This window comes from Nucisporomicrobium flavum (genome assembly GCF_016464385.1).
Taxonomy (GTDB): domain Bacteria; phylum Actinomycetota; class Actinomycetes; order Mycobacteriales; family Micromonosporaceae; genus Actinoplanes; species Actinoplanes flavus_A.
The window spans coordinates 113054-169805 of sequence record NZ_JADMLH010000004.1; the positions used below are offsets into that span (position 1 = coordinate 113054).

Annotated in this window: 57 protein-coding genes (2 of these 57 cut by a window edge); 42 read left to right on the forward strand and 15 right to left on the reverse strand. The window is 71.9% G+C overall.

Annotated features, from left to right (window positions below):
- The 16 genes from IT780_RS12145 to rocD all read left to right on the forward strand — a co-directional run.
- Positions 1-261 carry the final stretch of a GNAT family N-acetyltransferase gene (locus IT780_RS12145; protein ID WP_199511599.1) on the forward strand. It extends 504 nt beyond the left edge of the window, so the window shows 261 of its 765 coding nt (coding positions 505-765); its start codon lies off the left edge, out of view; the stop codon is at positions 259-261.
- Positions 262-380: 119 nt separating this feature from the next.
- Positions 381-1025 (forward strand): lysophospholipid acyltransferase family protein, encoded by a 645-nt coding sequence (locus IT780_RS12150; RefSeq protein WP_233412712.1) that lies wholly within the window; start codon positions 381-383, stop codon positions 1023-1025.
- Between the two features lie 66 nt (positions 1026-1091).
- The gene (locus IT780_RS12155) at positions 1092-1808 is read left to right on the forward strand and encodes a response regulator transcription factor (RefSeq protein ID WP_199511601.1); all 717 of its coding nucleotides are present in this window, start codon (positions 1092-1094) and stop codon (positions 1806-1808) included.
- 7 nt (positions 1809-1815) lie between these two features.
- The gene (locus IT780_RS12160; protein ID WP_199511602.1) at positions 1816-3372 is read left to right on the forward strand and encodes a sensor histidine kinase; all 1557 of its coding nucleotides are present in this window, start codon (positions 1816-1818) and stop codon (positions 3370-3372) included.
- An 81-nt stretch (positions 3373-3453) separates the two neighbouring features.
- Positions 3454-5097: a trypsin-like peptidase domain-containing protein gene (locus IT780_RS12165; protein WP_199511603.1), complete on the forward strand. Its 1644-nt coding sequence runs from the start codon at positions 3454-3456 to the stop codon at positions 5095-5097.
- A gap of 294 nt (positions 5098-5391) precedes the next feature.
- The gene (locus IT780_RS12170; RefSeq protein WP_199511604.1) at positions 5392-8541 is read left to right on the forward strand and encodes a M50 family metallopeptidase; all 3150 of its coding nucleotides are present in this window, start codon (positions 5392-5394) and stop codon (positions 8539-8541) included.
- A 64-nt stretch (positions 8542-8605) separates the two neighbouring features.
- Complete coding sequence (locus IT780_RS12175) at positions 8606-8761, forward strand: hypothetical protein (protein WP_233412713.1); 156 nt, start codon at positions 8606-8608, stop codon at positions 8759-8761.
- Between the two features lie 45 nt (positions 8762-8806).
- On the forward strand, positions 8807-9475 hold the full coding sequence (locus IT780_RS12180) for a hypothetical protein (RefSeq protein WP_199511606.1): 669 nt from the start codon (positions 8807-8809) through the stop codon (positions 9473-9475).
- 38 nt (positions 9476-9513) lie between these two features.
- Positions 9514-10758 (forward strand): ABC transporter ATP-binding protein, encoded by a 1245-nt coding sequence (locus tag IT780_RS12185; protein ID WP_199511607.1) that lies wholly within the window; start codon positions 9514-9516, stop codon positions 10756-10758.
- A 53-nt stretch (positions 10759-10811) separates the two neighbouring features.
- Positions 10812-12206 carry a chitinase gene (locus IT780_RS12190; RefSeq protein ID WP_199511608.1) on the forward strand — a complete coding sequence of 465 codons (1395 nt, stop codon included), beginning with the start codon at positions 10812-10814 and terminating at the stop codon, positions 12204-12206.
- Between the two features lie 125 nt (positions 12207-12331).
- Positions 12332-13183: a patatin-like phospholipase family protein gene (locus tag IT780_RS12195; RefSeq protein ID WP_199511609.1), complete on the forward strand. Its 852-nt coding sequence runs from the start codon at positions 12332-12334 to the stop codon at positions 13181-13183.
- Entirely contained in the window at positions 13183-14244 is a 1062-nt protein-coding gene (locus IT780_RS12200) for a 1-acyl-sn-glycerol-3-phosphate acyltransferase (protein WP_199511610.1), read from the forward strand. The genes IT780_RS12195 and IT780_RS12200 overlap by 1 nt, the downstream gene beginning before the upstream one ends.
- A gap of 205 nt (positions 14245-14449) precedes the next feature.
- A complete protein-coding gene (locus IT780_RS12205; protein WP_199511611.1) occupies positions 14450-15058 on the forward strand; it encodes an ATP-dependent Clp protease proteolytic subunit in 609 nt (202 codons plus the stop codon).
- Positions 15059-15167: 109 nt separating this feature from the next.
- Entirely contained in the window at positions 15168-16028 is an 861-nt protein-coding gene (locus IT780_RS12210; RefSeq protein ID WP_199511612.1) for a DUF4190 domain-containing protein, read from the forward strand.
- 561 nt (positions 16029-16589) lie between these two features.
- Positions 16590-17393 (forward strand): dimethylargininase, encoded by an 804-nt coding sequence (gene ddaH, locus IT780_RS12215; RefSeq protein WP_199511613.1) that lies wholly within the window; start codon positions 16590-16592, stop codon positions 17391-17393.
- A gap of 11 nt (positions 17394-17404) precedes the next feature.
- Positions 17405-18598, forward strand: a complete 1194-nt coding sequence (rocD, locus tag IT780_RS12220) for an ornithine--oxo-acid transaminase (protein ID WP_199511932.1) — start codon at positions 17405-17407, stop codon at positions 18596-18598.
- Between the two features lie 147 nt (positions 18599-18745).
- Here the strand turns inward: rocD and IT780_RS12225 are convergent, their stop codons facing one another.
- Positions 18746-19891: an FHA domain-containing protein gene (locus IT780_RS12225; RefSeq protein ID WP_199511614.1), complete on the reverse strand. Its 1146-nt coding sequence runs from the start codon at positions 19889-19891 to the stop codon at positions 18746-18748.
- A 270-nt stretch (positions 19892-20161) separates the two neighbouring features.
- Positions 20162-20455: a 4a-hydroxytetrahydrobiopterin dehydratase gene (locus IT780_RS12230; RefSeq protein ID WP_199511615.1), complete on the reverse strand. Its 294-nt coding sequence runs from the start codon at positions 20453-20455 to the stop codon at positions 20162-20164.
- Positions 20456-20568: 113 nt separating this feature from the next.
- On the opposite strand from IT780_RS12230, the gene IT780_RS12235 reads away from it, so the two are divergent.
- From IT780_RS12235 to IT780_RS12245, 3 genes are all read left to right on the forward strand, one after another.
- Entirely contained in the window at positions 20569-21366 is a 798-nt protein-coding gene (locus tag IT780_RS12235; RefSeq protein WP_199511616.1) for an SCO4651 family lipoprotein, read from the forward strand.
- Positions 21367-22057: 691 nt separating this feature from the next.
- The gene (locus tag IT780_RS12240; protein WP_199511617.1) at positions 22058-22867 is read left to right on the forward strand and encodes a LolA-like protein; all 810 of its coding nucleotides are present in this window, start codon (positions 22058-22060) and stop codon (positions 22865-22867) included.
- 107 nt (positions 22868-22974) lie between these two features.
- Entirely contained in the window at positions 22975-23787 is an 813-nt protein-coding gene (locus IT780_RS12245; protein WP_199511618.1) for an Fpg/Nei family DNA glycosylase, read from the forward strand.
- A 28-nt stretch (positions 23788-23815) separates the two neighbouring features.
- Here the strand turns inward: IT780_RS12245 and IT780_RS42635 are convergent, their stop codons facing one another.
- The 3 genes from IT780_RS42635 to IT780_RS12260 all read right to left on the reverse strand — a co-directional run bounded on the left by IT780_RS42635 (position 23816) and on the right by IT780_RS12260 (position 28236).
- Positions 23816-25369: a polysaccharide deacetylase family protein gene (locus IT780_RS42635; RefSeq protein ID WP_267910003.1), complete on the reverse strand. Its 1554-nt coding sequence runs from the start codon at positions 25367-25369 to the stop codon at positions 23816-23818.
- 162 nt (positions 25370-25531) lie between these two features.
- Entirely contained in the window at positions 25532-26911 is a 1380-nt protein-coding gene (locus IT780_RS12255) for an FAD-dependent oxidoreductase (protein ID WP_199511619.1), read from the reverse strand.
- Positions 26908-28236 carry a carboxylate-amine ligase gene (locus IT780_RS12260; RefSeq protein WP_199511620.1) on the reverse strand — a complete coding sequence of 443 codons (1329 nt, stop codon included), beginning with the start codon at positions 28234-28236 and terminating at the stop codon, positions 26908-26910. Before IT780_RS12260 ends, IT780_RS12255 begins: the two co-directional genes overlap by 4 nt.
- 67 nt (positions 28237-28303) lie before the next feature.
- Here IT780_RS12260 and IT780_RS12265 point away from each other — a divergent pair, with 67 nt between their 5' ends.
- The 5 genes from IT780_RS12265 to IT780_RS12285 all read left to right on the forward strand — a co-directional run bounded on the left by IT780_RS12265 (position 28304) and on the right by IT780_RS12285 (position 33390).
- Positions 28304-28579: a DUF6412 domain-containing protein gene (locus IT780_RS12265; RefSeq protein WP_199511621.1), complete on the forward strand. Its 276-nt coding sequence runs from the start codon at positions 28304-28306 to the stop codon at positions 28577-28579.
- Positions 28580-28633: 54 nt separating this feature from the next.
- Positions 28634-29281: a membrane protein insertase YidC gene (gene yidC / locus IT780_RS12270; protein WP_199511622.1), complete on the forward strand. Its 648-nt coding sequence runs from the start codon at positions 28634-28636 to the stop codon at positions 29279-29281.
- Between the two features lie 106 nt (positions 29282-29387).
- Complete coding sequence (locus tag IT780_RS12275; RefSeq protein ID WP_199511623.1) at positions 29388-30770, forward strand: carbohydrate-binding protein; 1383 nt, start codon at positions 29388-29390, stop codon at positions 30768-30770.
- 160 nt (positions 30771-30930) lie between these two features.
- Positions 30931-32187 (forward strand): chitinase, encoded by a 1257-nt coding sequence (locus IT780_RS12280; protein WP_199511624.1) that lies wholly within the window; start codon positions 30931-30933, stop codon positions 32185-32187.
- A gap of 15 nt (positions 32188-32202) precedes the next feature.
- Positions 32203-33390 carry a glycosyl hydrolase family 18 protein gene (locus tag IT780_RS12285; RefSeq protein ID WP_199511625.1) on the forward strand — a complete coding sequence of 396 codons (1188 nt, stop codon included), beginning with the start codon at positions 32203-32205 and terminating at the stop codon, positions 33388-33390.
- A gap of 28 nt (positions 33391-33418) precedes the next feature.
- Here IT780_RS12285 and IT780_RS12290 read toward each other — a convergent pair whose 3' ends face one another.
- Positions 33419-34075 carry a DedA family protein gene (locus IT780_RS12290; protein ID WP_199511626.1) on the reverse strand — a complete coding sequence of 219 codons (657 nt, stop codon included), beginning with the start codon at positions 34073-34075 and terminating at the stop codon, positions 33419-33421.
- Between the two features lie 95 nt (positions 34076-34170).
- Between IT780_RS12290 and IT780_RS12295 the strand changes: the two genes are divergently transcribed.
- From IT780_RS12295 to IT780_RS12335, 9 genes are all read left to right on the forward strand, one after another.
- Positions 34171-34611, forward strand: coding sequence for a hypothetical protein (locus IT780_RS12295; protein ID WP_199511627.1), 441 nt, complete (start codon positions 34171-34173; stop codon positions 34609-34611).
- A 5-nt stretch (positions 34612-34616) separates the two neighbouring features.
- Complete coding sequence (locus IT780_RS12300; RefSeq protein WP_199511934.1) at positions 34617-35480, forward strand: HTTM domain-containing protein; 864 nt, start codon at positions 34617-34619, stop codon at positions 35478-35480.
- On the forward strand, positions 35461-37107 hold the full coding sequence (locus tag IT780_RS12305; protein WP_199511628.1) for an alpha-amylase family protein: 1647 nt from the start codon (positions 35461-35463) through the stop codon (positions 37105-37107). Before IT780_RS12300 ends, IT780_RS12305 begins: the two co-directional genes overlap by 20 nt.
- Positions 37108-37209: 102 nt before the next feature.
- On the forward strand, positions 37210-37968 hold the full coding sequence (gene fabG, locus IT780_RS12310) for a 3-oxoacyl-ACP reductase FabG (protein ID WP_199511629.1): 759 nt from the start codon (positions 37210-37212) through the stop codon (positions 37966-37968).
- 85 nt (positions 37969-38053) lie between these two features.
- Positions 38054-38455, forward strand: coding sequence for a hypothetical protein (locus tag IT780_RS12315; RefSeq protein WP_199511630.1), 402 nt, complete (start codon positions 38054-38056; stop codon positions 38453-38455).
- 3 nt (positions 38456-38458) lie between these two features.
- A complete protein-coding gene (locus IT780_RS12320) occupies positions 38459-39913 on the forward strand; it encodes a glutathionylspermidine synthase family protein (RefSeq protein ID WP_199511631.1) in 1455 nt (484 codons plus the stop codon).
- A gap of 57 nt (positions 39914-39970) precedes the next feature.
- A complete protein-coding gene (locus IT780_RS12325; protein WP_199511632.1) occupies positions 39971-41704 on the forward strand; it encodes an ATP-binding protein in 1734 nt (577 codons plus the stop codon).
- Between the two features lie 113 nt (positions 41705-41817).
- The gene (locus IT780_RS12330; protein WP_199511633.1) at positions 41818-43263 is read left to right on the forward strand and encodes a sigma-70 family RNA polymerase sigma factor; all 1446 of its coding nucleotides are present in this window, start codon (positions 41818-41820) and stop codon (positions 43261-43263) included.
- Between the two features lie 120 nt (positions 43264-43383).
- A complete protein-coding gene (locus tag IT780_RS12335; RefSeq protein ID WP_199511634.1) occupies positions 43384-44730 on the forward strand; it encodes a glycoside hydrolase family 10 protein in 1347 nt (448 codons plus the stop codon).
- A 61-nt stretch (positions 44731-44791) separates the two neighbouring features.
- Here the strand turns inward: IT780_RS12335 and IT780_RS12340 are convergent, their stop codons facing one another.
- Positions 44792-45223, reverse strand: coding sequence for a hypothetical protein (locus IT780_RS12340; RefSeq protein ID WP_199511635.1), 432 nt, complete (start codon positions 45221-45223; stop codon positions 44792-44794).
- On the reverse strand, positions 45216-45581 hold the full coding sequence (locus IT780_RS12345; protein WP_199511935.1) for a hypothetical protein: 366 nt from the start codon (positions 45579-45581) through the stop codon (positions 45216-45218). The genes IT780_RS12340 and IT780_RS12345 overlap by 8 nt, the downstream gene beginning before the upstream one ends.
- Positions 45582-45656: 75 nt before the next feature.
- Here IT780_RS12345 and IT780_RS12350 point away from each other — a divergent pair, with 75 nt between their 5' ends.
- A complete protein-coding gene (locus IT780_RS12350; protein ID WP_199511636.1) occupies positions 45657-46553 on the forward strand; it encodes a Gfo/Idh/MocA family protein in 897 nt (298 codons plus the stop codon).
- Between the two features lie 7 nt (positions 46554-46560).
- Here the strand turns inward: IT780_RS12350 and IT780_RS12355 are convergent, their stop codons facing one another.
- Positions 46561-47787 (reverse strand): hypothetical protein, encoded by a 1227-nt coding sequence (locus IT780_RS12355; RefSeq protein WP_199511637.1) that lies wholly within the window; start codon positions 47785-47787, stop codon positions 46561-46563.
- Positions 47784-48293 (reverse strand): SigE family RNA polymerase sigma factor, encoded by a 510-nt coding sequence (locus IT780_RS12360; RefSeq protein WP_199511638.1) that lies wholly within the window; start codon positions 48291-48293, stop codon positions 47784-47786. Before IT780_RS12360 ends, IT780_RS12355 begins: the two co-directional genes overlap by 4 nt.
- A gap of 126 nt (positions 48294-48419) precedes the next feature.
- Here IT780_RS12360 and IT780_RS12365 point away from each other — a divergent pair, with 126 nt between their 5' ends.
- The 4 genes from IT780_RS12365 (at position 48420) to IT780_RS12380 (ending at position 51968) form a co-directional block, all read left to right on the forward strand.
- The gene (locus IT780_RS12365; RefSeq protein ID WP_199511936.1) at positions 48420-49031 is read left to right on the forward strand and encodes a sigma-70 family RNA polymerase sigma factor; all 612 of its coding nucleotides are present in this window, start codon (positions 48420-48422) and stop codon (positions 49029-49031) included.
- Positions 49028-49774, forward strand: coding sequence for an anti-sigma factor (locus tag IT780_RS12370; RefSeq protein ID WP_199511639.1), 747 nt, complete (start codon positions 49028-49030; stop codon positions 49772-49774). Before IT780_RS12365 ends, IT780_RS12370 begins: the two co-directional genes overlap by 4 nt.
- A gap of 68 nt (positions 49775-49842) precedes the next feature.
- Positions 49843-50487: a fasciclin domain-containing protein gene (locus tag IT780_RS12375; protein ID WP_199511640.1), complete on the forward strand. Its 645-nt coding sequence runs from the start codon at positions 49843-49845 to the stop codon at positions 50485-50487.
- A gap of 38 nt (positions 50488-50525) precedes the next feature.
- A complete protein-coding gene (locus IT780_RS12380; protein ID WP_199511937.1) occupies positions 50526-51968 on the forward strand; it encodes a molybdopterin-dependent oxidoreductase in 1443 nt (480 codons plus the stop codon).
- 1 nt (position 51969) lies between these two features.
- Here IT780_RS12380 and IT780_RS12385 read toward each other — a convergent pair whose 3' ends face one another.
- Complete coding sequence (locus tag IT780_RS12385) at positions 51970-52140, reverse strand: hypothetical protein (protein WP_199511641.1); 171 nt, start codon at positions 52138-52140, stop codon at positions 51970-51972.
- Between the two features lie 296 nt (positions 52141-52436).
- On the opposite strand from IT780_RS12385, the gene IT780_RS12390 reads away from it, so the two are divergent.
- Positions 52437-52775 (forward strand): hypothetical protein, encoded by a 339-nt coding sequence (locus IT780_RS12390; protein ID WP_199511642.1) that lies wholly within the window; start codon positions 52437-52439, stop codon positions 52773-52775.
- Positions 52776-52778: 3 nt separating this feature from the next.
- On the opposite strand, the gene IT780_RS12395 is transcribed toward IT780_RS12390, so the two are convergent.
- On the reverse strand, positions 52779-53699 hold the full coding sequence (locus tag IT780_RS12395) for an AraC family transcriptional regulator (protein ID WP_233412715.1): 921 nt from the start codon (positions 53697-53699) through the stop codon (positions 52779-52781).
- Between the two features lie 391 nt (positions 53700-54090).
- On the opposite strand from IT780_RS12395, the gene IT780_RS12400 reads away from it, so the two are divergent.
- The 3 genes from IT780_RS12400 to IT780_RS12410 all read left to right on the forward strand — a co-directional run bounded on the left by IT780_RS12400 (position 54091) and on the right by IT780_RS12410 (position 55402).
- Positions 54091-54447, forward strand: a complete 357-nt coding sequence (locus IT780_RS12400) for an STAS domain-containing protein (protein ID WP_199511644.1) — start codon at positions 54091-54093, stop codon at positions 54445-54447.
- Between the two features lie 107 nt (positions 54448-54554).
- On the forward strand, positions 54555-54890 hold the full coding sequence (locus tag IT780_RS12405; protein ID WP_199511645.1) for a YnfA family protein: 336 nt from the start codon (positions 54555-54557) through the stop codon (positions 54888-54890).
- Between the two features lie 56 nt (positions 54891-54946).
- Positions 54947-55402 (forward strand): VanZ family protein, encoded by a 456-nt coding sequence (locus tag IT780_RS12410; RefSeq protein WP_199511646.1) that lies wholly within the window; start codon positions 54947-54949, stop codon positions 55400-55402.
- A 37-nt stretch (positions 55403-55439) separates the two neighbouring features.
- On the opposite strand, the gene IT780_RS12415 is transcribed toward IT780_RS12410, so the two are convergent.
- The 3 genes from IT780_RS12415 to IT780_RS12425 form a co-directional block, all read right to left on the reverse strand.
- Entirely contained in the window at positions 55440-56216 is a 777-nt protein-coding gene (locus tag IT780_RS12415; RefSeq protein WP_199511647.1) for a VOC family protein, read from the reverse strand.
- 73 nt (positions 56217-56289) lie between these two features.
- Positions 56290-56571, reverse strand: coding sequence for a DUF3817 domain-containing protein (locus tag IT780_RS12420; RefSeq protein ID WP_199511648.1), 282 nt, complete (start codon positions 56569-56571; stop codon positions 56290-56292).
- A gap of 2 nt (positions 56572-56573) precedes the next feature.
- Positions 56574-56752 carry the final stretch of a hypothetical protein gene (locus tag IT780_RS12425; protein WP_199511649.1) on the reverse strand. It continues 325 nt past the right edge of the window, so the window shows 179 of its 504 coding nt (coding positions 326-504); its start codon lies off the right edge, out of view; its stop codon occupies positions 56574-56576.

Here is a 56752-nt window from a genome sequence, read left to right on the forward strand (position 1 = left end):
GCCCGCGTGCAGAGCAAGCACATGTCGCCGCCCGCGCTGCGGGTGCAGCCGCGCCGCAACTGGCTCGCGGAGACCTCTCTGGTGGGCGACCCCCGCCTGCAGCCGCCGCCGCTGCTCAAGGGCTATCTGCGGCTCGGCAGCTGGGTGTGCGGGGAGCCCGCGTACGACGCCGATTTCCAGTGCGCCGACTTCTACGTGCTGTTTTCCATGGACCGGTTGGACCCCCGCTATCGGCGGCACTTCCTCGGAGCCACGCGATGATCTGGCAGCCCGTGTCGGCGTGCGGTCCGCAGTGCCGGCCGGGTGGGGACGAAGCCGTGCACGGTTTGACGACGGTGTTGCGGTTGGTTACTGCTGCGGCCGTACTTATCGGCGGTTTGATGGTCGTGCCGTTCCTGCGCGGCGCCGCGGTGCGGACCGTTGCCCGCGCCCTGCTCGCGGTCCTGGGGGTGCGCCTGGTGTGGCGCGGTCGAGCGCCGCGGCCCGGCAGCCTGCTGGTGGCCAACCACGTCTCCTGGCTGGACGTGCTCGCGTTGCTGGCGGTGACGCCGGTCCGGCTCGTCGCGAAGCGCGAGGTCGGCGCGTGGCCCGCGGTGGGCGCGATGGCGAAACGGTCCGGCGCGATCTTCGTCGACCGCAAGCGGCCGAAGAGCCTGCCCGCGACGGTTGCCGAGGTCACCGCGGCGCTGCGGGCCGGGCGGTCGGTCGCGGTCTTCCCGGAAGGTACGACGTTCTGCGGCGCGGAACGGGGCCGCTTCCGCCCGGCGCTGTTCCAGGCGGCGGTGGACGCGGGCGCCACGGTCGTCCCCATCTCCATCCGGTACGCGTCCCCGTCGGCGTCCTTCATCGGCGAGGACACCCTGTGGTCCTCGGTACGCCGCGTGGCCGGCTTGCGCGGACTGACCGTGACGCTCGTCGGCTCGCCGGGGCTGCGTCCGGAACCGGGCGCCGATCGGCGCTCGCTGGCGCGGGCGGCACAGGCGTCGGCCGGCCTGCGCGGCGCCACGTTCGGCCTCGCCGCTTAGGGCGCTCACAGAAAACTTTCAGGTACTGTGCAGCGCAGGTGCAGTCACCTGCGTGAGGATGGGCCCATGGCCGCTACTCAGACCCAGGGCAAGCAGAGCGAGGCGAAGCTCCTCGTCGTCGAGGACGACGCGAACATCCTCGAGCTGCTCTCCGCCAGCCTGCGCTTCGCCGGGTTCGACGTCAGCACCGCGACCAGCGGCAGCGCCGCCGTGAGCGCGGCCAAGAACGCCACGCCCGACCTCGTCGTCCTCGACGTCATGCTGCCGGACCTCGACGGGTTCGAGGTGATCCGGCTCATGCGCGAGGGCGGTGCGCGCACTCCCGTCGTCTTCCTGACCGCGCGTGACAGCACCGATGACAAGATCCGTGGCCTGACGCTGGGCGGCGACGACTACGTCACCAAGCCGTTCAGCCTCGAGGAGCTCACCGCGCGCATCCGTGCCGTCCTGCGCCGCACCAGCGCCGGCGACGACGAGCCGTCGCGGCTGGTCTTCGCCGACCTGGAGCTGGACGAGGAGACCCACGAGGTCTACCGCGCGGGGCAGCGGGTGCAGCTGTCGCCGACGGAGTTCAAGCTGCTGCGCTATCTGATGCTCAATGCCAACCGCGTGCTGTCCAAGGCGCAGATTCTCGACCATGTCTGGAAGTACGACTTCCGCGGCGACGACAACATCGTGGAGTCGTACATCTCCTATCTGCGGCGCAAGGTGGACAACGTGCAGCCGCGCCTGATCCACACGCTCCGCGGCGTCGGGTACGTCCTGCGCAAACCCGCGGTCTGAGCCACCGGTGACCCTCACCGACCGGGTCCGCGGCCACGTCCCGCTGCAGACCGGGCTGCGCCGGGTGCCGTTGCGCACCAAGCTCGTCGCGTCCGTGCTCGCCCTCGTGTTCGCCGCGCTGACGCTGATCAGCGCCGCGAGCACGTACGCGCTGCACAAGTACATGATCGGGCGGCTGGACGCGCAGCTGCTCCGCTTCACCCAGATCATCAACGAGCTCGACTACAACGAGCGCGCGATCCTGCCGGCCGACTACTACGTCAACCTCACCACGGTCGACGGCGTGGGCAACCCGGGCAACGAGAAGTACGACACCTCCCTGAAACCGTCCGAGCTGCCGCCCCTGGTGAAGGGCATCGGCCAGGTCACCAGGCACCTCAACAAGCCGTTCACGGTCGAATCGGCGGACGGCACCGTGCACTGGCGGATGCTGATCACCGACGAGGGCGGCTCGGTGCTGCACGTGGCGCAGCGGCTGGTCGGCATCGACGACGCGATCAGCCGGCTGATCTGGGTGGACACGCTGGTCGGCGCCGGGGTGCTGTTCGCGCTCGCGGCGATCGGGGCGGCCATCGTGCGGCAGAGCCTCATCCCGCTGGTGCAGATCGAGCGGACCGCGGCGGCCATCGCGGCCGGTGACCTGACCCAGCGCGTACCCGATCCGGAGCCCGACGAGGGCGAGCCGCAGACCGAGCTGGGCCGGTTGTCCCGCGCGCTCAACGCGATGCTGGCCCAGATCGAGGCGGCGTTCACGGCCCGCGCGCTCTCCGAGACCGCGGCCCGGGCCGCGGAGTCGCAGGCCCGCGACGCCGCCGAGGCGGCTCGCGCGTCGGAAGCCCGGGCGGTGCGCTCCGAGGAGAAGATGCGGCAGTTCGTCGCGGACGCTTCGCACGAGTTGCGTACGCCGCTGACGTCCATCCGTGGCTTCGCCGAGCTCTACCGCCAGGGCGCGGTGGCCAGCCCCGGTGACACCGCGAAGCTCGTCCGCCGCATCGAGGACGAGGCCTCCCGGATGGGGCTGCTCGTGGAGGACCTGCTGCTGCTGGCCCGGCTGGACCGGGAGCGGCCGATCGAGCTGGCGCCCGTGGAGCTGCCGGTGCTCGCCATGGACGCGGTCCAGGCGGCGCAGGCGACGGCGCCCGACCGGAAGATCACGCTGGAGATCCGCGACGTGCCGGAGAAGCTGGTCGCGTACGGCGACGACGCGCGGCTGCGGCAGGTCATCGGCAACCTCATGACGAACGCGCTGGTGCACACGCCGCCGGACGCCTCGGTGATGCTGTCGCTGTCGGCCGAGGAGGGCAACCAGGCGGTCGTCGAGATCACCGACACCGGACCGGGGCTGTCACCGGATCAGAAGGAGCACGTGTTCGAGCGCTTCTACCGGGTGGACGAGGCACGGACCCGTCGTGCCGACCGGGACGCCACCGGCACCGGCCTCGGGCTGGCCATCGTGGCGGCGATCGTGCGGGCCCACCACGGCACCGTGGACGTCATCAGCGAGCCGGGCAAGGGGGCGACGTTCCGGGTCGCTCTGCCCGCTCTCGTGCCGGACGAATCCTGATCATCCCGGCATCCGCCATTCACAGAAAACCTTCAGGGCCAGCACAGGTCAGTCGGAGCGGTCGGGGGCAATGTTGACCGCATGAACGAGCCCGAGACCAACCCGCAGCGGCACGAGGACTCCTCGCCCGAGGAGCAGTCGCACCGGTCCGCGGACGCCTCCCCCGCAGGCAGCAGCCCGGAGCGGGGAGAGTCCGACACCACGGCGCAGCAGCCCGTCGTGAGCGGCGGCTCCGCGCCGTGGCAGCCCGCCCAGCAGCAGCCGATCCAGCCGCCGCAGCCGCACCCCGGCCAGCCGCAGCACCAGCCCGGTCAGTGGCACGGCTCGCCGTGGCAGAGCGGTGGGCAGCCGCCGTACGGCCAGCAGCCCTACCCCGGCCAGCCGTTCCCGCCGCACCCCGGCCAGCACCCCGCCGCACCGCAGCCCGCATATGCAGGCGCCTACCAGGCTCAGCCCGGCCAGCCGCCGGTGCAGCAGCCGGGTCAGCCGCAGCTCGGTCAGCCGCCGCTGCCGCCCGGTCAGCCGCAGTACGGTCAGCCCGGCGCCGAGGGTCCCTGGACCGCCCAGCAGACCGCGGACGCGCCCATCTGGGCCACGCAGGTCGGCGGCGAGCCCCACCGCGATCCCGCGCGGGCCGGCCGCAGCCGCCGCATCCTGGTCACCGGCGCAGCCGCGCTGCTCATCGCGCTCGGCGCCGGCGGTGTGGGCGCCGCGACCGCCCTCGCCTTCGACGACGACGACAGCGCGAGCACCGTGCAGGCCAGCAACTCCGCGGTGACCCCGGTGGTCGACCGCTCGTCGCTCGCGCAGATCGTCGCCAAGGTCAAGGACAGCGTCGTCTCGATCAAGACGGAGACCGGCGAGGGCTCCGGCGTCGTCCTCGACACGCAGGGCTACATCGTCACGAACAACCACGTCGTCGCCACCGCGCAGGGCAGGACCGTCACGGTGATCTTCGCGAGCGGCAAGAAGGCGTCGGCCACGATCACCGGGACGGATCCGCGTACGGACCTCGCGGTGGTGAAGGTCAGCGGCGTCTCCGACCTGAAGCCGGCGAAGTTCGGCTCCAGCGCCAACATGCAGGTGGGCGACACCGTGCTCGCGCTGGGCAGCCCGCTGGGCCTGGAGGGTTCGGTGACCGAGGGCATCATCAGCGCCAAGGACCGCACGATCCGGTCCGGCGGCGAGGACCAGCAGACCCCGCAGAACCCGTTCGGCGGCGGCCAGCAGCAGGAGCAGCCGTCCGCGACGACGTCGATGTCGGGCCTGCTGCAGACCGATGCGCCGATCAACCCGGGCAACTCCGGCGGCGCGCTGGTCAACACCAACGGCGAGGTCATCGGCATCAACTCGGCCATCGCGACCTCGGGCTCGAGCTCCGGCAACATCGGCCTCGGCTTCGCCATCCCGAGCGACAAGGTCACCACGGTGTCCAAGGCGCTGATGAAGGGCGAGAAGGTCAGCCACCCGGCGCTCGGCGTCAGCGTCACCGAGGCCGAGGGCGGCGGCGCCGTGGTCAGCACGGTGAACCCGAACAGCGCGGCCGCCAAGGCCGGCATCGAGCAGGGCGACGTCATCACCGCGGTGAACGGCAAGCCGGTCAACGACTCCGACGACCTCATCGCCGTCATCCAGAGCGGCAAGGTGGGCGACACGGTGTCGGTGAAGTTCACCCGCAACGGCCAGGAGCAGACGGTCAACGCCACGCTGACCGAGGCGTCCTGACAGACCGCATCCGGCGCCGCCCGGGCCATCGGGCGGCGCCACCTCCCCCGCGGGGGGGGGGGGGGGGGGGGGGGGGGGGGGGGGGGGGGGGCCCCCGACCGGCGGTGGCGGGGCAGCCCGCGCGCCCCCCGGGGGGGGGGGGCGCCCCCCGGGGGGGGCGCCCCCCCCCCCCACCGCGCTTTTATGTCCCCTCCGCGAGCTATCTGCGGGCGTGTGGCAAATCGGGGGCTCGCGTTCGGCCCGGCACACCGCCTACTCTCCATTCGCCCATCGCGCCAGTGGAAGGCCGGCACCGTGACCTACGTCGAGACCCGGATGAGCGTCTGGGAGGCGCTGGCCGGACGCGCGCCCGGCGAGCCCTCCGGACCCGCCGACCCCGGGCTCTGGGGCGCCGTCGTCGACCGCCTCAACCCGGCCCGGGCCCGTCCCGTCCTGCGCGCCGGGATCGAGGCCGTCGAGCTGACCAGCGTGCGCGGGGCCGCGTACGTGATGCTGCGCTCGCCGGACGACGGCGGCCGCGCCTGCTATCTCCGGCTGACCCCGGAGGAGTGGCAGCTGGCCCTGATGATGGACGGCACGCACACGGTGGCCCGCCTGGTCGCCGAGTTCGCCCGCCTCGCCGGCCGCCTCGCCCCCGACCAGGTCCGCCGCGTCGTCGCCGACCTGGCCGGCAACCGCATGCTCGACGAGCTGCCGGTCGACGCGTTCCGGCCGTTGCAGGAGCTCGAACGCAAGCCGCTGCCCCGCCGCGTCGGCAGCGGCGTGCTCGCGGCGGCGCGCGGGCGGCGCATGCTCGTCTTCGACGTCGACCCGCTGATCACCGCGCTGTACCGCGCCGGCGGCAAGCTGCTGTTCACGCGGGTGGCCGCGATCGTCATGGCGGCCTTCGCGCTGGCGGGATTCGGCCTCTTCGTCAGCACGTGGTGGCGCGGCAGCCAGGCGGTGTTCCTCACCAACGGGTCGTACCTGCTCGGTGCGGTCGTGTTGCTGCTGCTCAACGTGCTGGCGCTGGCCAGCCACGAGCTCGGGCACGCGCTCGCCACCAAGCACGCCGGGCGGGAGGTGCCCGCGGCCGGGGTGCTCGTCTACTTCGGCATCCCGTCGGTGTTCGTGGACACCACCGACGTCTGGATGGCCGGGCGCCGCGCCCGGATGCTCGTCACCGCGGCGGGCCCGGCCACCGGCCTCGTCCTCGCCGGCACGATGCAGCTCGTCGGCCTCGCCGTGCCCGCGCTCGGGCCGCTCGCCTTCAAGCTCGCGTTCGCCTGGTACCTGAACGCGTTGTTCAACCTCAACCCGCTGCTCGCGCTCGACGGCTACTACCTGCTGATGGACTGGCTGGAGATCCCCAACCTGCGCGGACGCGGCCTGGCGTGGGTCGCGTCGCGGCTGCGCGGGCGCCCGCCGGCCTGGGGCGGGCTGGACCGGGAGGGGCGGATCGTCGCCCTGTACGGCATCCTCGCGATGCTGTGGCTGGCCGTCGCCCTGAACCTCGGCTACCGGATCTGGGCCGACCGGGTCGCCGGGCTGGCGACCGGGCTGTGGAACGGCGGCGCCGGCGGCCGGCTCCTGCTCGTCCTGGTCGTCGCGGGGCTGTGCGCCCCGCTGGTGTACCTGGCCGTCGGCTGGCTGTTCCGCTCGTGGCGCCGCTTCCGCCTGCGCGCCGCCGAGAAGCGGCGGGAGGCCGACGCCCCGCGCCGCCTGGACGCGCTGCGCAACTCCGACCTCGGCGGCCTGCCCGAGCCCGCCCTCGCCGGCCTGGCCGCCCGCGCCCGGTGGGTACGCCCGCCGTCCGGCACCCCGATGGTCCTGGCCGGCAACACCCAGCAGGCTGTGTACGTCGTCGTCGACGGCGCCATGCAGGCCCGCAGGCCCGGCGACCCGGGCGGGACGATCCGGCACCACGTCGGTGCGGGCGGCGTCGTCGGCCTCGCCAACGCGCTCACCGGCCGCCCCGCCTCGCTCGACTGGCACACCGCCGGGACCACGCTGCTGGCCGTACCGACGGCCACCGTCGCCACGGTCGTGGGGCCGCTGCCCGGACCGCCGCCGGTCGACCGCGCCGAGGCCGAGGCGCTGTTCGCCGACACCCCCGCGCTCGCCGGCCTGGCCGGGGACGAGCGCCTCGCGCTGATCGCCACCGCGCACCCGGTGGACCTCGAGCCGGGCGCGCCGGTGGACCTGCCCGGGCCGACGCACGCGGTGGTGATCGAGTCCGGCGTCATCGCCATGCCCGACGGCGTCGAGCTGCGCCGCGGCACGCTCATCGGCCCGGTCGGCGACGGCGAGCCCGGTACGGTCGCCCAGACGCGTACGCCGGCCAGGCTCTGGGTCATCCCGGACGCCTCCGACCTCCCGCCGCTCGTGGGTGGTCCCGGGCCGGCCGCTTCGACCGTGGCCGCTGTGGACGGTGCCGCCGCGTCGCGTGGTGTGCACTCCGCGGGGGCGTACCCGCCGCTCGCGGTGCCGCCGGGGCCGCCGGACGGCACCGAGGACCCCGAGGTGGACCGCCGTTTCGAACGGCGCATGTGGTGGCTCGTCCTGCTGCTGCTCCTGCTCGCCCTGCTGCTGACCGGGCTGAACTTCGCGCCCGGGCCGGCCTGGGCCGAGATGCCGACCGACCGGGCGCTGCTCACCGCCGACCGCGGCACGCTCGCCGTCACCGTCGACGGGCGGGCCGTCCGCCTTGCCGCGGGCGAGCGCCGTTACGTCGACGAGGGCACCCGGATCGAGGTGCCCGCCCGCGCGTCCGGCCGGCTCACCTTCAAGGGCGGCTCGGCGACGCTGCTCTGCGCGGGTACGCAGGCCGACGTGGGCCCGCTGGCCACCGACGCCGGGCGCACGCGAGTGCCGCACGGCGTGCTGACTGTCCGCGCCGGGCGGGTGCTCGCCGACACGGGCAGCACGAGTGGCGCGTACGAGCCGCTGCGCCTGACCGTGCAGGCCACCGTCGGCACCGCCACCAACGAGGGACCGGCGTGGTTCGGTGTCGACCCTGGTGCGATCACCGTCGCCACCGGACGGGTGTTCCTCGGCGGCACGCCCGTCACCGCCAACGTGACGTCGCTGAGCTGCGGGGACGGCGTACCCGTGGAACCGCCCGCGGGCTCGCCCAGCGAGTCGCCGAGCGACGTACCGTCGGATCTTCCGTCGGTGACGCCGGAGCCCACGCTGAGCTCGACGCCGCCGACGGTGCCGCCGACGACGATCGATCCGGGGCCGGCCACGCCGGACCAGCCGCGGCCGACCACGACCCGCGCGACGACGCGGCCGCCGGCCACCACGCGGCCGACGACCCGGCCGACGATCCGCCCGACGACGGTGCCGCCGAGCACCAGCCGGCCGCCGGTGAGCCCCGACCCGCCCTCGAGCCCGCCGACCACGACGTCGTCGCCGCCGGCGAACCCGGAGCCGTCGGACACGAGCCCGCCCGTGATTGGATGAGCCCGTGCTCTGCTTCTTCTGCGCCAAGGCTGCGCGTGGCACCTGCCGGTTCTGCGGACGCGGTGTGTGTGAGGACCATGCCCGGTTCGGGCCGTACCTGTTGCAGGTCAGCAGGTCGGTGACCCGCGAACGGGCCGAGGCGCTGGTGGTGGAGGACGCGGTGCAGTGCGGCACGTGCCGCCCGCGGCCGCAGCCGGTCGCCATGCCCGAGCTGGACTGACCGGCCGATACCGGACACTGGCCCCGGCCGCCTACCGTGGGCGGCATGGGTGACTTCGACGCTGTGCTCGAGCGGCTGTGCACCGACCCCGCGTTCCAGGCGTGCCTGGCCCGGGACCCCGACTCGGCGCTGGCCGGCTATCGCCTCGCGCCCGACGAGGTGGCGCTGCTGCGGCAGCAGGTGGCCGGCGACGCGGGTGCTCAGGCGGCCACGGTGGAGCAACGGGTCACCAAGTCCAGCACCTTCGGCATCTTCGGCTCGCTCGGCGGCCTCGCCGACGCTCCGGTCGGGTCGCCGGCGGACGGTGCGGCGGGGATCGGGCCGGCATACGGCGCCCGTCAGGGTTTCGGGGACGCGCACGCGGCCCGCGGGGCCGGGGCGGGCCTGGGATCGGCCGCCTCGCGGCTGGGCGACGCCCCTCGCACCGGCTTCGGCGACGCGCACCTGCCGGCGCCGGAGGGCTACCACAACCGGGTCGACGCGGACGGCGACGGCACGCTGGACAGGGCGACCTACCGGGGGCACCGGGGCGGCGGCGCGGAGATCGTGGTGGACCTCGACCGCGACGGGCGGGCCGACTTCGTCGGCGTGGACAAGGACCTCGACAACCGCGTCGACTACGCCGACTACGACAAGGACCACGACGGCGTCTTCGAGAAGCGGATGTACGACGACGACGGCGACGGCTGGCTGGATCGCTCCGTCCGCCGCTGAGCCTTTCATCGGTGGCCGTCGACCCTCACCATGAGGGGATGGTGGCTATCGCGGCGCGCGGGCTCACGAAGGTGTTCGACGACGGAGCGGTGGCCGTCGACGACGTCTGCCTCGAGGTGGGCTCCGGCGAGTTCCTGGTGGTGCTCGGCCCGACCGGGTGCGGCAAGTCCACACTGCTGCGGCTGCTCGCCGGCATCGAGGAGCCCACGGCCGGGACGGTGCTCTACGACGGCGTACCGGTCCGGGAGGCCGAGCCGGCGGAGCGCGACATCGCGATGATCTTCCAGTCGTACGCGCTCTACCCGCATCTCACCGTCGCGCAGAACATCGGCTTCCCGCTGCACGTGCTGCCCCTGCCGGCGGGGGAGGTGGCGGCCCGGGTGGCGGAGATCGCCCGGCACGTCGGCGTCGACGACCTGCTCAGCCGCTATCCGCAGCACCTGTCGGGCGGGCAGCGGCAGCGGGTCGCCATGGCACGGGCCCTGATCCGGCGCCCGGCGGTCTTCCTGCTGGACGAGCCGCTGTCGAACGTGGACGCGGGCGCGCGGGCGGCGCTGCGCGGGGAGATCGCTGCTCTCGTGCGCAGGCTGGGCGTCACCACGGTCTACGTGACGCACGACCAGATCGAGGCGATGAGCATGGCGGACCGGATCGCGGTGCTGCGCCGGGGCGTGCTGCAACAGGTCGGGCCGCCGCCTGAGGTGTACGCGGACCCTGACACCGTCTTCGTCGCGGCTTTCCTCGGCACGCCCCGTACCAGCCTGCTCGAGGCCGTGGTGTCGGTGCCGGACGGGCGCGTGCTGCTCGACCTCGGGTCGCAGGTGCTCGAGTTGCCGGCGGGTGACGCCCGTACGGAGGCCCTCGCCCGCCACGACACCGCCCGGGTGACCGTCGCGCTGCGCGCGTTGTCGCCGGACAAGAAGGGGCCGTTGGAGCTGCGCGGCACCGTACGCGCCGTCGAGAACCTGGGCCACGAGCTGCTGGTCCACCTCGACGTGGGGGGAGTGCCGACGCCCGCGGCCACCGCGCGGCTGGAGACGTCGTCGCCGTTGCCCCGCCCCCGCACCGGGCCGCCGGCCGACCGGTCGCCGTACGGGCTGCAGCCCGCGTACGAGTCGCTCGAGCCGCCGCCGATGGGCGAGGTCATGATCCGCATGGCGACGCCGGCGCGCGCGGAGGTCGGCACCGAGCTCGCCGTCGGGGTGAGTTGGGACGATCTGCTGGTGTTCGACCGGACCGGCCGCCGCATCCGGCCGGACGAGGCCCTGGACAGGATCAGTTAACAGTCCTAATAATTGGCCAACTGTCGATATACCGACGTTGGAGGCCATCCCCCATGCGCCGATCCCTGCTCCTCGCCGTCACCGCCGTGCTGGCGGCGTCCGGCTCCGCCGTCTACATAGCCTCGTCCGCCGATGCCGCCGTCGCTTGCGCGGCTGCTTGGAGCCCGTCCGCGGTCTACACCAAGGACATGACCGCCTCCCAGGCCGGTCACAACTACACCGCGAAGTGGTGGACCCAGAACGAGAGCCCGTCGACCCACAGCGGTCAGTGGGACGTCTGGGCCGACAACGGCGCCTGCGGTGGAACGACGCCGCCGACCTCCCCTCCGACGACGCCTCCCACGACCCCGCCGACCACTCCGCCCACCACTCCGCCCACCACGCCTCCCACGACCCCGCCCACCCAGCCTCCGGTGGGTGGGCTGCCCAAGCACGCGCTGATCGGCTACCTGCACGCGAGCTTCGCCAACGGCTCCGGCTACCTGCGGATGGCCGACGTACCGGCCGACTGGGACATCATCAACCTGGCCTTCGGTGAGCCCACGTCGGCGACCTCCGGCGACATCCGCTTCATGCTCTGCCCCGCCACCGAATGCCCCGGCGTGGAGAGCGAGGCCGACTTCATCAACGCCATCAAGGCGAAGCGCGCGGCCGGCAAGAAGGTGCTGCTCTCCATCGGCGGCGCCAACGGTCAGGTGCAGCTCACCACCACGGCCGCCCGCGACAAGTTCGTCAGCTCGGTCAGCGCGATCATCGACAGGTACGGCCTCGACGGCGTCGACGTCGACTTCGAGGGCCACTCGCTGTCGCTCAACACCGGCGACACCGACTTCAAGAACCCGACCACCCCGGTGATCGTCAACCTCATCGCGGCGCTCAGGTCGCTGAAGGCCCGGTACGGCGCCGGCTTCGTCCTGACCATGGCGCCGGAGACGTTCTTCGTACAGCTCGGCTACCAGTACTACGGATCCGGGCCGTGGGGTGGGCAGGACCCGCGCGCGGGCTCGTACCTGCCGGTCATCTACGCCATGCGCAACGACCTGACCGTGCTGCACGTCCAGGACTACAACAGCGGCTCGATCATGGGCCTCGACAACCAGTACCACAGCATGGGCGGCGCCGATTTCCACATCGCCATGACCGACATGCTGCTCGCCGGCTTCCCGGTCGCGGGCAACACGGCGAACATGTTCCCCGCGCTGCGTGAAGACCAGATCGCCTTCGGCGCGCCGTCGTCGGTGAGTGCCGGCAACGGGTACGTGGCCCCGGCCGGCGTGCAGCAGGCGGTCACCTGCCTGGTCAAGGGCAGCAACTGCGGCGGGTACACCGTCCGCAGCGGCACCAACCCGAATTTCCGCGGGCTGATGACCTGGTCGATCAACTGGGACAAGTTCTACTCGTGGGAGTTCAAGAACGCGCACGAGCCGTTCCTCAACGGCCTCGGCTGATCCTCTGGCAACCGGCGCCGCCCGCCCGGGCGGCGCCGGTTGCCGCATTCCGTCGCCGGGCGCAAGATCATTGCAGCGCTGTGGACAACGGGTCCGGGGCCCGGCGGACGTGGAACGATGAGGTCATGGTGGAGAGTCCGGTCGCGTTCGTGCTCGGCGGGGGAGGCGTGCTCGGCGCCGTCCAGGTCGGCATGCTGCGCGCACTCTTCCGCGCGGGCTACCGTCCCGACGTCGTCGTCGGCACGTCGATCGGCGCCGTCAACGGCGCCCTGGTCGCGGCCGACCCCACCGAGGCCGTCACCGACCGGCTGGTCCGGCTGTGGTCGTCCCCCGAGGCCGCCGAGGTGTACGGCGACTCCATCGCCCGCCAGGTCCGCCGGTTCGCGGCCCGCACCCACCTGCACTCGCCGCTCCCGCTGCGCCGCCTGCTCACCGCCGAGCTGGGCGAGCAGTCGAGCTTCGCCGACCTGAAGATCCCGTTCCGCTGCTGCGCCGCGAGCATCGAGCGCGCCGCCGAGCACTGGTTCGACACCGGTCCGCTTGTCGAAGCGGTGCTCGCGTCCGCGTCGGTGCCCGGGCTGCTGCCGCCGATGGAGATCGCCGGGGAGCACTTCGTCGACGGCGGCATCGTCAACTCGATCCCCATCGGCGAGGCCGTCCGGGTGGGCGCGAAACGGATCTTCGTGCTCCAGGTGGGGCGCATCGAGCGGCCGCTGGCCGTACCGCGCCGGCCGTGGGAGGTGGCGCAGGTGGCGTTCGAGATCGCCCGGCGGCACCGCTTCGCCCGGGAGCTTGCGTCGCTGCCCGACGATGTCCAGGTGCACGTTCTTCCGACCGGCGGTGGCGAGAACCGCGACGACCAGCCCTGGGCATACCGGGACATGGCCGCCGCCGGGCGCCGCATCAGCCGGGCCTACACCGCGTCCCGCCGCTACCTGCAGTCTCTCGTTCCGCCGGCGCCGGACGACGGCGCCTGATGCTTCCGCCGCCCTGGGTCCGTCGGCTGGTCATCGCGCCGGCCGTGGTCGTGCTGGCGCTCGTGCTGCTCACGACGCTTCCGGTCTGGCTGCTCGTGGCGCTTGCCGCGTCGCCCCTGGTCCCGGGCCACCTGCGGGTGCCGCGCCTGGTGTTCCTGGCGATCGTGTACATCGTCTGGGACGCCGCCGCCCTCGTCTGCCTCGCCGCGCTGTGGGTCGCCTCCGGGTTCGGGTGGAAGATCCGCAGCCCCGCGTTCCAGCGCGCCCACTACGTGCTCACCGGGCGCTTCCTCGCCGCCCTGTTCTGGGTGGCGGAGTGGTCGCTGCACCTGAGCCTGGACGTCGTCGGGACCGACCCGGACACCGGCATGCCCGGCCGCCCCGAGATCGTCGTCAGCCGGCACGCCGGCCCCGGCGACTCGTTCGTGCTGATCCACTCGCTGGTCAACTGGTTCGACCGGGAGCCGCGCATCGTGCTCAAGGCGACCCTGCAGTGGGACCCGGCCGTCGACATCCTGCTCAACCGCCTGCCCAACCGGTTCATCACGCCGGGCCGCCCCGGGGTGCCCGACCTGGAGAAACACGTCGGCGCGCTGGCGAGCGGCCTCGACGACAACGACGCGTTCGTCATCTTCCCCGAAGGTGGCAACTTCACCCCGCACCGCCGGCTGCGGGCGATCGCACGGCTGCGGGCCAGAGGGCTCGAGGAGATGGCCGTACGGGCGGAAGGCCTGCGCAACGTCCTCCCGCCGAAACCGGGCGGGCTGCTCTCCGCGATCGACGCCGCCCCGGACTCCGGGGTCATCTTCGTGGCCCACACCGGCCTCGACAAGCTCGTCACCGTCGCGGACATCTGGCGCGAGCTGCCGATGGACAAGCAGCTGATCATGCGCTTCTGGAGCGTCCCGCCGGAGGAGGTCCCGGCCGGCGAGGAGGAACGCATCCGCTGGCTGTACGACTGGTGGGCCCGCATCGACGCCTGGATCGAGGAGAACCGGCCCCAGCCCCGCCCGCTCGGCACCGACTGGTCGGCGCGGCGCACGTCCGTACGCTCCGGCTGAACCGCAGCCGGCTGCGACCGCCGTGCCGGGTGTGGCGCTTCCACCGCCGTCGGCGGACCGCACGGCGCCGGTCGCGCGTGCCGGGGCAGGCCGGCTTTCGCCCTGAGGAGAATCGCTGGGCGTGGCGCTCGTTACCGGGGAAGGTAGGAGAGTCCGATGCCGGGTGGGTGCTCACCGCGTCCGGCAGGTGCGAGAGGGTGGGTCCATGAGTGTTGACGATGTGGTGATGCGGTCGGGTGGCGCATCCTTTGACGACCAGGTCTTCGAGCGGCTGCTCCGGGAGCGCATCATCTTCCTCGGCAGCGAGGTCAACGACGAGGTGACCAACCGCATCTGCGCGCAGATGCTGCTGCTGGCCTCGGCCGACAGCGAGAAGGACATCGCCCTGTACATCAACTCGCCCGGTGGTTCCATCAGCGCCGGCCTGGCCGTGTACGACACGATGCAGTACATCAAGAACGACGTGGCCACGATCGCCATGGGCATGGCCGCCTCGATGGGGCAGTTCCTGCTCTGCGCGGGCACCCGGGGCAAGCGTTACGCCCTGCCGCACGCGCGGGTGATGATGCACCAGCTCTCCGGCGGCATCGGCGGCACCGCGGCCGACATCGCCATCCAGGCCGAGAGCATGTTGCACATCAAGAAGACGATGAACGAGCGGATCGCCTTCCACACCGGGCACACCCCGGAGGAGATCGAGGCCGACTCGGACCGCGACCGCTGGTTCACGGCGCAGGAGGCCAAGGACTACGGCATCGTCGACCACGTGATCTCCAAGGCGGCCGACGTCTCGGCGACGTCCGCGCTGGTCTGACCCACCTTCACGAACGGGCGTACGGGCCTTCCGTACGCCCGTTTGTGTTCGCCGGCGGCCATCGGGGTATAGCGATGTCATCCCCGAAGGTTCGAAGGAGGTGGCTGACGTGAGACTCCCGTCTTTCTCCCGGCAGTCCGACACCACCGCGGAGACCGCGGACAGAGCGCCCGTTTCCACCCGTACCGACGCCTCCCCGCAGGCCGGAGCGGTCCAGGCCGACCGCGCCGCCACGACGTCGGACCGAGCCGCGGACCTCGCGGCCTCCGACCGTGCCGCGGCCAATCGCGCCGCAGCCGACCGTGCTGCTGCTTCGGACCGTGCCCCGGCCGATCGTGCCGCTGCCTCGGACCGTGCTGTGGCGTCGGACCGTGCTGCGGCTTCCCGCGCCGGCGAGCGCGAGGTCCGGCAGGACGCCGTCCACGCCGACGCGCGGCGGGCTGAGGAGCCGCGGGCCGGCGAGCACCGCACCGGCCACCTGCGGTCCGACGACCGCGCCGCCCCCATGGCGAAGGTCGACGACCGGGACCCGGACCGCACCGAGCGTTTCGACACGGTGCCCGCCGACCGCACCCCGGCCGGACGGGGCAGCGCGAGCGTTGCGGCGAGCCGTGAGGCCGACCGTACGCCCGTACCCGCCGGACCCAAGCCCCGCGCGAGCCTGCTCGCCACGCTCGGCCTGATCACCGGTGTGGCCGGCGCCCTGCTGGTGCTCTCCGGGCCGCTGATGGGCTACGGCATCGGCGTGGCCGCGCTGTCGCTGATCCTGTCCGTCGCGGGCCTGCGCGCCACCAAGAAGCGTCACGTGGCCGGCAAGACCGACGCGCTGATCGGCCTCGTGCTGGCGCTCGCGGCGATCGTCGTGGGCGTGCTGGCGCTGACCGGCTCGCTCTCCTGGCTGGGCACCGACATGCAGCCCGTCACCAGCGTCCGAGAGTGGCTTGACGCACAGTTTATCGACCGCTTCTGACGGGTACCTGACATTCACCGGAGGCGATGCGCTGACGGTGACCCCCTCGGAACCGGGACGGCCATGAGCCTTCCCGCCCCGGAAACATCCGGCGGTGCGCCGGAAAGCGCGGTCGAGACCGATCGGCGATAACCGTCGACAGACTCGGATGGAGCCGCATTCGTTGTGCGGGGGCGGCGGTTCGCCGCCCCCGACGCACGTCCGAACCTGGTCCCCGCCTCATCCGCGGCGTTACCGCGGCCTCGCTGTCGCCCGACACGTGGCCCCGGCCCGCGGCCCGCGCCTAGCCCGCCACCCGCGGCCCGGCCCGGCCCGGCTTGCCGCCCGCTGCCTGCCGCCCGGCCCGCCGCCCGCGGACCGCGCCCGGTACCTGTCCCGCGGCCCGCCGGCCCCGAGATCTCCGGCCGCCGCTCGCAGCCCGCCGGCCCGCCTCCCCACCCGCCCCGCCGGAAACCTCGAGCAACGAATCGTCGCGCCGAGCGCGGATCACGCAACGAATCGACGCCGTGCGCAACACTGTTCCGGGGCGTACGCAGGCACTTCCCGCATAGCGTTTCCGTCATGACGACCGCCGCCCCGCGCCGCTACCTGATGTGCCGGCCGACCCATTTCGCCGTCACGTACCGGATCAATCCGTGGATGGACCCGACGGCGCCGTACGACAATGCCCTGGCCGTCAGCCAGTGGGAGACCCTGCGCCGGACGTTCCTCGGCCTCGGCCACACCGTCGAGCTGATCGAGCCGCTGCCCGGCCTGCCCGACATGGTCTTCGCCGCGAACGGCGCGACCGTGGTCGACGGCAAGGTGCTCGCCGTGCAGTTCCGGGACGCCGAGCGCGCCGATGAGGCGCCCGCGTACAAGGCGTGGTTCGAGAATGCCGGCTTCCCGGTCTTCGATTCGAAGCACACGAACGAGGGCGAGGGCGACATCCTGCTCGCCGGTGACGTGCTGCTCGCCGGTACGGGTTTCCGCACCGCCCACGCCGCGCACGCCCAGACGCAGGAGGTGTTCGGCCGCCCGGTGATCAGCCTGCAGCTGGTGGACCCGGCGTACTACCACCTGGACACCGCGCTGTGCGTGCTCGACGAGCGGAACATCGCGTACCTGCCGTCGGCGTTCTCGCCCGGCTCGCAGGAGGTGCTCCGCCGCCTGTTCCCGGACGCCGTCCTCGCCACGCCGGCCGACGCCGAGGTCCTGGGCCTCAACGCGGTCAGCGACGGCCGTACCGTTGTCCTGCCGGTGCAGGCCACCGAGCTGACGGCGGCCCTGCAGGCCGCCGGTTACGAAACTGTCGGGGTCGACGTGAGCGAGCTGCGCAAGGCCGGCGGCGGCCCGAAGTGCTGCACCCTGGAGGTTCGCTCGTGACTGACCTGGACATGCGTACGCCCGGAGCGCTCGCCGACGCCGAGCGCTGGACGGCGCACAACTACCACCCCCTGCCCGTGGTCATCTCGGACGCCGAGGGTGCCTGGGTGACCGACGTCGACGGCCGCCGCTACCTGGACTTTCTCGCCGGGTACTCGGCGCTGAACTTCGGCCACCGGCACCCCGGCCTGATCGCCGCCGCGCATGCTCAGCTCGACCGGCTCACGCTGACCAGCCGGGCGTTCGTGCACGACCAGTTCGCCACGTTCTGCCGCGGGCTCGCCGAGCTGTGCGGCAAGGGCCTGGTGCTGCCGATGAACACCGGCGCGGAGGCCGTCGAGACCGGCATCAAGGTGGCCCGCAAGTGGGGCTACCGGGTCAAGGGCGTGCCGGACGGGCAGGCCGAGATCATCGTCGCGGCCGACAACTTCCACGGCCGGACCACGACGATCATCAGCTTCTCGACGGATCCGGACGCGCGCGACGACTTCGGGCCGTACACCCCGGGCTTCACGATCGTCCCGTACGGGGATCTGGAAGCGCTCGCCGGCGCGATCACGCCGAACACCGTCGCGGTGCTCCTCGAGCCCATCCAGGGCGAGGCCGGCGTGCTGGTGCCGCCGGCGGGCTACTTCGCGGGCGTACGGGAGCTGTGCACCGACAACAACGTGCTGTTCCTCGCCGACGAGATCCAGTCCGGGCTCGGGCGTACGGGCAGGACGTTCGCGATCGAGCATGAGGGCGTCGTCCCTGACATGTACCTGCTCGGCAAGGCGCTGGGCGGGGGCATCGTGCCCGTGTCCGCGGTCGCCGCGAACCGGGACGTGCTCGGGGTGCTCCGGCCCGGCGAGCACGGCTCCACCTTCGGCGGCAACCCGCTGGCCTGCGCCGTCGGTGCCGAGGTGGTCCGGCTGCTCGCGACCGGCGAGTTCCAGCAGCGCTCGGCCGAGCTCGGCGCGCGGCTGCACGAGGGGCTGAACGCGCTGATCGGGCACGGTGTGGTCGCCGTACGCGGGCGCGGTCTGTGGGCCGGCGTCGACATCGACCCGGCGCTGATGAGCGGCCGGCAGGCCGTGGAACGCCTCGCGGAGCGCGGCGTGCTCGCCAAGGACACGCACGGCTCGACGATCCGCCTCGCCCCGCCGCTGGTGGTCACGGCCGAGGAGATCGACCACGCCGTGGCCCAGCTGGCCGCGATTCTCTGACCGGCCCCCGGCCGTCCTGCGCGACGGCCGGGTCTCATCGCACCCATCGGGCGTTCCGTAGGGGCCCGGCCGTCTTGCTCAGAGGCGGCCGGTACGGTCGCCGCCCGGCCGTCCGCCGCCTCCGCCAGGGCGGCGGCGGCCGCGGTTCTACCGCTCGAACTTGCGGATCGCCATGGTCGGCGCCTCGGCCATCACCGAGTGCGGCTGGCTGACCCCGCCGGACGCCCACAGCTTGGCGCGGCCCACGTGCACGTTCGCGTACAGCTCGACCATGTCGTCCGGGCCCAGCGTGCGGATCTCGTCGCGGTTCAGCGTGACCCGCTGGTCGTCGTCGAACGAGCCGTTCGGGCGGATGCCGGTGCCGTTGGTGCTCACGTCCTGCGCGCTCAGCTCGCCGCTGTGCAGGGCGAACCGGACGTGCCCGCGGCTGATCCACTTGCGGGCGTCGTCGGTGAGCCACTGCCCGAGCATGACGCCACCGTCGCCCTCCGGCGCCCGGCCCACCACGACCGGCTTCTCCGTGGAGACCACGAACCGCTGGCGGATGATGCCGTCGATGCGTACGGAAAGAACCTCGACGGCCGGGCGCGGACCCGCGTCGCGCAACCGGGTGCCGTGGCGCGGGCAGGTCGGCACACCGGCCCGCAGGGCGGGCGGCGGCTGCGAGACCGGGCTGGTCGTCTTCCGCATGTCGGCGAACGGGCTGTCCGGATCGCCACCCGAACCGTACGCGGTGCAGTTCTCCGGGCAGCCCCAGACGCGGGACAGCAGCTTCTGCCCGAGCGGCGAAGGCTCGGCCACGGCCGGCACCTCCCCGCGCCCGACCCGCGCGACCAGCACCGGACCGCCCGCGCCCGGTACGGCGGCGAGCAGGCGGCCGGGATCCTCCACCCACGGGCGGCGGTCACGGAAGCGCTCGGCCCGCGTACGCGTGAGCACCGGCAGGCCCAGCAGCTCCGCCACCTCGAGCACCCGGTCGTCCAGCTGCGGCACCACCTCGACCACGCCGTCGTCGGCCCAGCGGCGGACGACCATGCGCTCGTTGGAGGTGAGGTCGGCGTCGGAGAGCAGACCGCGCGGGACCACGGCGTACACCGGGACGTTCTCCTCGGCCACGTGCCGGCCGAGCGCGTCGATGACCAGGCCCAGCCGCAGCATGCTGGCGGGGCGCCCGCCGTCGAGGTCGGCGTACCGGACGATCTCGGAAAGATCGACGACCGCGCGGGCGAGAGCGGGGTCGGTGGTGAGACGGGCCTCGATGGCGTCGAGGACCTTGCTGACCTCGAATCTCACGTGACCTCCCGGTTCGTGGGCGTGCGCATGCCTTGGCCATCATGCCGTCTGCCGCCCGGCAGCGGCGAATCAGGGGCGCGGACAGTGTTGTGATCTACGCCGTTTCGCCGCGGGTGGGGGATTCGCGTGCCCCATGAGGGTGGTGCCGGCCGCTGCTTGACCGCGGCGGGGCGTGGCTGATCCGCTGGCGGGCGCGGCGGGTCCGTTGGTGGGCGCTGCTTGGCCGCGGTGGGCGTGGTTGGTCCGCTGCCGGCTGTGGCGGTGGGGGACTCAGGACGCGTCGGCGACGATGCGGTCGATGCGGTTGGCCAGGGCGATGTCGCGGGTCGTCACGCCGCCCGCCGAGTGGGTGCTGCAGCGGAACGTCAGCGTGCGCCAGCGGATGTCGATGTCCGGGTGGTGGTCCATCTGCTCGGCGACCTCGGCCACCCGGTCCACGACGGCTATCGCGACCGGGAAACTGCGCAGGCCCACCGTACGCACGATGGCGTCCGGCCCGCCCTCCCAGCCGTCCAGCACGGCCACGGCGCTGCGTACCGATTCCGCGTCCAGCAGGTCAGCCATGAGCCGAGCTTAGTGCCCGGCCGCAGCCCCCCGGCGGTCAGCCGGGGGCGGAAAATGTCGCACGCCTTCGCTACGGTGTGCCCCGACAAGAGCTCCGACGGGGAGGAAACGCAATGAGGAATCGACGGCTGGCGATCGCCGGCCTGGCGCTGATCGCCGGGCTCGGCCTGACCGGCTGCGGGCCGGACGACAGCACGTCGACCGGCGCCACCGGCTCCGGAGCGGCGGCAACGCAGGCGGCCGGCAAGCTGGACCCGGCGGCCGACCTGACCGCTGCGGTGAGCAAGCTCGGCGAGCAGAGCGTGAAGGTCGACATGGACATGGCCGGCGCGCTCAGCATGACCGGCGTGGCCGACCCCAAGGCGGGCACCGCCAGGATGAGCATGGACATGGGCGCGCTCGGCAAGGGCACGAAGATCGAGATGCGCAAGCTCGGCGACGACCTGTACATGAAGTTCGGCGGCCAGCTCGGCGAGATGCTCAAGGGTGGCACCAGCACGAAGCCCTGGATGCACATCGACGCGACCAAGCTCGGCGAGGGCAGCAACTTCGCCCTGCCGAAGGACGACCCGGCCGGCACCAAGGCCATGCTCCAGGCCGTGACCAGCGTCGAGCGCGTGGGCACCGACGGCTTCAAGGGCACCCTCGACCTGACCAAGTCGCCCCGCTTCAACAAGGGTGACCAGCTCAAGTCCCTGGGCGACAAGGCGACCAAGATCCCGTTCACGGCGAAGAAGGACAGCGAGGGCCGCCTGGTCGAGCTGACCCTCGACATGAGCGCGATCCAGCCCGGCACCGGCAAAATCAAGACGAAGTACTCGGACTTCGGCACCCCGGTGTCGGTGGAAGCCCCGCCGGCCTCGCAGGTGGGCGAGATGCCGAGCCAGCTCTCGGGCGTCCTCAACGCCTGACCCGACGGCTCGACACACGGGCTCCCGACCTCCGCTCGCGCGCGGATGGCTCGGCCTACGGGCTCCCGGCCGTCCGCCGCGCGCGGATGGCTGGGGGCCTGTGGTGCTTGAGCGCCGTGCGGCCGTGCTGCTCGGCCGTGGCCGGCGGGTTCGGCCGTGACCGGCGCGTTCGGCTGTGCCGTCGCTCGTGGCGACGCTGTTTCAGGGGTCGCTGCGTTCGAGGGTCGCCGCGTTCGGGGCCGCGTTCCCCTCGGGTGGCGCGATGCTCTTCGGCGGTTGCGATGCTCCGGGGCGGTCCCGCTGCGTTCGGGGCCGCCGAGCAGCTTCGGCAGTTCTTCCAGGGGCGTGCGAGCCGTCGGGGGCCCTGTCCTCCGGGGCCCGGGGCGCGGGGCGCTGAGCCTGAATGGCCGGGTGGGTCACTGATCCGCCCGGCCTCTCCCTTTTCTGCCGTTCGTCCTATGCCGACGCCCGTCCCGCCGTTTCGTTTTGCGGCGCATCGGGAAAACGGGGTGCACCGTCGCCGAGGGTGGCAACGGATACGCAGCGAAGCCGTCGCCGAGGGTGGCGCCGGCTGCGCACGGAAGCCGTCGCCGAGTGGCGTCGGCTGCGCACGGAAGCCGTCGCCGAGGGTGGTGACGGATGGGTAGGGAAGCCGTTGCCAGGGCGGCGACGGAGGGCAGGGAGGATCGACATGCGTACCGCTCGTATCGGTGGGCTGGGGCTCGCTTCTGTGGCCGCTGTTGCTCTGGCCGTGGGCGGATGCTCCGCCGACGGCGACGCGGATCCCGGTGCCGGCGGCCCGGCGAGCGGTGGGCCGAGCGCCTCCGCCAGCGTCGGTGCGGCCGATCCCGCCGCCGCTTCCGCGCTGGCCTCGGCCGCCGCGAAGCTGGGCACGGAGAGTTTCAAGGTGACCGTGACGTCCGGGCCGGGGCTGAAGATGAACGGTGCCATGGATGCGACCAAGGGCATCGGTACGGCCACGCTGACCGCGACCGGGCCGAACACCGAGATCGAAGTGAAGACGCTGCTCGTGGACAAGGACCTGTACGTGCAGGTCCCGGGCATCACGAAGGCCGGCACGTGGACGCACCTGGACGTCTCCCGGCTGCCGGAGGGCGCCAATGTCGGCCTGCGGCCCGGGCAGATCGACCCGGCGAACACGGCCCAGCTGCTCAGCTCGACCACGGACGTGCAGCAGGTGGACTCGCGTAGCTACAAGGGCACGCTGGACCTGACGAAGGCGGCCGGTGTCGCCGGCGTCGACCAGAAGATGGTCAGCACCTGGGGCGCGCAGGCGCAGAACGTGCCGTTCACCGCGGGCGTCGACGACCAGGGCCGGCTGTCCGCGCTGACGATCCAGCTTCCGGCCGTGAACGGTCAGCAGGCCCAGCCGCTCGAGGTGCTGTACACCGACTACGGCACGACGGTCGACGCGCAGCGCCCGCCGGCGAACCAGATCACCGAGGCGCCGGACAGCCTCTACAACAGCCTGGGCGGCTGAGCCCGCCCCCGATCGACCGACGCGAGGTCCCCGGCCCGATGTGGCCGGGGACCTTTTTGATCATGGCGGTGGGTGAGGCGGTGGGGGATCGGCTACCGTTGCGGACCGTGCCAGAGGGACACACCATTCATCGGCTTGCCGCGCGTCATCGGGAGCTCTTCGCCGGGCATGCCGTCGCCCTGTCTAGCCCGCAAGGCCGGTTCGCCGCCGGAGCCGCCCTTCTCACCGGGCGGACGCTGGCCGACACCGAGGCGTACGGCAAGCATCTGCTGCACCATTACGAGGGCGAGCGGAGCCTGCACATCCACCTCGGCCTCTACGGCAAGTTCGCGGACGGTGACGGGCCGGCCCCGGCGCCCGTCGGGCAGCTGCGGATGGTGATGGTCGGGGCCGGGCACTGGCTGGAACTGCGCGGGCCCACGGCGTGCGAGGTGCTCGACCCGGGCCAGGTGGCGGTGCTCCGGGCGCGGCTGGGCCAGGATCCGCTGCGTGACGATGCCGACCCGCTGGTGGCGTACGGCCGGATCCGCAGCAGCATGAAGCCGGTGTTCGCCCTCCTGCTGGACCAGACGGTGGTCGCCGGGTGTGGCTTGATCTACGCGAACGAGGTGCTGTTCCGCGCGGGTCTCGCCCCCACCACGCAGGGGCGCAGCATCTCCGCCACCTGCTGGGAGCAGATGTGGGACGACCTGCGGGCGCTGATGAAGGAAGGCGTCGCGCGCGGGCGGATCGACACCGTCCACACCGCACACACCCCCGAGGCGATGCAGCGGGCGCCGCGGGTGGACCGGCACGGCGGTGAGGTGTACGTGTACCGGCGTCCGGGGCAGCCGTGCCTGGTGTGCGGGACGCCGGTGCTGCGCGGGCCGCTGGCCGGACGCAACCTGTACTGGTGCCCGACCTGCCAGCCGGCGACCTGACCCGCGAGCGGGAGCCGATCGCCGGCGGCTACTGGTCGGTGGAGGCGGGTGCTGATTCCGCGGGTGCCGCCGGTGGGGCCGGTTGGGACGGGAGCCCCAGCGTGAAGTGCTCCGTCAGCCACGGGAGCAGTTTCCCGTACGCCGAGATCGTGTCCGGCTGGTTGAAGTCGTGGGACAGCACGATCGAGCCCGGCCGGACGTGGTCCTGTACGCCCTTGACGACCTTCTCCACGTGCGTCTTCTCGTCCTCCAGCTCCGGGTGGTCCCAGTCGCGGGGGTCGACCTCCCAGTAGAGGGACGTCATGCCGTCCGTGTACGCCGTCTCGACCAGGCGGTCGGTGAAGTTGCCGCCCGGCGCGCGGAAGAACGGAATCTCGGCGCCCGGCACCGCCGCGCGGATGGCCGCGTTGGTGCGGGCGAGGTCCTTCCGGATGGTCTCCGGCTTGTCCTTGCCGATGGTGAGGCTGTGGTTCCACGTGTGGTTGCACAGCGTGTGACCGGCCGCGGCGATCTTGCGGACGATGTCGGGGTGGCGGCGCACCTGGTCGCCGACGAGGCAGAACGTGGCCTTGACGCCGTACTGGTCGAGGAGCTCGAGGATCTTCGGGGTCTGGACCGGGTCGGGCCCGTCGTCGAAGGTGAGCGCGACCGTCTCGGTGCCCGTCGTGCGCAGCGATCTGGCCGGTCCGGTGCCTTCCGGCACGAGCACGGCCGGTGCGCTCGGTGCGGCGGCGCTCGGTGCGGTGGACGGCGTGTTCTTTCCGGCCGGCGGCTTGGGTGCGGTCGCAGGCTCGGAGGCGGCCGGGTCGCGCTGTTTCGCCGGTGCGGCCGGGGTGTCGCCGGGCTTCTTCGCCGGCGGCTTCGCGGCCGGGGCGGTCGTGGTGACGATCGCGTGGTCGGCCGCGTTGATCGGGTTGACGTCCGTGCCGCCGCCGCGCTGCATCGGGATGACGATCAGCATGAGGCCGACCGCGACCAGGGTGGCGAGCAGCGCCTGCTGGCGGTGCCGGCCGATGAGCAGCCACGACTCGATGGGCAGGGTGCCGGGGGCGCGGTGGGCGCCGGTGACCGGGGGCTTGCCGTTGTCGGCGCGGGCCCAGTCGCGGAGGGCGCCGGCCGCGTCGCGTACGGCGGGGAGCGGGCGCACGGTGATGGCCAGGGGATCGGCGGCGGCGTGCCGGCCCCGCGCCGCCCGGCCCGAAGCGGAGGACCCGGCAGTGGACCGGCCGCGAGCGGCGGTGGATCCGGAAGCGGACCGGCCGTGAGCCGCGGTGGATCCGGAAGCGGACCGGTTCCGCGAGGCGGAGCGGCCCTCGGAGCCGGAGCGGGAACGCGGGCTCAGGTCGAGGGTGGCGCGCCGGCCGCCGGCGATGCGTGGCGTCGCGGGTGGACGGAGCGTGGTGCTGTCGGCCAGGGACTCGGGGCGGCGGTGCCGGCCGAGGGCGGTCTCGCCCTCCAGGACGGTCACGTGCGGGAAGCCGCCGGTGCCGCCGGTGAGCGCGTCGAACCGGGCCCGCTCGGTCGTGGCTGAGTGGCGCGGGCCTGGTCGCGGTGCCGGACGATCGGGGGATTGCGGCGGCATCCGTCATGCCTACCGTGCAGCAAGATCAAAAACGATACCGTATTCGTGATCATCGAGTGGCCGAAAGTAATCACCGCAGGCAGCGCGATCGCGGCGGCTCAGCAAAAAAGGACGCGTCACCGCGAAAGACGCGTCACCCCCGGACTGCGGAGAGAAACCCGGTCAGCGAGAGGCATGCACCTGCTCGGTCGCCTTCCGCGCCGCGATCAGCACCGGATCCCACACCGGCGAGAACGGCGGCGCGTAGCTCAGGTCGAGCGCCGTCATCTCCTCGACCGTCATGCGGTTCCACACTGCGATCGCCAGCGCGTCGATGCGCTTGGCGGCTTCCTCGCGGCCGACGATCTGGCCGCCCAGGAGCATTCCCGTACGCCGCTCCGCGATCAGCTTGATCAGCATCGAGCTGGCGCCCGGGTAGTAGCCGGCCCGGCTCGTCGACTCGACCGAGGCGGTCACGACGTCGAAGCCCGCCGCCTTTGCCTCCCGGGAGCTCAGGCCGGTACGCGCCACCTCGAGGTCGCAGACCTTGGTCACGCCCGTACCGATGACTCCGGGGAAGGTCGCGTAGCCGCCGCCGATGTTGATGCCCGCCACCCGGCCCTGCTTGTTGGCGTGGGTGCCCAGCGGCACATGGACGGGCTGACCGCTGATCCGGTTGACGCTCTCCACGCAGTCCCCGGCCGCCCAGATCCCGTCGATGCGCCCGTGCGCCCCGGTGACCCGCATCTGCAGGTCGGTCCGCAGGCCGCCGGTCACCCCGAGCGGGATGCCGGACTCCTCCGCCATCGCCGTGTTCGGCCGTACGCCCAGACCGAGAACGACTATGTCCGCCGGGACCGTCCCGGCGGGGGTGACCACCGCGGAGATCCGGCCGTCCGCGGTTTCCAGGCCCTCCACGTGCGTTCCGGTGCGGACCTCGATGCCCAGCCCGCAGATCGCCTCGTGGATCCGTTCGCCCATGTCGGGGTCCATCGTGGACATCGGCTGCGGGGACTTCTCCAGCAGGGTGACGTCCAGGCCGCGCCGGACCATCGCCTCGGCCATCTCGACGCCGATGTAGCCGCCGCCGATCACCACCGCCCGGCGCGGCCGGGGTTCGCGGTCGAGCCAGGCGTGGATGGCCGTGCCGTCGTCGAGCGTCTGGACGCCGAAGACTCCCTCGGCGTCGATGCGGGCCCAGGGCGGGGTCACCGGCACGGCGCCGGCCGCGTACACCAGCTGGTCGAAGCCCTCGCGGCGCTCGCCGCCGCCGTCCAGGTCCCGCGCGACGACCTCGCGCCGGTCCAGGTCGATCGCCACGACCTCGTGCCGCAACCGTACGGTGATGCCCGCCTTCGCGAACGCAGCCGGTTCGCGGGCGATCAGGGCGTCCCGGTCGGTCACCGCCCCGCCGATCCAGTACGGGATCCCGCAGGCCGAGTACGACGTGAAGTGACCCCGTTCGAACGCGACGATCTCGAGCTCGTCCGGCCCCTTGAGCTTGCGCGCCTGCGACGCCGCCGACATCCCGGCCGCGTCCCCGCCGACGACGACAAGCTTCACGAAGCCTCCCGATCAGCCGGCGTCGAAGGGTCGGCCGGCGTCGAAGGGTCGGCCGGCGTCGAAGGGTCGGCCGGCGTCGAAGGGTCGGCCGGCGTGGAGGGGTCGAGCGGCGTGGAGGGGTCGAGCGGCGTCGCCGGGTCGATCTGGGCGCCCGGGCCGAGCGGGGCGCTCTTGGTGGTCAGGGCGAGCCAGTCGACCACGTCGGAGACCGTCGCCTGCCGGGCGAGCAGCGCGCGCTGCCGGGCCGCACCCGTGCCGTGCGAGCGCAGCCGGCCCATCAGCACGGTCGCGATCTCCAGGTCGCCGTGGCGTTCCAGCTCGGGGCGTACGTAGTCGAGGAGCTGGCGCATGAGCTTCCACGCCGGGCGCAGCTCGCGGGTGGCCATGTCGATGTTGACGCCCTCGAGCCCGTCGTGCGCGGCCCGCCAGTGTGCGGCCGTCAGCAGCGGGTACGGCAGCTGCGGCGCGTCCTTGCCGTCGTGGATGTCGCCGAGGATCGTGGCGACCAGGGCGCGGGCGAGCGCGGCCAGCAGCAGGGTGTCGTCGAGGGAGGGGCACACGTCGCCCATGCGGATCTCGACCGTGGGGTAGTTCGCCGACAGGCGGGCGTACCAGTAGAGCATTCCCTCGTCGAGCGCCGCGCCGCTCGCCTGCAGGTCCGAGATGATCTGGAGGTAGTGGTCGTGGGATTCCAGGTGCGGCGTGGGCTGGACCGTGGGCCAGCGTTCCCAGAGCATCGAGCGCCAGCTGGCGTACCCGGTGTCGCGGCCGGCGAACAGCGGCGAGTTCGCCGCGGCGGCCTGGAAGATGGGCAGCCACGGCCGCAGGTGGTTGAGGACCTGCACGCCGGTCTCCGGGTCGGGGATGCTGACGTGCACGTGCATGCCGTTGAGGCCGGAGCCGGGGGAGAGGTCGCCGAAGCGTTCCCGCATCCGGTGGTAGCGCGGCTTGTCCACGACCCGGCTGTGCGGCCCGACGGCCGGGGCGGCGCCGACCGCGACCAGGCGGGCGCCGGCGGCCTCCGCCGCGGTGGCGAGCCCGGACCGCAGCCGCCGCAGGGAGTCGTAGAGCTCGGAGAGCTGCAGCTGGGGCGGGCTCGCGGTCTCGATCTGACTGCGCATGTACTCGAGCTGCACCGACTCGCGCATGTCGTCGGGCAGGTGGTCGAGGACGTCGTCGACCGCTTCCACCGCCCGCGGCTCGACTGCGTCGACGAGCAGGTACTCCTCCTCGACGCCGAGGGTCAGAAGACCCTGCGCCTCTGCCTCCTCGGCGACCTCCTCGGAGATCGTGGTCGCCTGTGCCGCAGTGTCCGACGTCGCCATGCGCCGCTTGTACCCGCCGCGCTCTGCCCGAAAACGAATGTTGCGCTGCGGGCGTAGCGTGATGTCCGTGCTGCTGCTGGGTTTGTGGGCCGTCGTCGCCCTGCCGGGCGCGGGCACCCAGTCGTCGCATCTGGTGCTGGGCCTCGCGGCGGTCCTCGCCGGGCTCCTCGTGGCGCTCGTGGCTGCCGGGCTGGCTCCGCCCGCCCGGCCGCGCCCGGCCGGCGCCGTCGATGCGGCGGGCCGGGCCGGCGCCCGCCCGGCACCCCGCTTCCTGGATCCGGACGCAGCCGGGCGTCCGCGCCCTCGGGCACCCTCGGCGTACCCCGCGGCCGCGCTCGCGTAGCGCACGCACGGCCGCCTCCGCGTCCGATTTCCTTCAGACCGCAGGGGTACGCCCATGTCCGTTTTCGTCCATATCGCGCAATCCGCCCTCGGGGGCATCGCCGCCCTTCTGGCGCCGTCGGCCGGTGTCTTCACCGCCGCCCTCGCCGTCGTGCTGTTCACGATGGCGGTCCGCCTGCTGATCAGCCCGCTCAGCTGGCTGCAGGCCCGTTCCGGCCGCCGTGGCGCCGCGCTGGCGCCCGACCTCGCCGCGTTGCGGGAGAAGCACCGCGGTGACCCGGCCACGCTGGCGACCGAGACGCTCGCCCTGCAGCGTGCGCGCGGGGTGAGCCCGTACGCAGCACTGCTGCCCGCGCTCGCTCAGGCGCCGTTCTTCATGCTCATGTACCACGTGGTGCAGCCCGGGGCCGGAGCGCCGACCGGGGTCCTGGCCGGCCAGTTGTTCGGGGTCCCGCTGACCGCGCACCTGCTGAGCGGCCTGCCCGTCTTCGCCGTGCTGCTCGCCCTCACGGTCCTGCTGGCGTGGTGGTCGTCCCGGCGGGTACGGCGTTCCATGGCGCCGGACGCTCCGCTGCGCCGGGTGCTGGCGGGGGTGCCGTACCTGTCGGTGGCGGCGGTGGCGTGGCTGCCGCTCGCCGCCGGGCTCTACCTGGTGACGTCGACGGCGTGGACCGCGGCTGAGCAGCTGATCTTGCGCCGCTGATCTGCGGAAAGATCGAAAGTTCTTAATGTTGACAACTTTGTGAAACGCGCCCGACACTTTTCTGAGAGCGCTCTCTCGTCCCCACGACAGCCCTGGGAGCCGTCGTATGAGAATCCGTCGCCGTTTCCTCGCCGCCGCGGCCGCCAGCGCCGCCCTCACCGCCCCCGCCGCCGTCGCCGTCTCCGCCCAGGCCGCCCTGCCCCCGCCCCCGTCGGGCTGGACGCAGGTCTGGGCGGACGACTTCACCGGGGCGGCCAACACGCTCCCCAGCTCCGGCAACTGGATCATCGACACCGGCACCAGCTACCCGGGCGGCCCCGCACAGTGGGGCACCGGGGAGATCCAGACGTACACGAACAGCACCACCAACCTGGCGCAGGACGGCTCCGGCAACCTGCGCATCACGGCCGTACGCAACGGCTCCGGCCAGTGGTCCTCCGCGCGCATCGAGACGCAGCGCTCGGACTTCAAGGCGCCTTCGGGCGGGGTGCTGCGCATCGAGGGCCGCATCCAGATGCCCAACGTGACCGGCGCCGAGGCCGCCGGCTACTGGCCCGCGTTCTGGGCGCTCGGCGCGCCGTACCGGGGCAACTACCAGAACTGGCCGGGCGTCGGCGAGTTCGACGTCATGGAGAACGTCAACGGCATCAACTCCGTCTGGGGCGTGCTGCACTGCGGCGTGAACCCGGGCGGCCCGTGCAACGAGACCCTCGGCATCGGCGCCAACCGGGCCTGCCCCGGGTCCAGCTGCCAGTCGGCCTTCCACACGTACGCGTTCGAGTGGGACCGCAGCGTCAGCCCCAACCAGCTGCGGTGGTACGTCGACGGGCAGCAGTTCCACTCGGTGAGCCAGAGCCAGGTCGGTGAGCCGCACTGGACGAACATGACCGGGCACGCCGGATACTTCCTGCTGCTCAACGTGGCGATGGGCGGCGCGTTCCCGAACGGTGTCGCCGGCTCCGGCACGCCCACGGGCTCGACCGTGTCGGGCCGCTCGATGCTTGTCGACTACGTCGCCGTCTACAGCCGTGGCGGTGGTGGCACCACACCGCCGCCGACCACGCCGCCGCCGACGGGTGGGACGCGGGACGCGTACGGCACGATCCAGGCCGAGTCCTACGACGCCGCCTCGGCGGTGCAGAAGGAGACGTGCTCGGAGGGCGGCGAGGACGTCGGCTGGATCGGCAACGGCGACTGGCTGCAGTACAACAACGTCGACTTCGGTACGGGCGGCGTCCGAGACTTCGTGGCCCGGGTGGCCTCGGGTGCGGCCGGCGGAGTCAGCGGCCTGATCGAGGTCCGCATCGACAGCCGCAGCAACGCGCCCATCGGCTCCTTCGCCCTGGGCAACACCGGCGGCTGGCAGTCGTGGCGGTCGGTGCCGGGCAACGTGTCCAACGTGTCCGGGCGGCACACCGTCTTCCTGACTTTCTCCAGCGGACAGCCCGCCGACTTCGTCAACGTCAACTGGCTGCAATTCCGCAGGTAGTTGCTTTCTTCAATACGTACACGGAAGGGCCGGTCGCGCGAGCTGCGCGGCCGGCCCCGCTGCTTGATTGAAAGTTAAGTTCACGGATGCCTTTACTTCCTCTGTTAACAGTCCTAATAATTGGCGCACCCCCACCGGTCCCCGTGGAAGGCCCACCCCCATGCGCCGATCCCTAGTCCTGGCCGCGGCAGCCGTCACCACCGCCGCGGCCGCCACGGTCTACGTCGCCTCCACCGCCAGCGCGGCCGTCGCCTGCGCCGGTGCCTGGAGCTCGTCCGCGGTCTACACCAACGGCATGTCCGCCTCCCAGTCCGGTCACAACTACACCGCCAAGTGGTGGACCCAGAACGAGAGCCCCGCGACGCACAGCGGGCAGTGGGACGTCTGGGCCGACAACGGCGCGTGCGGCGGCGGCACCACGCCGACCACCCCGCCCACCACGCCGCCGACCACGCCGCCCACGACTCCGCCGACCACCCCGCCGACCACGCCGCCCACGACGCCGCCGGCCTCGGGCTCGCTGCCGGCGCACATCGTCACCGGCTACTGGCAGAACTTCGACAACCCGGCCAACGAGATCAAGCTCGCCGCGGTGCCGAACACGTACGACCTGGTCGCGGTGGCCTTCGCGGATGCGACCAGCACGCCGGGCGCGGTCTCCTTCACCATCGACGCCGGGCTGTCGGCCAGCGTCGGCGGCTACACGAACGCCCAGTTCAAGGCCGACGTCGCCACGCTGCACTCGCGCGGCAAGAAGGTGATCATCTCCGTCGGCGGGGAGAAGGGCTCGGTGTCGGTCAACGACTCGGGCGCCGCGACGAACTTCGCCAACTCCGTCTACTCGCTGATGCAGACGTACGGCTTCGACGGCGTCGACATCGACCTCGAGAACGGGCTCAACCCCACCTACATGGCCCAGGCGCTGCGCAGCCTGCGGGCGAAGGCCGGCTCGAGCCTGATCATCACGATGGCGCCGCAGACCATCGACATGCAGAACCCGGCCGGCTCGTACTTCAAGCTCGCGCTGGACATCAAGGACATCCTCACGGTCGTCCACACCCAGTTCTACAACTCCGGCGCGATGCTCGGCTGCGACAACAACGCCGCGTACGGCCAGGGCTCGGTGAACTTCATCGTCGCCCTGACCTGCATCCAGCTGGAGGCCGGCCTGCGCCCCGACCAGGTGGCGATGGGGCTGCCGGCCACCACCGGCGCGGCCGGTGGCGGCTACGTCTCCCCGTCCGTGGTCAACCAGGCGCTGGACTGCCTGGCCCGCGGCACCAACTGCGGCTCCTTCCGGCCGCCGCGCACCTACCCCGGCCTCCGTGGCGCGATGACCTGGTCGATCAACTGGGACGTCACCGCCGGCAACGGATGGGCCAACGCCGTATCCCCCCACGTCCACGCCCTGCCCTGAGCGGAGAACCCCCGAATGAAGCTCAAGATGCGCTATCTGGCCGCCCTCGCGGTGGCCCTCACCGGAACCGCGGCCGCCGTCATCCCCATGACCGCCTCCAACGCGGCCGTCGCCTGTGCCGGTGCCTGGAGCTCGTCCGCGGTCTACACCAAGGACATGACCGCCTCCCAGAACGGTCACAACTACACGGCCAAGTGGTGGACGCAGAACGAGAGCCCCGCCACGCACAGCGGGCAGTGGGACGTCTGGGCCGACAACGGCGTGTGCGGCGGCACCACCGACCCGACCACCCCGCCGCCCACCGGCCCGACCACGCCGCCCGCGACCGGCACCAAGATGGCGTCGGCGCCGTACATCTACCCGGGCTGGGGCAACCCGCCGGCGCCTTCGACCGTCATGAACGCCACCGGGATCAAGGCGTTCACCATGGCGTTCGTGCTCGCCAACGGCTGCAACCCGGTCTGGGACGGCGAGGGTGGCCTGACCGGCGGCGTGCACGCCAGCACGATCAGCGCGATCAAGGCGGCCGGCGGCAGCGTGGTCCCGTCGATCGGCGGCTGGAGCGGTAACAAGCTGGGCCCGAACTGCTCGACGCCGGAGGCGCTCGCGGGGGCGTACCAGAAGGTCATCGACGCGTTCCAGCTCGGCGCGATCGACATCGACATCGAGAACTCCGACGAGTTCGAGAACACCGTCGTGCAGGACCGCATCCTCAACGCGCTGAAGATCGTCAAGCAGAAGAACCCGAACGTGAAGACGATCCTGACCTTCGGCACGTCGACGACCGGCCCGAACTACTTCGGCACCCGGCTCGTGCAGCAGGCCAAGGCGCTCAACGCGAACATCGACATCTTCACCCAGATGCCGTTCGACTTCGGCGGCGGCGCGGACATGTACGCCAGCACGGTCGGCGCCTCCGAGGGCCTGAAGAACCTGCTCAAGAGCACGTTCGGCTACACCGACGCGCAGGCGTACTCGCACATGGGCATCTCCGGCATGAACGGCCTGTCCGACCAGCAGGAGCTCACCAGCCCCGACACGTGGACCCGGATCCGGGACTACGCGAAGAGCAAGGGCTTCGCCCGGTTCACCTTCTGGGCGGTCAACCGTGACCGCGGCTGCGCCGGTGGCGGCGTCGTCTCCAACTGCTCGGGCATCGCCCAGGCTGACTGGGAGTTCACCCGGATCAGCGCCGGGTTCTGACCCCTTACCAGCGACGCGCGGCCGTGGATCACCGATCCGCGGCCGCGCGCCGGCGTTTGCGGACCTTCTTGACGACCCACTGCACGGTGACCAGCGCGATCAGCGCCCAGACCGCGTAGTTGATCCAGGTGCTGTACTGCTCGACGTTCTGCCAGCGGGAGCCGAGGGCGTACCCGGCGCCGACGAAGATGCAGTTCCAGACGCCGCTGCCGATCGTGGTGAAGAGCGTGAACTGGCCGAGCGGCATGTGGTTGGCCCCGGCCGGGATCGAGATGAGGCTGCGCACGACCGGCGCCATCCGGCCGAACAGCACGGCCGACCTCTCGTGCTTCTCGAACCAGCGGTCGGCCTTGTCCAGGTCGTCGGCGTCCACCAGCGGGATGCGGTCGAGCCAGTGGCGCAGCCGGTCCTCGCCCAGCGCGTGACCCAGCCAGTAGAGCGCCAGCGCGCCCACCACCGAGCCGGCCGTCGCCGCGATCGTGACGAGGATCAGGTCGACCTTGCCCTCGCTGGCGAGGTAGCCCGCCATCGACAGCACGATCTCGCTCGGGATGGGCGGGATGAGGTTCTCCAGGGCGACGAGCAGGCCGACGCCCACCGCACCGAGGGACTCGATCACGGACGCGACCCAGCCGGTCAGCCCGGTGAGCCTGTTGAGGTCGGTCTCCGCCGCCAGGACATGCATGGTTCAAGTGTTACCCGGCTGGGTGATCGCGAACCTGGGCCGGCCGGAGAGCCGGGACCCGGCAGGTGGCGGCCACCGGGTAGGGTCCGGGCGCGATGGACACGTTGAGCACCCGGGGGCGCACGGTACGGGTCGCGGTGACCGCGGTCGCGGCCGTGCTGCTGCTCGCCGGCACCTTCTGGGGTCAGGACGACGACTTCCCGTTCGGCCCCTTCCGGATGTACTCGACCGCGCCCGACCCGGATGCGGACGCACCGGACACGCGGGTCGAGGGCGTCGACACCACCGGCCGCACGATCGTGCTGACCGAGGCCAACAGCGGCCTGCGCCGGGCGGAGATCGAGGGCCAGCAGCAGGCGTACGTCGCCGACCCCGGCCGGCTGCGCCAGATCGCGGTGGCGTACGCGGAGAAGAGCCCCGGCGCGGCCCCGCTGACCACCGTACGGATCGTGATCCGCTGGGCGGGCATCGAGGACTCGCGCCCCACCGGGGAGAGCCGGGACGAGGTCGTCGCCGCCTGGACGGGTACGCCGTGAGCCGCGTGGTCTCGTGGCTGACCGAGCCCGTGCCGAAGGGCCGCGTCGCCGCGTTCCGGACCCTGATCTACCTCTTCGTCGCCGCCGACCTGGTGATCTTCACGCCCTGGGTACGCCACCACGCGAGCACCCCCGGCGACCTCTACGAGCCGCTGCTCGTGGGCCGGCTGCTGCACCTGCCCACGCCCACGTCGCTGCTGGTGCACGCCATCTTCTGGGTGCTGCTGGCGGTGTCGCTGGCGGCTGCCACCGGGCGTGCGCCCCGGCTGCTCGGCTGGACGGTCTTCGCGCTGTACTTCGAGTGGATGATCATCGCGATGAGCTACGGCAAGGTCGACCACGACCGGGTCGGCCTGCTCGTGGCGCTGGCCGCGCTGCCGACGGTGGGGCGGGCGCGGCACGGCGATCCGACGCGGACGGAGGCCGGCGGCTGGGCGCTGCGGGTCACCCAGATCGCGGTCGTGTGCACGTACTTCCTGGCGGCCTGGGCGAAGGTGCGGTTCGGCGGGCTCGACTGGGTGACCAGCTCGGTGCTCGCCCGGGCGATCGTCCGGCGCGGCACGGAGTTCGCCGACCTCATCGCCGGGGTGCCGTACCTGTTGATCCTCGCGCAGTTCGGGATCATGTTCTTCGAGCTGGCGAGCCCGGCGATCTTCCTGCTCCACGGCAGGTGGCGCAACCGCGCGGTCGCGTTCTTCTACTCGTTCCACGCCGTCACGTTCGCGACCATCACGATCTCGTTCGCACCGCACCTCGCCGCGCTCGCGAGCTTCCTGGCACTCGAGAAGGTTCGTCCCGTGGAGTGGGTCCGGGGTTTCCTGCGGCGGCGCTCGGGTCATGTAGAGCCGCATGAGCGACCGGTGGTATGAGAAGGCAGTCGTCTATTGCCTGGACATCGACACTTTCGCCGACTCGAACGGCGACGGCGTCGGTGATCTCCGCGGCCTGATCGGGCGGCTGGACTACCTCGCCCGGCTGGGCGTGACGTGCCTGTGGCTCAACCCGATCCATCCCACCCCGAACCGCGACGACGGCTACGACGTCGAGGACTTCTACAACGTGGCCCCGCGCTTCGGGAACCTTGGTGACTTCGCGGAGCTGCTGCACCAGGCGGGCAACCGGGGCATCAAGGTCATCATCGACCTGGTCGTCAACCACACCTCCGACCAGCACCCGTGGTTCCAGTCGGCGCGGTCGTCGCCGGACTCGCCGTACCGGGACTGGTACGTCTGGTCCGAGACCCAGCCGCCGGACCGCCACCAGGGCATGGTCTTCCCCGGCGAGCAGAACGAGACGTGGACCTACGACCGGACCGCCAAGCAGTGGTACTACCACCGCTTCTACAAGTTCCAGCCGGACCTCAACATCACCAACCCGCAGGTCCGCGAGGAGATCAAGAAGATCTGCGCCTTCTGGCTCCAGCTGGGTGTCGCCGGTTTCCGGATGGACGCGGTGCCGTTCATCATCGAGGAGACCGAGCCGGGCAATCCGCAGTCGCCCAAGGACCTGGCCTTCCTCACCGACCTGCGCCAGCACATCCAGTGGCGCAAGGGCGACGCGGTCCTGCTCGCCGAGGCCAACGTCGAACCGGACCAGCTCAAGCACTTCTTCGGTGACGGCGGCGGCTCCTCGAACCGCATCCACATGCTCTTCGACTTCATGCTCAACGGCCGGCTGATGCTGGCGCTGGCCCGCCACGACCCGGAGCAGATCATCGACGCGCTGCGCGACACCCCGGCCCTGCCGGACGGCGGTCAGTGGGCGACGTTCCTGCGCAACCACGACGAGGTCGACCTCTCCCGGCTCACCGCCGAGCAGCGCAACGACGTCTTCGCCGAGTTCGGCCCCGACGAGAACATGCAGCTGTACGGCCGCGGCATCCGGCGCCGGCTCGCCCCGATGCTGGGCGGCGACCGGCGGCGCATCGAGCTCGCGTACGCCCTGCAGTTCAGCCTGAGGGGCACTCCGGTGCTGCGGTACGGCGAGGAGATCGGCATGGGTGACGACCTCTCGCAGAAGGGGCGCGACGCCATCCGTACGCCTATGCAGTGGTCCTCCCTGCCCAACGGCGGCTTCTCGACGGCAGCGCCCAAGGACCTGGTCCGCCCGGTCGTCTCCGACCCGGAGTACGGCTACGAGACGGTCAACGTGACGCTGCAGCGGCACGACCCGGCGTCGCTGCTGTCCTGGTTCGAGCGGATGATCCGCACGCTGCGCGAGGCCCCGGAGGTCGGCAGCGGCACCTGCAAGCACGTCGACGTGCCGGTGCCGCCGGGGGTGCTCGTGCACCGGGCCGACGACACCACCGGGACGATGGTCTTCATCCACAACCTCGGCCCGGACGACGGCGTCGTGGACCTGAGCTCGCTGGAGCCGGAGGCACAGTTCCCCAACGACGTGCTCGCCGACAGCGAGTACCCGGATCTCGGCAAGCTCGACGCGCTGCCCGTGGCCGGGTACGGATACCGCTGGATCCGGCTCTGCCGCAAGCCGTGAACAACCTGCACTCGAAGTGAATTAAGCCACGGCTCCGTTGGTGACCCGCCGGTAACAACTCGGCTAGAGTCGGCCGAAAACCAGATCTGCGGGAGGCCACGAATGACCCAGCCGAGTCGGGTAGCGATCGTCACCGGAGCCGCGCGCGGCATCGGTGAGGCGACTGCGCGCAAGCTCGCCGCCGACGGCCTGGCCGTCGCGGTCGTCGACCTCGACGAGGGCGCGTGCGCCGGCACGGTCACGGCGATCCACGACGCGGGCGGGACCGCGCTCGCGGTCGGCGCCGACGTGTCCGACCCGGCCCAGGTCACCGCGGCGGTCGAGAAGGTGGTCAACGAGCTGGGCGCGCCCACCGTCCTGGTGAACAACGCCGGGGTGCTGCGCGACAACCTGCTGTTCAAGATGAGCGACGACGACTGGGAGACCGTCATGGCGGTCCACCTGCGCGGCGCGTTCCTGTTCAGCCGGGCGGTGCAGAAGCACATGGTGGACGCCGGCTTCGGCCGCATCGTCAGCCTGTCCAGCACGTCCGCCCTGGGCAACCGGGGCCAGGCCAACTACGCCGCCGCCAAGGCCGGGCTGCAGGGCTTCACCAAGACGCTCGCGATCGAGCTGGGCCGCTTCGGCATCACCGCCAACGCGGTCGCGCCGGGCTTCATCGTGACCGACATGACCGCCGCCACCGCCGCGCGCGTCGGCGTCGACTTCGCGGACTTCGAGAAGGCGGCGATCAGTCAGATTCCCGTCGGCCGGGCGGGCCGTCCCGAAGACGTCGCCAACACCGTATCCTTCCTGGTCAGTGAGGGAGCGGGGTTCGTGTCCGGCCAGGTGATCTACGTGGCCGGCGGTCCCCGCGGGTAGCGTTTGCCTTGATCGGGGTCGCTACACAGGTAGGTGGGCGACCCCGATGGGCGAAAGGGCGGAGAAGCGTTCAGTGAACCGACGGATGAGCTCTCGTAGTGTGGCGCTGACCAGCACATTCCTGCTGCTGGCCGCCGGCGGCGCCGCGGCGTGCGACAACGGTGACGATTACCAGGACGAGGGCTTCTACTGCGCCGACGAGAACGGGACCATCGTCGACGAGGACTACTGCGACGACGACAACGACGGCGGCGGTGGCTTCGGCGGCGGCTTCTTCATCTGGCACTCGACCAGCTACCGCTCCGGCTACCCGGTCGGCTCGCGGCTGCCCGCGGGCGGTCAGAAGTTCGCGTACAACGACAAGGCGTCGCGGTCGAGGTTCGGGCTGCCGTCCAGCGGCCGGATCAGCAACGGCACGGTGAAGACCAGCGTCGTCGGCAAGGGTGGCAGCGGCACGTCCGGCAAGTCCAGCCGGTCGGGTGGCTGAGCCGTGCGCCGGGTCCCGTACGGGCCGGTCCGCGACGGCTGGCGGCTCACCAACTACAGCCTCGGGCTGACCTACAACGACACCGAGCTGCCCGACGGGACGATGATCTCGTACTGGCAGGAGGGGCCGTACTACGAGTTCACCGAGGCGGAGATCGAGGAGCTGGAGACGGCGACCTCGGTGCTGCACCAGATGTGCCTCGACGCCGGCGACTGGATGGTCCGGCAGTGCCCGCGGCGCACGCTGGAGGGCCGCCGCCAGGGCTACTTCGCCTCGGTGTGCACCCCGAAGAGCTGCTTCCTGACGAAGATCGGCATCCCGGAGTACGCCCACGAGCAGATCATCCGTACGTGGTTCGACGGTGACGCGGAGACCTGGACCCACGGCGACAAGGACCCCGACAACATGGTCCCGATGCAGACGCCGGACTACTCGCCGAGCATCTACGGCCGCTTCGACCTCTGGTACGACGGCGCCGGCAGCGTTCCCCGGCTGCTCGAGTTCAACGCGCAGACCCCCACGTCGCTGGTCGAGTCCGCGGTCATCCAGTGGCACTGGGTGGACCAGACCAACCTCACCCAGCACCCCTGGCGGCAGTGGAACTCCATCCACGACCGCCTCGTCGGCTGGGAGGCCGCCGACGGCGAGCCCGCCAACCCGGGCGCCTGGCGGCGCAACATCGGCAAGCTGCGCGAGGCCCGGCCCTGGCTGCCGGAGAAGCCGAAGATCTTCTTCGCGTACGAGACGAGCGAGACGTCCGGTGAGGACCGGATGAACGTCGCCTACCTGATGGCCACGGCGGAGGAGGCCGGCTACCCGGTCGAGCTCATCGCCATGAGCCAGATCGGCTGGGACGTCGCGGGCGACCGCGTGCTCTTCGTCCCCGCCCCGGGCCAGGAACACAAGGCCGAGCCGATCGACGTGATCTTCATGCTGTACCCGTGGGAGTGGTTCTGGAACGAGGAGGGCGGCAAGGCCTTCTTCCGCAACATGGCCGACCCGGCGAAACGCGGCACGGTGTGGATCGAGCCTCCGTACAAGGCCGCGCTGCTGGGCAACAAGGCGCTGCTGCCGGTGCTGTGGAAGCTGTTCGGCGATGACCCGGAGCGCAGCAAGTACCTTCTCCCGGCGTACTTCGCGGAGTCCTCGTCGGCGGCCAAGCTGACCAGCTACGCGAAGAAGCCCGTCTGGGGTCGGGAGGGCGGATCGGTCACCCTGGTCAAGGACGGGGTGACGATCACCGAACACCCCTCCGAGTACGGCGCGGACGGCCGGTTCGTGGTGCAGGAGCTGCTGGAGCTGCCCTCGTACGACGGTCTGGAGGGGACGGTGCACCCGGTGATCGGCTCCTGGCTGATCGACGGCGAGCCGGCGGGCATGGGCATCCGCGAGGGGCTGGGCACGGATGGCCTGGTCACGAAGGACCGCTGCAACTTCCTCCCGCACCTCATCAGCTGACATGGTCACGGCTGCTTGCTAAAGTCTTTTGCAAAAGACTTTAGCAAGGAGGTGGCGGTGGGCGGTCCGGAACTGGCAAGGCTTGTGGCCTTGCTGCGGCAAGCGCGTACGGACCTCACGGACGTGGAGGTCAAGGCAGCGGCCGGAGGTCTGCCGAAGTCCGTACGGGACACGCTGAGCGCATTCAGCAACGACCGTGGCGGCACGCTGCTTCTGGGTCTGGACGAAAACGATGACTTCCGTCCTGCGGCTGGATTCGACGCGGCGCGGATCCGCGACGCCCTCGCCGCAGCGTGCAGCGACGACCTGCACCCGCCGGTACGCGCCGAGATCGACATCGTGCCCTTCGAGGGTTCACTAGTGGTCGTGGGAGAGGTCGGCGAACTCGACCCGCGCTTCAAGCCGTGTTACGTCGCCGCTCGCGGTGAGTACAACGGGTCCTTCACGCGGGGTGGAGACGGCGACCGTCGGCTGACGGATTTCGAGATCCACCTGCTCCACACCAACCGGGGCCAGCCGGAAGACGACCGGCAGCCTGTCGCCGGCGCTTCCCTCGAAGATCTGGATTCTGCGGAGCTGCGAGCTCTGGTCGACAGAGTTCGTGTTCGGCAGCCGCGGGCCTTCGCGGGTCTCCCGTCGGAGCAGGTGCTACGGAGACTCAACGTCCTGGCTGAGGGCCCTGATGGGCGTCTCCGGCCGACGCTCGGTGGACTCTTGGCGCTCGGCGGGTATCCGCAGCAGTTCTTTCCGCAGCTCAATGTGACCTTTGTGGTCTATCCCGGGCTGTCGGCCGAGGATGTGCCGATCAACGGGCCTCGCTTCCTCGACAACAGATCCTTCGACGGGCCGATCCCCATGATCGTCGATGAAGCCGTCACGGCCGTCCTGCGCAACACCTCCGTGCGATCGTTCGTCGAAGGCACCGGACGTACCGATGTGTACGACTACCCGGCGGAGGCCGTCCGCGAGGCCGTCGCCAACGCTCTCCTGCATCGAGACTACTCACCGTACTCGCGGGGAACGCCCGTGCAGATCACGTTGTACGCGGACCGGCTGGTCATCGCCAATCCGGGGGGATTGTTCGGCGCAGTGACGACGGACGACTTGGGCGGTGAAGGGGTCACGTCGACGCGCAATTCCGTGTTGGCGAAGGTGCTGCAGGACGTCCGTCTGCCGGAGAGCGGCCGCATGGTGTGCGAGAACCGGGCCAGCGGAATCCCGACGATGCTCCGAGAACTCCGCCGGATCGGATCGCCGCCACCCGAGTTCCACAGTCGTATCACTCGCTTCAAGGTCGTCATGCCGAGGCATGCCCTGCTGGGTGACGAAACCATGAGGTGGATCGCCGGCCTCGGTCAGGCGGGCCTCACGCCGACACAGCATCTGGCTCTGGCGGAGATGCGCGCAGGTCGTCCGGTGACGAACGGTTCCATGCGAAATCTGGGTCTGGAGGCGCACCGCGCGACCGCCGAACTTTCCGATCTCGTCAACCGGGGGGTCGCGGTGCGGATCGGTGAACGGCGCCATGCTCGCTATCTTCTGGCCCCTGCCGACGGCAGTGCCGAACGCGGGTTCGAAGCACTACCGCCTGCGAGGAGCGTCGAAGACGAGGTGTTGGCCGCGTTCACGGATCAATCCGAGTTGAGTCGCCGGGAGCTGGAACAACGTACGGGCCTGAGCTGGACGAAGGTTCTTCGAGCCTTGAACACGCTCGAGGCCCAAGGGCGGATTGCGTTCACTGCACCCGCTCGCTCGCCCCACCGACGTTATCGGCGCATCGCTGAGCGCTGAGCGCACCTCATCGCCTGACCCGGGGCCGGGCCGGCCGAGAGCAATGACGAAACGGTTTCATCAATGTTACCGTTCACTTTTCGGCCGCTCCGTACCCGAGTCAGGACACTGCCGTGGCCCAGCCGACCCACGCCCGCGAGGAAGCCGTCGTCGTCGCTGCGCGTGCCGGCGACCGGGCGGCGTGGGACGAGCTGGCACGCCGTCACCTGCCGATGGTGTACGCGCTCGTCCGGCAGGCGCTGCACGACGATCCCGGCGTGGACGACGTGGTGCAGGACGTCATGGTGCGGGCGCTGCGGCAGCTGTCCGACCTGCGGTCGCCGGGCAGCTTCCGGCCGTGGCTCGCCGCGATCGCCGTACGCCAGATCGGCAGCCACCTGTCCCGCGAGGACCTCGCCGCCCGCCGCTCGGTGCCCTTGGACGAGGTGGCCGGCCGTCCGGATGCCGGTGCGGAGGTGGAAGGGCCGGCGGTGCTCCGGACCGAGCTGGCCGGTCAGCGCCGCCAGGTGGGCCACGCGACCCGGTGGATGGGCGCCGAGGAGCGCACCGTGTACTCGCTGTGGTGGCTGGAGGCGGTCGGCGAGCTGACCCGCCGTGACGTCGCCGCGGCCCTGGGGACGAGCGTCGCTCATGCCGGCGTACGGATCCAGCGGACGCGCGAGCAGCTCGAGGCCGCCCGGCGGGTCGTCGCGGCGCTCGAGGCGATGCCCGGCTGTGACGTGCTCGGCGACGTCGCGGCGGAGTGGGACGGTGTCCCGAGCGGCTACTGGCGCAAGCGCCTGACCCGGCACGTCGAGTCGTGCCGGGTCTGCGGCGCCGCCTCCGGTGGGCTCATCCCGCTGGACCGCCTGCTGGCAGGGATCGCACTGCTTCCCGTGCCCGTCGCGCTGACCGCCGCGGTGGCCGGCAAGACGTTCCCCAGCGGTGCCGTGCTCAGCTCGTGGCTGGGGCGGATCGTCCAGGTGGCCGTCGCTCATCCGCTGGCGGCCACGGTCGCGTCGGGGATGCTGGTCGTCGGCGTCACGGCATCGGCCACCGCCGTCGTGCCGCTGACCCGTTCGAGCGTCGCGGCGGCGCGGGCGCTGCCTCGGCCCGGACCGCCGCAGCCGGATCCGCCCGCCGGGGCGCTGCGGGCCGGCCGGGTGTCGCTGGAGTCGGCCACCTCGGCAGGTCGCTTCGTCGCCGTGACGGGTGATCAGGGGGTGCTCGCCACGATCGGCCCGGGGAGCGACGCCGCGACGCGCGAGCGAACCACCCTGATGGCCGAGCCCGGTCTCGCCGACGCGTCGTGCTTCTCGTTCCGCCGGCCGGACGGCCGCTACCTGCGACATTCTTCGTTCCGGCTGCGGCTCAGCGCGGACGAGGGGACCGTCCTCTTCCGGCGGGATGCGACGTTCTGCGGCCGGGACGGCTTCGTGGCCGATTCGGTGGCGCTGGAGTCGTTCAACTACCGGGGATTCTTCCTGCGCCACGTGGGCGATCAACTGTGGATCGATCAGTTCGACGGCAGCGACGCGTTCCGGGCCGACGGCTCGTTCCGGGTGCGACCGCCACGCTGAAAAGCGTTATGGGTGGCCCGCCCAGAAAGTCGGATCTTGAGGGTCCGGGAAACCTGGGGGCAATATGGGGCTACCCCATGGAAGCGCTCCCACGCTCCGACACCGGAAGGTTCCCCCACCATGCCCCCACTCGGAAGACGTCGCGTCCTGCTGCTCTCGAGCGCCGCGGCCACCGTCCTCGCCGCCGGCGTAGCCGTCGTCGGCACCGCCGAAGCGGCCTCCACCCTCGGCGCCTCGGCCGCGCAGACCGGCCGCTACTTCGGCGCCGCGATCGCGGCCGGCAAGCTCGGTGACTCCACCTACAGCCGCATCCTGACCACCGAGTTCAACTCGGTGACTCCGGAGAACGAGATGAAGTGGGACGCCACCGAACCCAACCAGAACCAGTTCAACTACAGCGGCGGCGACCGCATCCTGAACCAGGGCATCTCGATGGGCGCCAAGGTGCGCGGACACGCCCTGCTCTGGCACCAGCAGCAGCCGGGCTGGGCGCAGTCGATGTCCGGCACCGCGCTGCGCAACGCCGCGATCAACCACGTCACCCAGGTCGCCACCCACTACCGGGGCAAGATCTACGCCTGGGACGTGGTGAACGAGGCGTTCGCCGACGGTGGCAGCGGTGGCCGCCGCGACTCGAACCTGCAGCGCACCGGCAACGACTGGATCGAGGCGGCGTTCCGCGCCGCCCGGGCGGCCGACCCCAACGCCAAGCTCTGCTACAACGACTACAACACCGACGGCGTCAACGCGAAGTCGACCGGCGTGCTCAACATGGTCAAGGACTTCAAGGCCCGCGGCGTGCCGATCGACTGCGTCGGCTTCCAGTCGCACCTCGGCACCGGCATCCCCGGCGACTACCAGGCCAACCTGCAGCGCTTCGCCGACGCGGGGGTCGACGTCCAGATCACCGAGCTCGACGTCGCCCAGGGCTCCAACCAGGCGAACGTCTACGCCTCGGTCACCAAGGCCTGCATGGCGGTGTCCCGCTGCACCGGCATCACGGTCTGGGGCATCCGCGACAGCGACTCGTGGCGTACCGGCGAGAACCCGCTGCTGTTCGACAACTCCGGGAACAAGAAGGCCGCGTACACCTCGGTGCTGAACGCGCTGAACGCCGGCGGCACCAACAACCCGCCGCCCAGCTCGCCGAGCTCGCCGCCGCCGAACCCCGGGACGGGCGCCTGCTCCGCGTCGGTGACGCTGAACTCCTGGAACGGTGGGTACGTGGCGAACGTACGGGTCACCGCCGGTTCCGCCGCGGTCAACGGCTGGACGGTCAGCCTGACCATCCCGTCCGGTGGCGCGGTGACCAGCACCTGGAGCGCGACGAACAGCGGCACGAGCGGCGCCGTGAGCTTCCGCAACGTCAGCTACAACGGGCAGATCCCGGCCGGCGGCAACACCGAGTTCGGCTTCCAGGGGACCGGCACGGGTCCCACCGCCACCCCGTCGTGCCAGGCGAGCTGACGACTCCCTACCCACATCGCACCCGCCGGTCCGGCTCCTGCCGGGCCGGCGGTGTGTCGTTTCAGGGGCGCGGGCGGTTGCGCCAGAGCCACCAGAGGCCGATGAAGGGCAGCACGAGCGGGACGTAGCCGTACCCGCTGCCGTAGCGTGACCAGACCGTGTCGTCCGGGAACGCGACCGCGTCCGCGATGCTCAGCGTGCCCACCACCAGCACGCCGATCAGCTCGATCGAGCAGCTGGTCAGCGCCATCAGGCGACCGCGTGCCCCGCCGATCGCCAGACCCACCGTCGCCGCGATGTAGACCAGGCCGGCGAACGCCGACAGCAGGTACGCCAGCGGCGCCTCGGAGAAGTGCGTGGTGATCTGGACCAGGGCGCGGGCGCTCGCCGACAGCGCGAAGATCCCGTACACGAGAAGCAAAACCCGGCCGAGGCCGGTCCCGATGGCCGCGTCCCGGGGGCGGGCCGGGGCCGGGGTGGGCTGCTCAGCCACTGGTCACCTCCGCGATCTGCTGCAGGCGCAGCACGAGGACCGGCAGCGTCAGCGCGGCGACGCCGAGGATGAGGGTGCCCCAGCGGGTCGGCTCGAGGCGCGCGAGGTACACCGCGACCGGCGCGAAGGCGACCGTGGTGATGAGGTAGCCGACGAACGTGGTCCATTCGGCCGGGCGGTCGCCGATGAACAAGCCGACCACGGCGACCACGACCAGGACCGCCACCAGCGCGCCGAGGCCGAGCATGGACCACAGGTCGGCGTTGGTCGGGCGGCGGTCGAGGGCCGTCCGGATCAGGTACCAGACCGCCAGCGCCAGCGCCACCACGATCACGGCGATCGAGAGGGGGCCGTTCATCACCGGCACAGCGTACTGACCAGCCGGCGCGTGTTAGCTTTCGCCCGGGTGATCAGCGGCGGAAGGCGGCACGGCATGCGGTTCGGACTCTTCGGCACGGGGCCCTGGGCCCACCAGGCGCACGCTCCGGCGCTGGCGGCCCACGACGACGTCGAGTTCGTCGGCGTGTGGGGACGCAACGCGGAGAAGGCGGCCGAGCTGGCCGGTGAGCACGGCGCGAAGCCGTACGCGGACATCGACGCGCTGATCGCCGACGTGGACGCGATCGCGGTCGCCCTCCCGCCGGACGTGCAGTCGGACATCGCGCTGCGGGCGGCGCGCGCGGGCAAGCACCTGCTGCTGGACAAACCCGTGGCGTTCACCGCGGTGGCCGCCCAGGAGATCGTGGCCGCGGCGACGGAGCACGACGTCGCCAGTGTGGTCTTCTTCACCCGGCGCTTCATGCCGGCGATCCAGACCTTCATCGACCAGGCCCGGGCCACCGGGGGCTGGCTCGAGGCGCGCATCGACCACCTCGGCTCGATCTTCCAGCCCGGCAACCCGTTCGGGGAGTCCGCCTGGCGCAAGGAGAGCGGCGGGCTGTGGGACGTCGGCCCGCACGCGGTCGCGCTCGTGCTGCCGGTGCTCGGCGGGGTCACCGAGGTCACCGCGCTGGCCGGCGCCCGCGACATGACCCACGTCCTGCTGCGGCACGCCGGCGGCGCGATCAGCACGCTGACCCTCTCGGTCGACGCCCCGGCGAAGCTGGAACGCGAGGACGCCGTGCTGTACGGCGAGTCCGGCGTCGCCGGTGTGCCCCCGGTCGAGTGGCTGCCGGTGGAGGCGTTCGGGCGCGCGGTCGACGCGCTGATCGGCGCCGCGAACGGCGGCCCGGCGTCGCCGCTCGACGTGCGCTTCGGCGCGGAGGTCGTCGCGATCCTCGCCGCGGCCGCCGAGTCGATCTCCACCGGGGCCACCGTCAAGCTGGGCTAGCGGTGGGTCAGCGGCACTCCCACAGCAGCGGGTGGTTGGAGACGCCCTCGCCGCTGGAGTAGCCCGCGGCGGTCCGCCCGTCATCGCTGAAACTGGAGATCAGGTAGTCCTGCCGCCCCTTCGCCTTGCGGTACCCGGGCAGCTCCGTCGTCACGTTGCCGTCGCTGGTGATGACGGGGCGCCGGGCCGTCCCGATGATCCACCCGTTGGCGGCCACCCGGTCGGGCATGCCCGAGTCGTCCGGCAGGCGCTCGTACCGGCCGGTGGCGATGCGGAAGCGGAAGAACTCGAACCGGCGCTCCTGCTCGGTGTCGACGACGGAACGTCCCACCACCCAGCCGTTGCGGATCGACGCCGGCCAGAACATGGTGGCCTTCTTCCCGTCGATCTTCGGTAGCGGCATCGCGCGGTGGGTGCCGTCGGGCAGCCACAGGTATCCGCTGCCCTCCTTGCCCTTGGGCGACACCGTGCCGAGGATGGTGCCGTCCTCGTCGATGTCGATCGCCGCGCCGGACTCCGTGCCGCGCGGTACGGGCAGCTTCTCCGGCTGGGCGGTGATCGAGGACCAGCGGACGGGCAGCCCCTCGTAGATGGGGCCGAGGCTGCCCACCACCACGCCGTCGTCGTTGATCGCCTGGGCGACGGCCTCCCCGCCCGGGATCGGAGTGACCTTGCCGTTGCTGTAGGCGTACGGTCGCACCCCGGGCTCGAAGGTGTATCCCACGGCATTGCCGCGCTTGTTGATGTCCTCGAAGCTCTGATCCTGCCCGCCGATCCGGACGGTGTCGGCGATCTTGCCGTCCTTCCAGATCACCAGGGGACGTGACCCGTCGTCCTTACCGGCCGGGTACGTCCGCCCGACCACCCAGTGCCCGCTGGGGTCGCCGCCGGTGACCAGCGCCTTCTCCACGCCGCCGGTGGGCAGCCGGGTGACCGTGCAGTCCTTCGGCCGCTCGAGCGGGGCGGCGGCGGTGATCGAGGGCGCGGGGGTGGCGACCGGCCGCGGGGCGGTGCCCGGCCGGCCCACCGCCGAGAACGCCAGCGTGCCGCCCGCCGCGGTGGTGGCGGTCAGCGCGACGATCGCCGTGCCGCTCGCCCACCAGCGGGTGAGGCGGCGTCGCCGGCCCTGCGCCATGGCCCGGGACACGTCGATGCGGGGCTGCCCGGCCGGCTCGCCCGCGAGGGGGCGCAGCAGCGCCCGGCCGTACCGCTCGTCGTCGAGGTGGTGTCTCATTGGTTGCTCCCGATCTCGATGCGGTCGCCGAGGATGCGGCGCAGCGCCGCCAGCCCGTGCGACGTCTGGCTCTTCACGGTGCCCTCGCTGCAGTTCAGCGCCCGGGCGACGTCGGCGACGGACTGGTCGCAGAGGAACCGCAGGACGAGTACGGCCTGCTGCCGGGGCGGCACCTGGGACAGCGCGGCGCGCAGCACGGTGCGTTCCTCGACGTCCGGATGGCCGCCGGCCGGGACCGGGCGTTCCGGTGGGGCGCCGAGCCGCACCTTCCACCACCCCCGGCGCTTCTCGTCGAGGAACGTGCGCACCAGGATGGCGTGCACGTACCCGTCGAGGTTGTCCACCCGGCCCATCCGCGGCCAGCGCGCGTAGAGCTTGGTGATGGTCTCCTGCACCAGGTCGTCGGCCTGGTGCACGTCGCCGCTCAGCAGGTACGCGGTGCGCCGGAGCGCCGCCGCCCGCCCGTGGACGTACGCCACGTACTCCGAATCCGTCCCGTCAGCCATCCCAGCTCCCGTCGCCGACACACCTGCTAGACGGAAGTTCGCCGGGTTCGGTTGTACGGCGGCCCATCCGCATAGCGTCCGGCTCCGAATCGACGTTGAATGGCTGTGGACGAAGAGAGGGCCAGCATGGCGGAGTACGGCGTGGCCCGGAACCGGCCCGACCATCTGGCGGCGGTTCCGGCGCCGCCCACGGACGTCGGCGACCTGTTGCGCGGGATCGCCCGGGGTGACGAGGCGGCCTTCGGGCGGCTCTACGACCTGGTGGCGCCGCGCGTCTTCGGGCTGATCCGGCGGGTGCTGCGCGACCCGGCGCAGGCCGAGGAGGTGACGCAGGAGGTGCTCGTCGAGGTGTGGCGCACCGCCGCGCGCTTCGACTCGGCCCGCGGGTCGGCCACCGCCTGGGTGTTCACCATCGCCCACCGGCGCGCCGTCGACCGGGTACGCGCCGAGCAGGCCTCCGCCGACCGCACCCTGAAGGTCGGCGCCGCCTCGGTCGACACGCCGTACGACGAGGTGGTCGACGAGGTGGCCGGCCGGCTGGAGCGCCAGCAGGTGCGCCGGTGCATGGACGATCTCACCGAGCTGCAGCGGCAGGCCGTGACGCTCGCGTACTACCAGGGCCACTCGTACCGCGAGGTGGCCGATCTGCTCGAGACGCCGCTGCCCACGGTCAAGACCCGGATGCGCGACGGCCTGATCCGCCTGCGCGACTGCCTGGGCGTGGAGGTGACCGCATGACCGGAATGGATGTGCACGCGCTGGTGGGCGCCTATGCCCTGGACGCGGTGGACGACCTGGAACGGGTCGCCTTCGAACGGCACCTGGCCGAGTGCGAGGGCTGCCGTACCGAGGTCGACGAGCTGCGGGAGACCGCGGCCCGGCTGGCCGACGGGACCTGGTCGGTGCCGCCGCCGCGGTTGAAGACCGAGGTCATGGCCGCGATCGGCCGGACCCGGCAGTTGCCGCCGCCGGACGCGGCGGGACCGGCCGGCCGGGCGCGGGAGAGCCGCTGGCGCCGGTATTCGGTGGCCGCGGCCGCCGCGGTGGTCCTGGCAGCGGGCACGGGCACGACCGTCTACGCGATCCAGGAGCAGCGGGTACGCGACGAGCGCGCGATCGCTTCGGCCGCCGAACAGCAGCAGCAGCGTACGCAGTCCATCCTCTCGGCTCCCGACCTCGTCGTCCGCACCGCGCCGGTCAAGGGGGGCGGACGGGTGACCGTGGCGTCCTCGGCGTTGCAGGGCGCGAGCGTGGTGACGCTCCAGGCCGACCGGGCCCCCAGCGCCGGCCAGGCGTTCCAGATGTGGACGATCCGCGGCACCGGCAAGCCCGTCTCGCCGGGTGTCATGAACCCCGGGCAGCAGTCCGCGGTGGCGGTGGTCAACGGGGTTCCGGGCAACGACGTCTTCGCGGTGTCGCTGGAGCCGGCGGGCGGTTCGGTGCGACCGGGCACAGTGGTCGCCAAAGTTTCTTTGGCCTGAGAGCAATCCGGCGCGCATACGGGTCCGAATCAGTAGTGAAGGCAAATACCACTACTGAGGGGTACGAAATGCGCGCCACGAAGTTCACCGCAGTCGCTGCGGCCGCCCTGTTCTCCGTCTCGCTGGCGGCCTGCGGCGACGACTCCACCTCGGACGATGCCGGAGCGGCCGCCGCGCCGGCGCCGATGACCTCCTCGGCCGCGCCGATGATGTCGTCGGACGCCGGCACCGACACCATGACCAACTTCGGCTCCGGCTGCGCGGCCGTGCCGAAGGACTCCTCGAACCCGGGCAGCTTCGAGGCGATGGCCCAGGTGCCGGTCGCCACCGCCGCCTCGGGCAACCCGGTGCTGTCCACCCTGGTCACCGCCGTGAAGAAGGCCGGGCTGGTCGACTCGCTCAACACCGCACCGGCGATCACCGTCTTCGCGCCGGCGAACTCCGCGTTCGAGAAGATCCCGTCGAAGGACCTCAACAAGGTGCTCGCCGACAAGAAGACGCTGACCAGCATCCTCACGTACCACGTCGTCCCGGGGAAGCTCGCGCCCGCCGACCTGGCCGGCACGCACAAGACCCTCGAGGGTGACTCGATCAAGGTCACCGGCAGCGGCACCGATTTCAAGGTCGGCGACGCCTCGGTCGTCTGCGGCAACGTGCAGACCGCGAACGCGACGGTCTACATCATCGACTCCGTCCTGATGCCGAAGAGCTGATCACGGTGCTCCGGCGTACGCGTCCGGCCCTGGCCGGCATGCTCTCCGCCGCCCTCGGGGTGGCCGCCGCGGAACTCCTCGCGGCGGCCACCCGGCCGGCGGCCGGACCCCTGGTCGCGGTCGGCGGGGCGGTCATCGACGCGACACCGACGCCGGTCAAGGAGTTCGCCGTACGGACCCTCGGCACGCACGACAAGCCGGTGTTGCTGGGCTCGATCGTGCTGGTCCTGCTGCTGTTCACCGCCGTGGTCGGCATTCTCGCCGCCCGCCGCCGGTGGGTCGCCGTGGCCGGGGCCGCGATCTTCGGTGTCGCAGGCGCCGCCGCTGCGCTGTCCCGGCCGGCCGCCATCGCGTACGACGCCGTGCCGTCCCTGCTCGGCGCCGCGATCGCCGGTACGGTCCTGCTGATCTGGGCGCCCGCCGCGCCCGCTCCACCCGGCCGGCGCCGCTTCCTGCGGACTGCGTTGCTGGTGGCCGGCGGAACCGTCGTGGCCGGCGCCGCGGCCGAGACGGTCAAGCGGATCAAGGGTGGCGCGGTGGCCCAATCCCGCGAGGCGATCACCCTGCCCGCGGCCGCGGACCCCGCGAAACCCCTGCCCAGCGGCATCGCGCCGGGCTTCTACTCCGACAAGCTCTACCGGGTCGACACCGCCCTGACGGTGCCCCGCATCGACGCCGGCGGGTGGCGGCTCAAGATCCACGGCATGGTCCGGGACGAGGTCTCGCTGTCCCTCGCGGACCTGCTCGAGCGGCCCCTCATCGAGCGCGACATCACGCTGAACTGCGTGTCCAACGAGGTCGGCGGGCCGTACATCGGGACGGCCCGGTGGCTGGGCGTACCGCTGGCGCCGCTGCTGGCCGAGGTCGGCGTCGACGCGGCGGCCGACCAGATCGTGGCGCGGTCCGCGGAAGGCATGACCATCGGTACGCCGCTCGCCACAGCCCTCGACGGCCGCGACACGATGCTCTGCGTCGGCATGAACGGGGAACCGCTCCAGCTGGAACACGGCTTCCCGGTGCGGATGCTGACCCCCGGCCTGTACGGCTACGCCGGCGCCTGCAAGTGGGTCACCGAGCTGGAACTCACCACGTTCGCCGACTTCGACGCGTACTGGGTCCGGCGCGGCTGGGCGGCGAACGGGCCGGTCAGGACCGCCTCGCGGATCGACCGCCCGCAGCCCTTCGCCCGGCCGGCCGCGGGGAAGGTGACGGTCGCCGGGGTGGCGTGGGCGCAGGGCCGTGGCATCCGCACCGTCGAGGTACGCGTCGACGACCGGCCGTGGCGCAAGGCGGAGCTGCTGCCCGTACCCTCCTCGGACACCTGGGTTCAATGGCGCCATGAGTGGGATGCGACACCCGGCCCTCACACGCTCTCGGTACGCGCGACCGACGGCACCGGCGACGTGCAGACCGAGCAGCGGGCGACGCCGTACCCGTCCGGCGCGACCGGCTGGCACAGCGTCACCGTGACGGTGGAGTGAGTCAGGGGGCCGTACGCGTCGGGTCCGCGGGCTCCTCGCCCGGCTGCTGGAACTGGGGGTTGTCGGAGTCGGGGCCGCCCCCGGTGATGAAGGCGTCCACCGCGACGTCGTCCTCGATGGCGTCGGCCACCTCCGGGGTCTCCTCCAGCGGCGGCTGATTCTGATCGGTCATCGGTCCTCCAAGAGCCACATGTGCGTCCTGGACCCCGGCATACCCCCCGGTGCAGTTCTCCACGCACCCACGCCGAATCGGACGATCGATTCGTTGGGGCACCAAGCGAGCGCGATTCGGACAGCCGCCGCGCGCATCGGATGGACGGTGCGTAGCGGGCCGAATACATTTCTGCCGTGCCACGTGTATGAGCGTTCCGGCGGGGAAGGCGCACGCCCGTGGCGAGGGGAACATGATATGAGCGATCGCTGGACAGCGTGGCCCCACTCCGGCCCGGCCGAGCGGGGCGAGGCGAGGTGAGCAGTCTGCCCGACGCCGAGCGGGATGCCGGTGAGGTGGTACGGCTGCTCGAGGCGCTCGTGGCGTCGTTGCGGGCGCGCGGGGCCGACCTCGGCGACGAGAGCGAGGCCCTGGCCGCCCTGGCCCGGGACGGCGGTACGGCGGCCGGCCGGGTCCTGGCCTACCTGCGTGCCCTGCAGGGCGCGGGCGACGGGGTGGCGGTCGCGGTGCCCCGGCACCTCGGGCCCTGGCGAGACTGGACGCCGACCCGCGGCAACCTTTTCGAGGGCTTCCACGAGACGTCGGCCAGGGTCGACGAATTCCCTCGGCGCCGGCGCTGCGATCCCGGCGAGTAGCGCCTACCCCCGCGCCCGCAGCGTGTCGGAGGGCGACACCCCGAAGCGGGTCCGGTACGCCGACGCGAACCGTCCGAGGTGGGCGAAACCCCAGCGGTGCGCCACCGCCGCCACCGTCGTGCGGCCCGGATCCTCCGCGCGCAGGGTCTCGTGCGCCCGGGTCAGGCGTACCTGCTGCAGGTAGGCCATCGGCGCGCACCCCACGTGCCGCCGGAACCCCTCCTGCAACGAACGCACGCTCACCCCGGCGACGCGGGCCAGGTCCGCCACCGTGAACGGCCGCTCCGGCTCGTCGCGGATGGCGTCCATCGTGCGCCGTACGGCCCGGGGCGGCATCGCGGGCGCCGGCGCGGTGAGCTCCTCGGTGTAGCGGTGCGGCATGCTCAGCAGCAGCCCCGAGACGATGCTGCGGCGCAGGTGCTCGGCGATCAGCGGCTGCCGGATCAGGCTCCCCGGACGGGCGATCTCGGCGTGCAGCATCCGGACGATCTCGCTCCAGCTGCGTACCGCGCCGTCGCCGAGTGCCACCTGCGCCGGCAGGTCCAGCGGGCCGTCGACCGGATGGCCCAGCAGATCGGCGAGCTCCGCCTCGAGCGCCGAGCGTTCGATCTTGACATCGAGCTCGGCCGAGTGCGCGTCGTGCAGCGTGTACACCGGCTTGCCGGGGCCGTACACGACGGCCGTGCCGGGGTCCGCCGTGAGCTCCTGACCGGCGTGCCGGACGTGCACGCGGCCGCACGTGGGGATGGTGACGTGGTAGGCGTCCAGATCCGTCGACGCGATCGAGACGGCGGCCCCGAAACCGATATGACCGACGGTCAACGGTCCGAGTTGGATCACATCCGCGCGGAACTGGAAGCCCTCCGCACCGTCGGGCGTACCGATGGCCAGCGGATAGAAGAAGCTGGCCAGCAACGATCGCATGTCCTCGATGTCGGAACTGCGAAAACCCGCCGTGGCGCGGTCTGCCAAGGGGGGCGTCACCGTCCTCAGGTGAACGTCAACCATGTCGCACGGCATCCCCACGCATACGGTGAGTATTCGGCCCGGAACAGTGGATCGTCAATCTCGCGCCGACCGGGGGTGACCGATCCAGCACATTCCGGCCAGATGAACTACCCTGGCGTTCCGCGCCTACCTGGCGTAACTTGCAGACCAGCGGATAGTTGTCGGGGCCAGGTCAGCCGGCACCGAGGTCCAGCCGGCACCGAGGTCCAGCCGGCGCCCGGGTGAGGTGCCGAGCCGCGCGGCTGGTAGCGCGAAGACCTCGCGGAACGTTCGGCGTCGCCCGCACGACGCCAGGAAGAGGGCAGCCGTGTATCTGCCGATCACCACTCGCCAGTTGGCCGATGGCACCGTCGAGATCGCCCCCAGCGGGGAAATCGATCTGGACAACGCCCACGTCCTGCGGGACGCCGTCAACGACGTCCTGACCGCGCAGACGCCGGGCAAGATAGACCTCGACCTCCAACGGGTGATGTTGATCGACAGCATCGGCATCGGCATCCTCGTCGCCTGCTTCCACGCGGCCGCCGCGTCCGGCGTGAAGCTCGCGGTGAGCCACCCCAGCCCGACCGTGTACCGGCAGCTCTGGATCTCCGGCCTGGTCGGCCTCCTCGGCTGCGCCGAACCGCCCTCCCCGCGCACCTCGGTGGGCCTGCGCCCCAGCTGACGACGGTCCTGGGGGACCCCGCCGGGTTTGCCGGCCCGGCGGAGGTCCGCAGGCGCGTCTCCCGTTCGCCGCCGCCCGGACGTTTCCTGCCGGGCAGAATGCAGCGCATGTCCGTGCTGCGCTCCGTCGCCCTGTTCCTGCTTGCCGCCGTCGCCGAGATCGGCGGAGCGTGGCTCGTCTGGCAGGGTGTCCGCGAGCACCGCGGCCTGCTGTACGTCGGCCTCGGGGTGGCGGCGCTCGGCGCGTACGGTTTCGTCGCGACCCTGCAGCCCGACCCGAACTTCGGCCGGATCCTGGCGGCCTACGGCGGCGTCTTCGTCGCCGGGTCCCTCGGATGGGGGATGCTCGTCGACGGATTCCGGCCGGACCGCTGGGACCTCATCGGCGCGGCGTGCTGCCTCGCCGGCGTCGCCCTGATCATGTACGCCCCCCGCGGCGCCTGACCGTCCGGCGTGGACCCGGGCCGTGCTCCTCCCGGGTGGCCTACCGTTGACCCATCATGGGGCGACGGGTCACGGTCGGGATGCTGCTTCTGTACGCGGCGGGCGTCATCGCCATCACCATCTTCCCGATCCGCCCGCACCCCGCGTCGTACTGGGCCGACGAGCCGCTCGCCGAGATGTTCCACTGGATCCCCGGCGACGTGGACGCGCCCAGCTTCACGCTCAACGTCATCATGTTCATCCCGTTCGGCATCCTCGTCCCGCTGCTCCGGCCGGCCGCCGACCGTTACCGCCGGCTCGCCGCGTACGCGGCCACCGCCAGCGCGACGATCGAACTGGTGCAGCTCGTGCTGGGCCTCACGGTGGGCAGCCGCCGTACGGTCGACGTCAACGACCTGATCGCCAACACCGCGGGCGCGCTGGCCGGGCTGCTGATCCTGCGGCTGGCGGTGCCGTCCGCGGCGCACCGGTCCGCCGCCTGCCCGCCGCCGAGGCCGGGCCCGGCCGGGTAGCGCGGGCCGGCCCCGGTACCTGGATCAACCGGCACCCTCAGATCAAGAGGTCCGGCTCGACCTGGTGGATCTTGATCGGCATGCCGTCGGGCGTCTCCACGTGCAGGCGGGTACCGAGGTCCGGGTCGACGGCCATCCGGACGATCCGGACCTCCCGGTCGCGCAGCAGCCGCTCCAGGCGGTCCAGCGGCATCGTGGCGGAGAAGTTCAGCTCGACAGTGCTCTCCCCGCGCGCCGGGTCCGGCGGGCGGGTGACCAGCCCGACCTGGGACGTACCGACCTGCATCAGCACCCAGTCGCCGTCCCGCTCGCCGTGCACCAGGTCGCCGCCGAGCTTCTCGTAGAACGCGACCGCCGCGGGCATGTCGGCGACGTGCACCATCGGCTGCAACTGCAGGCCCGGCCAGGGGGCGGGGACCTTCGCCACGCCCCGGCTCGGTGCGTCCCGCTGCTCGGTGTCGGCCTGCGCGGTCGCCTGGGGGGCCTCGGCCGCCGCCGGCGCTTCTTCCGCGGTATCTGTCCGAGCCTCGGCCGTTTCGAGCGGCGCGGCGGTCGTTTCCGTTGCGGTTTCCGTTGCGGCTGCGCCCACCGTCGGCGGCTGGGTCTCGTCGGCGGGGGCGTCCGCCTGCTGCGCCGGGTCGGTCAGGAACGGGGACGCGATCGGGCGCGGGTCGGTCGCGCTCGGCGGGCGGCGCGGGCCGGGAGCCACCGGCGCCGGCGACGAACGCGCCGGGTGCGGGCGCGGCGGGGCGGACTCCCGGCCCCGCGGATCGGCCGTCCTGCCGCCGGCGGCGACCGGTCGTTCCTTGGCCATGACGGGCCTCCTGTCGGGCAACTGTCGGCGCGGCCGGATGCCGTCACCGCAGGGCTCAACGACCCGTACCCGCTCATCGATTCAGCCGGGCGTGCCGACTTCGACGTCCGAGCGTCCGGTGTATCCGGCGAATCGCCAGAAGACCGCCGATACCGGGCACGACCGCGAGCAGCCTGGCCGGCCCGTCCCGGCTCTCCCGCAGCGTCGCTCCCACGACGACCAGGTACGCACACCCGTGCACGGGCCCCACCAGCGAGGCGACCTCGGGTACGTGGACGGTCGCGAGGTTGGCGAGGAGCAGGAGGAGTGAGGCCAGTTCGATCAGCGCGGCGAGGCGCAGGGGGCGCGACGGCACGCTCACACCCCCGTGGTCGAGCCGGGGCGGATGATCATCAGCACGACGACGGTCGCCCACAGCAGGTTGAACACGCCGGTGACCATGCCCAGCCGGGCCGCTCCCCGCTGGTTCTGCCCGGCCGGCGCGGTCGTGCTCGTGCTCGCAGTCTGCGCGCTCGGCTCCGCGAGGGTTGGGCGGG

Coding starts and splice junctions, on each gene's coding strand:
- IT780_RS12345 (WP_199511935.1), bottom strand. CDS start 45,581: ATGAACGGCCCCCTCTCGATCGCCGTGATCGTGGTGGCGCTGGCGCTG.
- IT780_RS12165 (WP_199511603.1), top strand. CDS start 3,454: ATGAACGAGCCCGAGACCAACCCGCAGCGGCACGAGGACTCCTCGCCC.
- IT780_RS12365 (WP_199511936.1), top strand. CDS start 48,420: ATGGCGGAGTACGGCGTGGCCCGGAACCGGCCCGACCATCTGGCGGCG.
- IT780_RS12415 (WP_199511647.1), bottom strand. CDS start 56,216: ATGGCCAAGGAACGACCGGTCGCCGCCGGCGGCAGGACGGCCGATCCG.
- IT780_RS12350 (WP_199511636.1), top strand. CDS start 45,657: ATGCGGTTCGGACTCTTCGGCACGGGGCCCTGGGCCCACCAGGCGCAC.
- IT780_RS12375 (WP_199511640.1), top strand. CDS start 49,843: ATGCGCGCCACGAAGTTCACCGCAGTCGCTGCGGCCGCCCTGTTCTCC.
- IT780_RS12260 (WP_199511620.1), bottom strand. CDS start 28,236: ATGGCGACGTCGGACACTGCGGCACAGGCGACCACGATCTCCGAGGAG.
- IT780_RS12290 (WP_199511626.1), bottom strand. CDS start 34,075: ATGCATGTCCTGGCGGCGGAGACCGACCTCAACAGGCTCACCGGGCTG.
- IT780_RS12155 (WP_199511601.1), top strand. CDS start 1,092: ATGGCCGCTACTCAGACCCAGGGCAAGCAGAGCGAGGCGAAGCTCCTC.
- IT780_RS12335 (WP_199511634.1), top strand. CDS start 43,384: ATGCCCCCACTCGGAAGACGTCGCGTCCTGCTGCTCTCGAGCGCCGCG.
- IT780_RS12190 (WP_199511608.1), top strand. CDS start 10,812: ATGCGCCGATCCCTGCTCCTCGCCGTCACCGCCGTGCTGGCGGCGTCC.
- IT780_RS12200 (WP_199511610.1), top strand. CDS start 13,183: ATGCTTCCGCCGCCCTGGGTCCGTCGGCTGGTCATCGCGCCGGCCGTG.
- IT780_RS12385 (WP_199511641.1), bottom strand. CDS start 52,140: ATGACCGATCAGAATCAGCCGCCGCTGGAGGAGACCCCGGAGGTGGCC.
- rocD (WP_199511932.1), top strand. CDS start 17,405: ATGCGTACGCCCGGAGCGCTCGCCGACGCCGAGCGCTGGACGGCGCAC.
- IT780_RS12370 (WP_199511639.1), top strand. CDS start 49,028: ATGACCGGAATGGATGTGCACGCGCTGGTGGGCGCCTATGCCCTGGAC.
- IT780_RS12305 (WP_199511628.1), top strand. CDS start 35,461: ATGAGCGACCGGTGGTATGAGAAGGCAGTCGTCTATTGCCTGGACATC.
- IT780_RS12150 (WP_233412712.1), top strand. CDS start 381: ATGGTCGTGCCGTTCCTGCGCGGCGCCGCGGTGCGGACCGTTGCCCGC.
- IT780_RS12180 (WP_199511606.1), top strand. CDS start 8,807: ATGGGTGACTTCGACGCTGTGCTCGAGCGGCTGTGCACCGACCCCGCG.
- IT780_RS42635 (WP_267910003.1), bottom strand. CDS start 25,369: ATGCCGCCGCAATCCCCCGATCGTCCGGCACCGCGACCAGGCCCGCGC.
- yidC (WP_199511622.1), top strand. CDS start 28,634: ATGTCCGTTTTCGTCCATATCGCGCAATCCGCCCTCGGGGGCATCGCC.
- IT780_RS12405 (WP_199511645.1), top strand. CDS start 54,555: ATGTCCGTGCTGCGCTCCGTCGCCCTGTTCCTGCTTGCCGCCGTCGCC.
- IT780_RS12275 (WP_199511623.1), top strand. CDS start 29,388: ATGAGAATCCGTCGCCGTTTCCTCGCCGCCGCGGCCGCCAGCGCCGCC.
- IT780_RS12360 (WP_199511638.1), bottom strand. CDS start 48,293: ATGGCTGACGGGACGGATTCGGAGTACGTGGCGTACGTCCACGGGCGG.
- IT780_RS12235 (WP_199511616.1), top strand. CDS start 20,569: ATGAGGAATCGACGGCTGGCGATCGCCGGCCTGGCGCTGATCGCCGGG.
- IT780_RS12410 (WP_199511646.1), top strand. CDS start 54,947: ATGGGGCGACGGGTCACGGTCGGGATGCTGCTTCTGTACGCGGCGGGC.
- IT780_RS12280 (WP_199511624.1), top strand. CDS start 30,931: ATGCGCCGATCCCTAGTCCTGGCCGCGGCAGCCGTCACCACCGCCGCG.
- IT780_RS12230 (WP_199511615.1), bottom strand. CDS start 20,455: ATGGCTGACCTGCTGGACGCGGAATCGGTACGCAGCGCCGTGGCCGTG.
- IT780_RS12395 (WP_233412715.1), bottom strand. CDS start 53,699: ATGCGATCGTTGCTGGCCAGCTTCTTCTATCCGCTGGCCATCGGTACG.
- IT780_RS12240 (WP_199511617.1), top strand. CDS start 22,058: ATGCGTACCGCTCGTATCGGTGGGCTGGGGCTCGCTTCTGTGGCCGCT.
- ddaH (WP_199511613.1), top strand. CDS start 16,590: ATGACGACCGCCGCCCCGCGCCGCTACCTGATGTGCCGGCCGACCCAT.
- IT780_RS12205 (WP_199511611.1), top strand. CDS start 14,450: ATGAGTGTTGACGATGTGGTGATGCGGTCGGGTGGCGCATCCTTTGAC.
- IT780_RS12355 (WP_199511637.1), bottom strand. CDS start 47,787: ATGAGACACCACCTCGACGACGAGCGGTACGGCCGGGCGCTGCTGCGC.
- IT780_RS12195 (WP_199511609.1), top strand. CDS start 12,332: ATGGTGGAGAGTCCGGTCGCGTTCGTGCTCGGCGGGGGAGGCGTGCTC.
- IT780_RS12295 (WP_199511627.1), top strand. CDS start 34,171: ATGGACACGTTGAGCACCCGGGGGCGCACGGTACGGGTCGCGGTGACC.
- IT780_RS12185 (WP_199511607.1), top strand. CDS start 9,514: ATGGTGGCTATCGCGGCGCGCGGGCTCACGAAGGTGTTCGACGACGGA.
- IT780_RS12315 (WP_199511630.1), top strand. CDS start 38,054: ATGAGCTCTCGTAGTGTGGCGCTGACCAGCACATTCCTGCTGCTGGCC.
- IT780_RS12285 (WP_199511625.1), top strand. CDS start 32,203: ATGAAGCTCAAGATGCGCTATCTGGCCGCCCTCGCGGTGGCCCTCACC.
- IT780_RS12380 (WP_199511937.1), top strand. CDS start 50,526: ATGCTCTCCGCCGCCCTCGGGGTGGCCGCCGCGGAACTCCTCGCGGCG.
- fabG (WP_199511629.1), top strand. CDS start 37,210: ATGACCCAGCCGAGTCGGGTAGCGATCGTCACCGGAGCCGCGCGCGGC.